Origin of the sequence: uncultured Barnesiella sp. (assembly GCF_946496565.1) — a bacterium.
GTDB classification, from domain to species: Bacteria; Bacteroidota; Bacteroidia; order Bacteroidales; family Barnesiellaceae; genus Barnesiella; species Barnesiella merdigallinarum.
The window spans coordinates 57,672-115,342 of the sequence record NZ_CAMMHD010000011.1 but is presented as its reverse complement, the minus strand read 5'-3'; the positions used below and the strand labels follow the sequence as shown (position 1 = coordinate 115,342).

Sequence of the window (57,671 nt, the reverse complement as noted above, 5' to 3'; positions counted from 1 at the left end):
ACAACCCGCACCGTTTCGGAGGCATTTTGCGGGAGCCGTGCCAAATCGAAACGATGGCGGGCTTCGTCTTGAGTAATGTATTGTGTGGTTACGGGCAGATGTTCCTGAATCACGCGGTTGACACAATCTTCGATTTGCTGAATCTCGGCCTCGGTGGGAGGTTGCGGTAACTTGAAATCGAGTTTGCTTTTCTTTCTTTCGATATGCGCCGAGACTGCACGACCGCACCCGAAGAGGCGTATCATCGTCTGGTTGACGATGTGCTCGGTGGTGTGCATGGGCGGATATTCTTCCTTGTTGTGCTCGTTGAGCTGAGGTTGCAAATTTTGCTCCATATCAATTTCTTTGATTGATTAGATTGACTATTACTTTTTTAATAATATCCTTTTCTTCGGTTCGACTTTCTGCTATCATCAACGTAAGTGCCACTAATGTATTATCGGCAATACGTTTCTCACCATTGGCCCTGTACAAAATACCGTTATTTTCCATAAACCAAAGAAAAAGCATGGCTGCAATACGCTTATTTCCATCATTAAAAGAATGATTCTTAGTCACTAAGTACAACAACATAGCGGCTTTTTCCTCGATACTGGGATAGAGTTCTTTCCCATCGAAGGTCTGATATATCGTAGCAATAGAGCTTCGGAACGATTGGTCTTTTTCATGAGCAAACAAATCGCTATCGCCAAATTTGGTTTTCAACGACTGAATTGCCTGCATGGCATTTTCGTATGTAGCATGAAACCTCTCTCCTTGAGTTGTTGCTTCGATAGAGAGTTGCTGATAATCATATTTATCCAATATGTCAAGCGCATACACATAATCAGTTACTACAGCCAATAACCCTTTAGTCTGATCCGAGGTCAACATGTCTTGTCGCTTTATCGTATTGCCCAAGATATGAACCATACTCTTCAACTCCTGATAGCGATCCAGTTTAAGTTTTTCATTGACAACAAACCCCTTGACAAGGTATTTCCTTAATATTCTATTCGCCCACTGTCTGAACTGAGTACCGCGCAAACTTTTTACTCGATAACCGACCGAAATAATCACATCGAGGTTGTAGTAAACGATTGTACGAGTTTGAGATTTCCCCTTTAACGAACCATGTCGAGTGGTATGTGCAAAATTTGCACACACCTCTTCGGGCTTCAACTCACCCTCTTGGAATATACTTTTTATATGCCTGCCTATCACCGTTCTATCACGGCCAAACAATTCGGCCATCTGCCCTTGTGTAAGCCACACTGTATCGCCATTCATCTTTACCTCTAACGAAATTTGATTATCGGCAGTCGTATATATCACAATCGAAGAGGCTTCCAACTCGGTGGTGTGCATGGGCGGATATTCTTCCTTGTTGTGCTCGTTGAGCTGAAGAGTATCGGTCATAGGTCATTCAATTGATTATATTATTTCAATAAGAAGTCGTATCGGAACGAGAGCAGTACCCGGGTAAACTGAATATTGTCGTTGAGCGGGATGGAGAGCTCGGGGCGTACCCAAAGTTTACGCGCCCGGAACAACAACCCGGGTACGATGCGATGCTCGGGCATACGGTATTCTGGAATGTTGGTTATATCTACGACCAGCGAGGCTTCCTGAATGATGCGACAAGCGGCATGTACCGTATAACAGGTGTTGTAACCCAGGTCGGAATCGTAAAGCGCCATGACTCCGGCCCCAAAGCTGAACCGGTCCAAGGTCTTGTCCAAGCCGACTTTCACACTCCCGTCGTAGTACCGGCCGGCATAGTTGGCACCGGCAAATGCATCGGCCGAAAAGAGCATACCCCACAGGCCCGTATCGAGCCGATAGCCCCCGACAGCCCGGATATACTGTTCTTTGGGGTTGCGTATCCACAATGTATTCTCAAGGCCTACCGACCATTTGCCTGATTGATAGCCGGCAAATACGTATTTGTTGTTTCGCAATCCTACGAAAACGGATTTTGCAGAGAGCGTATCGACCTGCGCCCACCCGCTGCAAGCGAGCGAAGCGACAATTCCTAAAAGCAGATATTTCAGTTTCATAACTCTTTTGACAATCTTACATTCAATATATTATAACCCAAATCGTTCAGGTGGAGTCCGTCGAGCGAATAGTTCATATTCATACCCCCTTTGTACAGAAAATAGTCATACACATCGACGAAGGTTCCATAACCCAATGTGGCTACCATTTGCTCAAGGGCCGCATTCAGTTCACGGATATATAGCGAAATATTCTTGTCGTCGTTCTCGGCACTCCGTGGCAGGATTGAGATGACAAAGACACGACGAGGAGCCAATGTCTCGATCGTATGTCGATACTCCTCGACAAAATCGGCAATGAACTGCGGGCGCGTCTGCTCGTCGATAAATTCATAGCCCAAGTTGTTCGTACCGATGAGCATCACCACATCTTTACCCCGGTAATCGAGATTCCAGGTGAGAATATCTTCCAAATGGGCCCCGCTCACGCCATCGTTTCGCACCACACGGGTAGGGAACGACGACTTCACATCCCAACCGGCTACCAGCGAATCGCCTACGAAGCACAGTTCGGATACACCATCGTCGGAACACGAAGAGGCTAAACCCATCAACATCGTCATCACAATCAAAAATTTAGTTCTTATTCGATTCATCGCTCTTATTTTTTACACGTTGGTAAAACTCACTTTTCAAAATCTGGCCGATAAACATCTGTGTAAAGACGTTGGCCCCCTCGCCATTCAAGTGCGAGTTGTCGTAAAACAATTCAGGTCGCTGCCAAAAATAGTCCATCTCGCTGTAATCCATCACCTGAACACCATGCTCTTGACACACCTGTTTCAGCAGTTGTTTCGAATATGGATTACCCCCGGCCATCAACCGCTTGTAACAGGGAGGTATAACGACCAACAACTCTACATCGTCGGCCTGCACCTGTCCGATAATAGCTTGCAGGCTTTGCAACTTATCCGGTGCAACAAAGCGGTCGTCGGGTCTACTGCCCAGGTCATTAAACTCAGGTAAAAGCAGGGGCTTATGCTTGGCCACAAAACCATAGTTGGCCATCTCTTCCTTGGGAAGGAAACTCTGCAACAATATGCGAAACCAAACCGTATTGTATCTATACAGATTGGAATGCAGGAAAAAGGCGGCTTTGCCATTGTTCTGCAACGCCAATGTCGAATCCATCAGGGAACTCTGTCCGTAATACGGATTCAACAACGAGATTCTGCCCATATCGTCAAAAGCCAACTCATCGGGCTGCAACACCAAAATAATGCCTCGAGGCTGATGATGTTTCAGCGCACCGTCGACCACACACCTGAAAAAGACAAGATTCTGGGCATTACATCCGCCATTGAATATCGACACGCCCAGACTATCCATCATCGGAGCAGGCATAAAGCTATTGATGGCTACCGACGAGCCCAAAATCAAGACATCGTCTTGCGACTGCCTGAACAGATACTCAATCTTGGCATAGTCGCCCGGCAAACCATACCGCTTTGAATAGAACGACATGATCTGCCCGAACAATACATCGAGCAGTATCACAATCACCACCAGAGCGACACAGGTTTTGATACACTTTATCACATCTCTGTTCATAACCGACCGTTTCTAAAATTGAAAATAAATAAAAGCGCCTCCATCGAACGAAGCCGACAAGATGATAAACGCAAGGAAGAGCGACATCGAAGCGATGCGCACACCATAATGAGGAGAATCCAGAGCGTAAATTTTCAGCGACAACTCATCTTTCAACTCCTTCAACATGAGGATACCGATACACATAAATCCCAGCAGTAACGAGGGGATACCCTCGCCAGTAAACAAGGCGCCCTGATGGGTAAAGATGCGACCGATAATTTCGAAGGCCGAATGTAAATCGTTGGCCCGGAAGAATATCCAGGCAAACATCACCAGCACAAAAGTCACTAAACAATTCAATACGGCATGCAGCTTCCGGGGCGCTTTCACCTGAGGCAGCAACCGGTTTTTCTCAATCCCTACCACCTGATACAGTCCGTGCAGAGTACCCCACAGCACAAAAGTAAGGTTGGCACCGTGCCAAATACCGCTCACCAGAAAGGTGACAAACAGATTCCACAGATGCCGCCAATGGCTCACCCGATTCCCCCCCAACGGAATATACAGATAGTCCTTAAACCAGGTCGACAACGAGATATGCCATCGCCGCCAAAACTCCTTGATGCTCCTCGAGAAATAGGGACGATGAAAGTTTTCCATCAAGTGGAATCCCATAATCCGCGACGAGCCTATGGCTATGAGCGAATACCCGGCAAAGTCGCAATAAATCTGGAAGGTAAAGAAAAAGGTTGCCAGCAGCAGACTCGTACCCGAGTGCTCCATATAATTGTTGTACACGGCATCGACATAGGTCGAAATGCGGTCGGCCACACAGAGTTTCATAAAAAAGCCCCACAACATCCAGCGCAATCCCCTATCGAAATTCTCGTACGAAAACTTGTGCTTCTCCTTGAACTGGGGCAACATGTTCCTGGCCCGCTCGATGGGTCCGGCAACCAACTGCGGGAAGAACGAAATGAAGAGCGCATAGACGATAAAGTTTTTCTCGGCCTTTATCGTACCCCGATATACATCAACCGCATATCCCACGACCTGGAATATATAGAACGAAATTCCCACCGGCAGCAGCACATTCCACTGAGGTATGCTGATTCCAATCCCAAACCATGAAAAGAAATCGGTAATGAGCGACCCGGCAAACTCGTAATATTTATAGAAAAACAAAATCCCCAGATTGATTACGATTCCCGAAACCAAGGCCGTCTTGCGCCACTTTTGTTCTTGAAAACGACTCATACACAACCCCGAAACATAGGTAATTGCCGTACTGGTCAACAGCAGCAACGCATAAGTAGGCTCCCAACACATGTAAAAATAGTAGCTGGCCACCAGCAGAAAAAGCGTCCTCCACTTGAGCTTTGGCAACAAAAAGTAGACCAAGCAAACTATCGGAAAAAACAGTATGAATTCTAAGGAATTAAACAGCACGGTATCGATTCTTTACTTCAACAAATAAATAATTGGCACCGCAAATGTAATACTATTTTGAGTAGAACGTGGCATAACCCGACAATTTTGAAGCATTTCGAGCGGGAGATATACATAGGAAACATGCAAAATGAAAAGAGGAGGACGAGGTACTTCTCGTGCAGCTCCTCACCCTCCCCTTTGAATTATCAAACTAATGGATTCCTTATTCCACAATCAACTTGAACGATTCGTTTCTTTCCAAGCCATTGACCTGACCCAAATAGATTCCAGGCAAAAAATCATCGGTCGAGAGTGTTGCAGCCTCATCGACCCAACTACTCCACACCGGCTTGCCATCTATCGTATAGATACTCACGAGCCCTTGTGCCATCAAATGCAGCGACTCTCCCCGCTTTACCGGGTTGGGATAGACGGCAAAATCTTCGTTTCCAGTAGCTTCAATGCCTGTCGGGGTATCGCTTCGATACACCTCAAACTCGGTCACCGAAGCCGATTCTCCTTCAACATGCTCGCTCGGTATCTCGAGTTTCACATAACGGGCCTCTACCGGCTCTATCGTCACGGATTTACAGTTCTTGTTCAGGCCCGAGGTGACGAGAGTCCACCCTTCGTTTCCGTCGGTCGCATTGTCTTTATCAAGGTCGGGACATTCGGTAGCCACATAGACGTTATATCCGTCAATCTGTCCCGAGTCATATACCTTAAAGGTATTCACCTTGTAGACATCCTCCAGATCGACGATACAATAGTGACGGTCGGCAGCCGACTTGTCGAATGTCCAATGATACTCGGTATCGGCGGTAACACCGTCGAACAGGTGACGGGCATTGGCGTAAAACGATCGGGAGCCCGACGACTTCAAAAAAGTCTTGCCCACGCTGACCAGCGCACCCCGATCGACCCGCTCCTTCAAGTGCCCATATATATCGAATCCATAGATACGCACGGCATTCTCGCCGGTCGGGAGCTCCATGGAGAATTTGACATATCGGGCGGCCCTCGGTTCGGCCAGACGATGGTCCTTCACGTTGGCATTTCCGGCGGCTTCGTCGTTACGGTTCACCACCTCTTCCCAATCGCCATCGGCGCCGGTCAGACTGGTATAGATGCGATAGGAGTGCACGTTGTTATTGCCCTCTACCGTTTTGGAGTCGCGAAAGACGAAGCGGTCGACCTCATAGACATCGGCCAACTCGAAAATCACCCACGGCTCGGTGCTCTTGTTGTCGCACCACTTGACATATTTCTCAGGCTCTTCGAAAAGGCAATAAGCCGCTTCATTCTCCCCCACCTGAGCACTATACGACTGGATACGGACCTGGGGCGACTCAATCTCAGGCGACACCTCGTCGATGCCTACCGGCGAAGAGGGAGGGGTTTCACCATCGAAAGCCCAGGTCGAGGGCTCCTCACCCATGACAAATTCGAGCGTACCGCCGGCCACGATTTCGTCGTGACGCAACCAACAGCGGTCGAGCGGTTCACCGTTCAGGCGGGCCGATTGGATATAAATATTCTTGTCGCTGGCTCCCGTAGCTACGATTTCAAACGTATTTCCATTCTCGAGACGAATGGTCGTATGTGCAAATACCGGGCTCGAAATGAGGTATACATCTTGCCCCGCATTGGGGAAAAAGCCCATGGCATGGAAGATATACCAGGCCGACATCGAACCCGAGTCGTCGTTACCGGGCAGCCCGGTAGCCGATATGTTGTATCGGTTTTTCAAGACCTTGCGCACAATCTCGGCAGCCTTGTCGGGGCGGTTCACATAGTTATAGAGGCTCGGTACCAGAAAGGCCGGCTCGTTGCTTATCTGGAACAGCCCCATGTAACTGCCCTGGTCGAATCCGTTCTCGACATGGGTGAAATAGGTATCCAGCCGACGCAAGAAGGTCTCCTTGCCGCCACAGCGGGCAATGAGCCCGTTTACATCGTGAGGCACATAAAACGACATCTCCCACGGGAACGACTCGTATACGATACCTTCCCAGCCGTCGCGACGGAACACGTTGTAGTCCCGTTCGTTCACCCAGTCGCCGTTACTGTTTTTCGGCCACAAGAATCCCTTGAATCCCAAGCTGTTGATGTTGTCGTTCCACAGATTCTTCCAGTTGTTCGACCGCTCGAGGTATTTCTCATAAACCTCTTGTTGGCCCAACTTCCCGGCTACCGTGGCAATGGCGTAGTCGCAATAGGAATACTCATAGGTGCGGCTCCCCGAACGCTCGGTAGCCGTCGACAGATACCCCTTGCTGTTATACTCCTCGACACCGCCACGGCCCTCTTTACGAGGGTCGGCAGGCTCTACCTCGGCATTCTTGATCATGGCCGCCAACCCCTTTTCATAGTCGATACCCGGCAGATTCTTGACCATTGCATCGGCTATCAGGATATCGCTGTTCGAGCCCCCCTGCACCCGACCGTTGCAGTTACCGCTGCGACCGTCGGGCATATATCCTTCGTGCTCATAAATATCGATCATAGACCGCACCATATCGGCCTGACGCGAAGGAGTAAGCAGCGTAAACAACGGATGAGTGGCGCGGAACGTATCCCATATCGCATAGTAATCGTCGTAGTAGGGTTCGTCCGATTGCCACAACGGATTCTCGCCCGTGCGGTCGCTGGGCTGAAGATAGGCGTGATACAGAGCCGAATAGAAAATAGTCTTGTCGTTGTCGGTTCCCTCGACATCTACCGTATTCAGCACCTCGTTCCATCGGTCGATACCTGCCTGACGTACCTCATCGAAACTCCATGACGACAGACCCGATACATTCTCCCTGGCTTGGGCCGTACTGATAAACGAAATGCCCACCTTTGCCCGAATCTTCTGCGACTCGGTCGTATTAAATTCGAAATAAGCTCCCGACTTCTCGGTACCGGTTGCATCGACCTCGTTACCCGTCAATACCGACGTACCACGCCACACCGCATACGCATCGGCCGGAGTATCGAATATGGCATAAAAATAGGCCGTATACGGGTCTCCCAGATTCCACCCCCCGCGAACGGTCGAGTAGCCTTCGATTTCATGATCGGAAAGAATCTTTACTCCCGAAGCCATCAACTCTTGCGACTCTACATTCAGCGTCAGGCAACTGCCTGCGTCAATCAGAACCTTCGACGAAGCCGACTGCGGGAACGTATATTCGTGGAACCCCGCTCTGTCCAATGCTGTCAGCCGCACACCGATGTTGTATTTGCACAAGGTCACTTCGTACAAATCCAGCCCGAACCGTTCGCCCGTGCGAGCCGACGAATAGTCGGCCAAGTTCAAGTCGCCCGTCATCGGCTGAAACAAAATATTGCCATATTTGGGGCCTCCGCCGGTTCCACTCACGTGCAGATGACTGAAGCCGTGTATATTACCGCCGCTACTCCACCCGGCATTGGCATTCATGTCGCCGCAATCGGGCCCCAGTTTTACCAGACCGAAAGGCGTGCAGACACCCGGGAATACATGCCCCTCGCCATCGGCACCGATCTCGGGACGCACATACTCCCAATTCTCCCGCTCGGTCTCATCCTGCTTCGTGCACACCATCTTCATCGTGTTGAGGTTCACCTCAAGAGTATACACACCAGTCACCGCCACTTGAAAAGCGTTGTCGTATCCGTCGTTGGCCGTAGGACGTTCATACAAATCATACTCGACCCCCGGCTCGACCAGCAAGTGCCCCGACACGTCGCAACGACAAGTAATCGACGGCTCCCAACGGTTAGCCACCAGAAATTTGAATCGGGCCTGGTCCACGCTATAATCGGTCAGCGTACCCGTCCACGAAAAGACACCCGCTTCGCTCCGTTCCATAGGAATAGCCGCATCGGGGTTCCACCCCGCTTCGGTTGCATTACCCACCAAATAAAGATTGTCATACACCGCATAAGCCGGCGTAAAAAAAGACAAAAAGCACATTAAAATAAGAAAGGTTACGTTTCTCATGATAAAACAATTTAAGATGAATGATTGTGTTTTTATATGAGACACCTTTCAAAGCAGCATCCCCCAAAACCATACCCTCAAAAAAATGGACCTTAGAGAAAAATCAACCATTCTCCTTTCATGAAATCTTTGTGACATATCTATGCCGACTTGACAAAAATAAATTTATTTTCATATATTTGCCTTATGTTTCATCACATGCTCCCTCTGCTAAAAAGGCCCTATGAAGATAACCGACGAAAATATTATAGATTACTTGCAGAAAGGCGAAGAAGATGCCTTCCGATATATTTATGACAAATATTACGGTTATCTGTGTGCTGTCGCCAAGGGCTACCTGTGCGACAACGACATGGCCGAAACCGTAGTAGAAGATGTGATATACAACATCTGGGAGATACGTGAAAAACTGAACATACATACCTCCCTGCGTTCATACCTTATACGCAGTGTAAAAAATAGGGCTATCAACTATCTGCAACAGGAATACATTGCCAAGGAGGTATCGGTCAACTCGCTGCAAGACTACACCGATATAGAGTCGTTCTATTTCATCGAAGAGGAACACCCGCTCGAAAAGATACTCGAAACCGAACTCGAAAGCGCCATAGCCACAGCTATCGACAACCTGTCCGAGGAGTGCCGAAAGGCTTTTGTCATGAGCCGGTACCACGACATGAAATACGAAGAGATTGCCGCCCAGATGGGAATTTCGGTCAATACGGTAAAATACCATATCAAAAACGCACTCTCTCGCCTAAGGATAGACTTGAAAGATTACCTGATGGTTCTTTTGCTCCTGTCGATAACCAGCCAAATACCTGTAACGGGAACCCTTGAAAAGTTGTTGGAATTTCTAAATATTTAAAAATGCTTAAATAGAAGATTCTCATACTACCCTGGAAGCGATTAAACCTGTCTTTCTTTTGAAATATGAAGCACGATAATAGACATAACGAACAGATAAACAATCTGATTCTCTCTTTCCTGAATCGGACAATTACCCTTCCCGATTTGAAACGCTTGAAAGACTGGATTGACGAGAATGAGGAGAACAAAGCCTATTTCTCAGAAATTCAACAAGTCTGGCTCATCTCTTCGCTCCGGGAGAAAAAAGATTTCGATCGGCTTAAAGAGCGAGCTTTCTTGAAATTCAAAAAACGTATTGCCCAGGAAAAACGACAAAAAGAGCACACCCGCATTCGACCCTTGTGGCATCGGGTCGTCTATATTGCAGCCAGTCTGGTGATTGCCTTCGTAGCCGGTATGAGTACCATCTACTTCTCCGACCATCACCAACTGTCGCAGCAGCCGTTGGCCTACTCGCTGGAGTCGCCCCGCGGGTCGAAACTGAAACTTACGCTTCCCGACGGTACCTGCGTATGGCTCAACGCCGATTCCAAACTCTCCTACGACAATAAATTCGGGGTCGACAACCGGGATATAAAACTGGAGGGCGAAGGCTATTTCGAGGTCAACAAGAACAAGGAGTTACCCTTCCATGTCACATCAGACGACATCAAGGTCGAAGTTCTGGGTACGAAATTCAACGTCCGGAACTATCCCGAGGACACCCTTATCAAGGTAGCCCTCATGGAGGGGTCGGTGGCTCTGCTCAACCCGCAAGGAAAAAACACCCTGAAACCCGGCCAGATAGCCCACTACGACAAAAGAAATAAAATCACCCACGTGAAAACCGATGGCGTGAAAAATGCCAACGCCTGGATAAACGGCCACCTATACTTCGACGAAGAGAACATGGAGACTATTGCCCGAGCTCTGGAGCGGACTTTCGATGTCGACATCAGCATCAAGGACGACACCTTGAAAAAGATGATATTCTACGGCGACTTCGTAATCGAGTCGAACAATATCAACGAGATTATGAATATCATGGCGGCCACCAACAAGTTTAACTATCACTACAAGATTAGTAAAAACGAAATAGAAATATTTCAATAAACAACCTACGACTATTTACCCGTGAGTAGGCCTGCACAAAAGGTCTGCAAGCCTCTCTTATACCCTATCGACCATGACAAACAAACGATTTTCGACTCTCCCGGCAGGCTACCTCATCCAGCGGTTCTGGCTGTTGATAGCTCTGTTGCTGCCCCTGCAAGCACCGGCCTCACAGCCTCAAGAACAGTACATTGTCGAAGGTCCCGACTGGAAAGCCTTTATTCGACTTTCCGACGGCACCATCGACCGATACGAATATTTCGCCGACGGCGAATGGCAAACCATCCCTTTCCGTCACGACCGTCTGTCGGGCCCTGCCTGGGAGGAGGTCATGCTCGCCCATTATGCCAAAGAACCGGGGAGCTTTATCGGCGAACGCGACCACATAGCCTATCGCATGACCTACCGCTCGGCCGGCGACCACCTCGTGGTTGAGTGTTCCATGACCAATCTGAGCGACAAGCCCTTCTGCCCCAAACGCAGCCGGCTGATTCTGGGCATCGACAGCGAAATGCACTCCTATCCGCAATGGGATAATAAGTTTTTCCCTACCCTGCTGCGCTGCGAAAAAGATTTTGCCTGGGGCTATTTCATGTCTCCCCGACAAGTTCTATTCGGCTTTGCCACCTCGCAACCGGTCGCCTCGTATGCGCTCAACTACATCTACGAAGGGTGGTATAAATGGAAATGGGGACACCAGATAAGGACGGCCAGCCTCGAACTGTTGCACACCCTGCCTCTGCCCGAACGCCATCCGCAGCACCTCACGCAACTGGCTCCGGGCGAAACCCGCAGTTGGGAGATTCACCTGGGACGCATCGACTCGCTCGACCATGTCAAGTCCCAGCTGTCGGCCTGGGCCGATATACCTCTGATCGAATGCAACCGATATACCCTATTGCCCGACGAGCCTCTCGACATACGGGTCAACTCGACCAGCCCGATAACCCTATCAATCGAAGGTCCCGACGCGAAACACATCGGCACGGCAACCCGATCGATTGGAAACGGACTCTTCCAAGCCTCATTCGCTCCCGCCCAGCTGGGCGAATACCGCATTGTGGCAACCAACGAGTCGGGCCAACGGGCCGAAGCCCGCGTATTCGTGCGGCAACCCTGGTCGTGGTACATGAAGAACGCCCGCGATTTCGTAGCCCGCAATCAACCTATCTTTTCCAACGCCTGCGAGACTTTCTACGGATACTACACCGCATTCCTCACTGCCAAATATTTCCCCGACCCGGAGAAAGACCAAGCCCTGCAACGACGCTTCGACCGCACCCTGCCCCTCATCATCGATACCACGACCTGGATTCCCAACCCCGACGCCCTGCCCCACCGCATACAGAACTTCTCGGCCTTGATGGGCATGCTGGTCGATCTGTGGGAGGCCACAGGTTCCCGCCCCTATCTGGAAAAAGCGGCTCACATAGCCGATTACCTCTGCTCCGACCGGATACAGGGTCCCGACGGGGCCTACCGCTCACAAGGCACCCACTACACAGCCGTTATCTATACGGCCAAGTCGATGCTCGAGTTGGCCAATGCCGAACAAAAACTGGCCGACGAACCGCTGTGGAACGAGCGATATACCCGACATTCAGAGTCGGCACAACGGGCTATCGACGACCTTTGCTCCCGTCGCGACAATATCGAGACCGAGGGCGACATGACCTTCGAGGACGGCATGATTTCGTGCAGTGCCCTGCAACTGGGCATGTATGGATTGCAGACCACCGATACGGCCCGACGCAACGCCTACCGCGATGCCGCCCGCTACCTGATGGAGAAGCACCGCTGCCTCGAACAGCTGCTCATACCCGACTGCCGCATGAGGGGTGCAACCCTGCGCTACTGGGAGGCTCTCGATGTCTACTTCGTTCCCAACCAGGTAATGAACTCGCCTCACGGCTGGACGGCCTGGAAAATCTATGCCTCGTACTACCTCTATCTGCTCACCGGCGAGGAGTTCTACCTCAAAGACTTCATGGACACGCTCGGTACCTGCGCACAAATCATGAAAGCCGACGGTACCCTGCGCTGGGCCTTCATTCCCGACCCCTACGTCGAGGCACAGCTCTATGTAGAGGATCCGGAGAAAAAACATCACGGCATAGTGACCGACTCGATTGTAGGCGAACAGTACCTCGACATGATAAGTCCCTGGCTGCGGCCCGACGACGAAGACACCTTCTGTGTATTCCAAGAGCGCGGCGGTGCCGGAGACAATACGGTACAGGAGATTTTCAAGGCAATGGAAGAGTGCGCCCTCACCTCGGCCTATGTACTGGTGCGCGACGACGGTTCACTGCTGGCCTACAACTGCCGGGCCGAACTGAAAAAGGGGACCCTCAGCATTGTACCAGCCGAAGCCATTGTTTCGAAAATTCACATCAATACTCCCCGAAAACTAACAATCGACATCCGACAGACAGGCCGGGAACGCGTGCATAAAACCGTCTCTGGCTGCCAATGGATTTACCTCAAATAGCCACAATTCCATGACCCGAAAACTTATTCTCTTCCTGGCCGGCATCGTCTCGGCCATAGCCCTTGCCGCACAACCGCTACTCGTCCCGCAACCCCAGTCGATCGAGCTACGTGAGGGAACTTTTGCACTCACCCCTCGTACCGGCATCGTGGCACGTTGCAGCGCCACCAACGTGAAACTGCTGGAGCAATATCTCGAAGAAGATATACACATAGCCCTGCATGAGCGCACGGGCAACAATCACATCGTATTGGCTCGGACCGAGAGTCTGGACTCCCTGCTGGGCGACGAAGGCTATCGGCTCACCATCTCGCCCGACACGATTCTCATCGAAGGGGCACACGACGCCGGTATCTTCTACGGCATGCAGACCCTGCGGCAACTTGCCGTGCAAGACCGGTTGCACATACCCTGCCTGCAAATCATCGACAAGCCCGAGTATCCGTGGCGCGACTTCATGCTCGACGAGGCTCGCCACTTCAAGGGAAAAGCCGTCGTCAAGCAACTGCTCGAAGAGATGGCCTACCTCAAGATGAACACCTTCCACTGGCACCTCACCGACGACCAGGGATGGCGCATCGAAATCGAGAAATACCCCCGGCTGACCCAAATCGGAGCCTATCGCGACAGCAGCCAGATAGGCGGGTGGAACAGCCCCGACTACGATGTGAACGTACACGGTGGCTACTACACCCACGACGACATACGCGAAATTGTTGCCTTTGCCGCCGAGCGACACATCCGCATCGTCCCCGAGATTGAGATGCCGGGGCATACCGCGGCCGCCATCACGGCCTATCCCGAACTGGGCGCTCTCGATACCATACCTTCGATTCCGGCCTATTTCAACCCCTCCTGGGGCGTATTCAACGTAGCCGCCCCGCAGGTAATCGAGTTCATCCACAATGTACTTTACGAAGTGTTCGACCTGTTCCCCGGCCGCTACATACACATCGGTGGCGACGAAGTGCACCCCGAAGCCTGGGAGAGCAACCGCGACATAGCCCGCCTGATGGAAGAGAAACACCTGGCCAATTACAGCGAGGTACAAATGTGGTTCACCAACCAGATTGCCCGATTCATCCATGACAACGGCCGCACCCTGGTCGGGTGGAACGACATCATGGGCAAAAACATTCACGAGTGGGCCGAAGCCGACATCGAGAGTTCGCACACACTCGACCCTCACGCCGTCGTGCAGTTCTGGAAAGGCGACCCCGCACTCATTGCCGAAGCCTTGAAACAGGGGCACCGGGTTATCAACTCATCGCACCGCGACACCTATCTCGACTACAACTATACCAAGCTCCCTCTCGAGAAAGCCTATGCCTTCTCGCCATTCCCTCAAGGCATCGACAACCAGTATCGCCCCCTGCTGCTGGGCAGCGGTTGCCAGATGTGGAGCGAATGGATACCTCGCATCGAAGATATGCAACGACAGGTATTCCCCCGCATCGCCGCCTATGCCGAATCGGGGTGGAGCCGGGCCGACCAGAAAGACTTCGGCCGCTTCATCTCTGCACTCGACCGTCTGCTGTATCCCCGCTGGGCCCACAAGGGTATCGAGTGGTATCCCGTAGTCCCGTAGCGATACCGCCATACACTACCTCTTCACACGCGCTTATTTTACATAGTTCAAAAAAAGATAAAAAAAAGTTTTACCCACAGACTACCCGATAGGCTCTGTGGGTTGTCTCTTATGATGAACACACAAAATTTTTATAACGTCCATTCATGCTTATAGCCAAAACTTAAATACTAACCTTTAAATCAACCCTATCAATGATCAAGCATTACAGACACCTGCTATTGGCTTTTCTGCTACTCTGTAATATCGCGATTGTACAGGCTCAGAACATTACACTGAATCTGAAAAATGTCACGGTAAAGGAGGCGATCGAAGCCGTCAAGGAGCAAACCGGGAAATCGTTCTTTTTCAATGTGAACGACGTGGATCTGAATCGCCGAGTAAACATTGTGCTGAAAGAGGCTTCACTCGGGGATGCCCTCTCGCAGATACTTCAAGGCCAGAACATAGGCTATGAAGTAAAAGAGAACCACATTGTGTTAACGAAAAAAATTACCAAGAAAGCCGATCCGTTTATCAGAATATCCGGACAGGTTACCGACGAAAGCGGTGTACCCCTTATCGGGGTAAACATCTCGGTCAAAGACGGAGCCAACACCGTGACCGACATCGACGGTAACTATTCTATTCAGGCCGCTCCCGGTACGACTCTTACATTCTCGTACATCGGGTTTCTGTCGCAAAAGGTAAAGGTGAACGACCAGCGTAACATCAACATCCAACTGGTCGAAGATACCAAAGCCCTCAACGAGGTGGTGGTAATCGGTTACGGTACGCAGAAGAAGGCCAACCTGACCGGTGCCGTCGACGCCATCTCGTCGAAAGAGATCGAAGACCGGCCGGTAGCTACCCTGGGCCGTGCCTTGCAGGGTGCTGTCCCCAACTTGAACATCTCGTACGGTTCGGGTCGCCCCAACGAAGGTACCAGCATCAACATCCGCGGTTTCGGTTCGATCAACGAAGAGGCCAAGCCGCTGGTGCTCATCGACGGTGTCGAGGGTGATCTCGACAACATCAACCCGCGCGACGTCGAGTCTATCTCGGTATTGAAAGATGCCTCGTCGGCTGCCATCTACGGAGCCCGCGCCTCGTTCGGTGTCATTCTCGTTACGACCAAGAAAGGTGAAACCGGCGACGCCAAAGTCAACTACAACGGACGGTTCGGCTTCTCGGGCTCGACCGTATGCACCGACTTCATCACCACCGGATACGATGCTGCCATGCTGGTCGACGAGTTCTTCCGTTCCTACAACGGTACTACCTACACCAAATATACGGCCGAAGACTATGCCGAGCTGGAAGCCCGCCGCTACGACAAGGTAGAGAATCCCGACCGTCCCTGGACCGTAGTGAAAAACATCGGCGGTATAGACCAATACATGTACTATGCCAACTTCGACTGGTACAACTACCTCATCAGCCACACGCGTCCTACCTGGGACAACAACGTGAGCATATCGGGCGGCACAAAGAAGATGAACTACTTCATCAGTGCCAACTACCACACCGAAGAGGGTATCTACAAACAGAACCCCGACCACTTCAACACGGCCAACCTGCGGGCCCGCATCAGCGGCGACATCAAAGACTGGTTCAACCTGACCGTAACCACTCACCTGTACCACTCGCAATACAAGGCTCCCGGTCTGGAAAACGGTGACAATATCCCCAACTACACTTTCCATGCCCTGCCCTTTATGATGCCCTACAACCCCGACGGCAGCTGGGTATTCAGCAACGCGGTCATCGCACAGCAACCGACCGACGGCGTGCACATCATGACCGGCGACGGTACCACCTTCACCAACGACAAGAACAAACGGTTGACAACCACGGTCAACGCCATCTTCAAACTCTACAAAGGATTGACCTTCCATGCCAACTACAGCTTCCGCTACGATACGCAAGACAAGGTAGTGCGCACCTCGATGGCCGAATATTCGACCGAACCCGGCGTTATCGTAAGCACCGGCTCGGCCAATCTTTTCAAGAACAAGTTGCGCCAACGGAGCAACAGCGAATACTACCACATGATCGATGCCTACCTCAACTACGACAACACCTTCAACGGTCACCACGTTCGAGGCGTACTCGGTTTCGACTATGAACAGGACTATCAGAAGAATCTCTACTCCTACATGCTCAACCTCCAGTCCAACGAATTGAACGACTTCAACCTGGGCGACCCCTCCAAAGATGTCTATCTCGAGGGCGGACAATATGAATGGGCTCTGGAGAGCTTCTTCGGCCGCGTCGGTTACGACTGGAAAGGTCGCTACCTGGCCGAGGTAAACATGCGTTGGGATGCCTCTTCGCGTTTCCGTCGCGACAAACGTGCCGCCCTATTCCCCTCGGTTTCGGCCGGATGGCGCGTGAGCGAAGAACCCTTCTTTGCACCTATCCGCAACACCTTCTCCAACTTCAAGATCCGCGGTTCTTACGGTTCGCTCGGCAACCAGGCCATATCGAGCCCCTATCCCTACATCCAGACCCTGAATCTGGTGCAAATGGACAACTATCTGGCCAACGGCGAGTTCCTCACCTACGCATCGGTTTCGCCTCCCACATCGGGCAACTTCACCTGGGAGACCGTCATTCACAAAAACATCGGTGTCGACCTGGGCTTCTTCAACAACCGATTGAGCTTCACGGGCGATATGTATATCCGCGATACCAAAGACATGCTTGTCCCGGGCAAAACGCTGCCGGCTACCTACGGTACTTCGTCGCCTCAAGAGAATGCCGCCGACCTGCGCACGAAAGGTTACGAGTTGACCATCAGCTGGAACGACAAGTTCAACCTGGCCGGCAAGCCCTTCACCTACGGCGTATCGTTCTCGCTGGGCGATAACATCTCGAAGATTACCAAATACGACAACCCCACCAAAGACTTCAACGTATCGTCTTACTACGAAGGCATGACCATCGGCGAAATCTGGGGCTACACCATCGACGGTCTGTTCCAGAGCGACGAGGAGGCTGCCGCCTACCAGGCCCAGGTAGACCACTCGCTCATTGCCAAAAACATTCTGCAAACGGCCGTAGGCGAGTATAAGGGTCTGAAGGCCGGCGATCCCCGCTTTGTCGACCTCGACGGTAACGGCCGTATCGACGACGGTGCCAAGACGGCCGACAACCGAGGCGACATGCGCATCATCGGTAACTCGCGCCCCCGCTACAACTACAGCGGTAACATCAACTTCGGTTGGTTGGGATTCGACTTCTCAGCCTTCTTCCAGGGTATCGGCCGCCAACAGATTTACCCGGGTACCGACGCCATGCTCTTCTGGGGTGGTTTTGCCCGTCCGTATTCGTCGTTCACGCCTATCGACTTCCTCGATAATGTCTGGAGCGAAGATAACCCCGATGCCTACTTCCCCAAAATCAGAGGCTATGCCGCACAGGGCGACCGTCACCTGGCCTACGTGAACAACCGCTATTTGCAGAACCTGGCTTACTGCCGTCTCAAAAACGTAACCTTCGGCTACACCCTGCCGCAGTCGCTCACCCAAAAAGCCAAGATAGACCGCGTGAGAGTCTACTTCAGCGGTGACAACCTGCTCACCTGGACGGCACTCAAGAGCAAATACATCGACCCGGAGCAATTCTCCAACGACCGCAATGCCCGCGTCTATCCCTATGCAAAGACATTCTCCTTCGGTATAGACATTACATTCTAACAACCCTTATACAATTATATCTATGAAAAAGAATCTCATATATATTCTGGCAGCGGCCGGAGCCCTCACCCTCGGAAGTTGCGCCGACGACCTCGATCGGTTCCCGCTGTCGTCTCTTTCGCCCGAGACCTATTTCAATAATGAGGAAGAGCTGCAAACCTTCACCAACAACTTCTACGGACAGTTTCCCACCGCCCAATCGGGATACGGCGAATCGGAGGATGTGGTATGCATCTTCACCCTGCCCGTCACAACGGTAGGACTCACACGCACCATTCCCACCACAGGCGGCGGTTGGGACTGGGGTTACCTGCGTAACATCAACCTCTACCTGCAATACTCGCACCGCTGCGAAAGCCAGTCGGCCCGCGAGCACTACGACGGTGTAGCCCGTTTCTTCCGGGCCTACTTCTACTTCGAGAAGGTGAAACGATTCGGCGATGTACCCTGGTACAACCGGCCCCTCTCGTCGACCGACCCCGACTTGAAAAAGCCGCGTGACTCCCGTCAGTTGATCATGGATTCGATCTTGAACGACATCGACTATGCCATCAAGTATATCCCCGACAATCAGGATCTCTACCTGGTCACCAAGTGGACCGCCATGGCCCTGAAGTCGAGAATCTGCCTCTTCGAAGGCACCTACCGCAAATACCACGGTATCGCCGACTACGAGAGATTCCTCAACGAGTGTGCCACGGTATCGGAACAGTTCATCGACCAGAGCCCTTACAGCATCTATCAGTCGGGCGACAAACCCTACCGCGACCTCTTCGCCTCGATGGATGCCATTAAACAGGAGGTCATCCTGGCTCGTGACTACGATGCCACCAAAGCCGTAAAACACGAAGCCAACTACTACACCATGTCTACTACCTACGGACGACCGGGCATGAACAAGAAAATCGTCAACAGCTACCTGATGAAAGACGGCAGCCGCTTCACCGACATACCCGGCTACGACGAAATGCAATACTACGACGAAATGCAGAACCGCGACCCCCGCTTGACCCAAACCGTAGTAGGTCCCGGATACATGCGTATCAACAGCGACGCCGTGATGTCTCCCGATTTCACCGCCTCGACTACCGGCTACCAGATTATCAAATGGGTGACCGATGCTTCGGGCGACGGCTATCTGGGCTCGTCGAACGACTACATCCTGTTCCGTGCCGCCGAGGTATATCTGAACTTTGCCGAGGCTAAAGCCGAACTGGGAACCCTCACACAGGCCGACCTGGACAAGTCCATCAAGAAAATCCGCGACCGGGTGGGCATGCCCAACATCGACCTCGCTGCCGCCAACGCCAACCCCGACCCCTACCTTACGGCCGAGAACTCGGGCTATCACAACGTAACCGGGGCCAACAAGGGTGTCATCCTGGAAATCCGCCGCGAGCGTACCATCGAACTGATACTCGAAGGTTTCAGATACTACGACCTCATGCGCTGGAAAGAGGGCAAAATGCTCGAACAGCCCTTCATGGGCATGTACTTCCCCGGCTTGACCGAAGGTTCGGGCGAAGACCGCTACGGCATCTTCGACATGAACGACGGCACTCTTCAAGACAGCGAAAAAGTCGACATCTGTATCTACACCGGCAAAAAGCCCTCGGTGAAGAATATCCGTAAATTCTACAAACTGGACGAGGTGTTCACCCTCACCGGTGGCGACAACGGCAACATCATCTGCCACGACATTGCCGTAGAGCCGCGCGAGTTCAACGAAGAGCGCGATTACCTCTATCCCATTCCCACCACCGAACGGTCGCTCACCAACGGAGCACTCACTCAGAATCCCGGTTGGGACGACGGTCTAAGTTTCTAAACGATTGAGATAATGCTCAGATACCGGGAGAGAAAAACTCCCGGTATCTGATTGCTCTATCGACCCGAGTCGGGACGAAAAGAAAAAAATGCCAAATACACTTTTTTTACATTTACCGACTACCCTCTCCCGCCAAATATCTGTCATCTTATTGAACACACAAAAACATATCGAAATATCAAAAAACACATTTCCATATCATTAACTCAAAAATTTTTACTTATGAAAAAGTTTACTCTATCTGGTAAAAAAGCTCTTGTAGCTGCGTTCCTGTGCTGTTGTGCCCTCCCGGGTTTCAGCGAAGATACTTGGAACTTCGATCCTGAAGAAACAGCCGCATACGCTGCATTCTTCAAACAACCGTCGGCCATCGAAGGCAAATGCAATGCCGAAGCTCTGGGCATCGATGTAAACCGCGAAGGCTTCTCGTGGGACGACATGAACACCTGGAAAAACTCCGAAGGTGTAATCTGGAGAGCCTATTCTTCGGGATATTCCGAAACCGTATTCGGTGTATGCGTGAACGCATCGGCTCCCTTCAACGGAAAGACCAGCGGTCTTACCTGGACTACAACCGAAGGAGATAACCAATGGTATCCTGCCATCGCCGGTGTAGCCAACCTGAAAGGTTCGTTCACGTTGATGGACTGTAAGGCTACGGTGGTTCACATCTCGGGCACACAAATGGAAAAGGTGAAAATCCAGATGACCAACGAAGATATGGACTGCTACCTGCACGTACGCCGCAACCTGCAACTGACCAATCTCGATTTGAGCGACTCGAACGGTAAATGCCGTCAGTTGGCCGGTTATCGCAATGCCTTCACCGACGAATCTTCGTTCATCTGCAACAACTGCCGCCAAACCGAATTCCTCGACTGGTTGCTCAACCTCGAAGACAACATGTATACTTTCTCGACCATCCCCAACCACCCCATTACCGGCGAAAGACTCACATCGGGTTACAAGCTGCAATGGAATGCCCGCGGCGGTATGCCTATCGGTTACATGAATGCCGACGGTGAATACGAGATTATGGTCGACGAAGACATTGACCTCTCGGGCGAATATGACATCGACGGCTACATGACCATCTACACCTGGAAAGACCTCGACGGTAATGTAATCGAACCGACCGACGCCGTAGAAGGCTGGTTCTGCTTCGACGAGTCGCACGTAGGCAAAGAGTATCGCTGCGAGATGATTAACGAGGCTTATCCTCAACTTTCACTCAACACGGTATTTGTAAAGGTTGTCAGCGAATACTCGGGTATCGAGAACGCCCAAAAAGCTACGGTAAAAGTTGGTCCCAACCCGGCCGATGATTACCTGACCATCGAAGGTGCCGAAGTTCTGGGCGCCCAAATCTACTCGCTTGCCGGTGCCTGCGTGAAGAATATCGAAGCCGGCGTACAGACCATCGACATCGCCGACCTCACTCCCGGTATGTATCTGGTAAAACTCTCGACGACCGAAGGTAACACGACGGCTAAATTCATCAAGAAATAATTTTATCTCCTAAGCACAATGACAGGCAAAATATTTTTACGTATTTTGCCTGTCATTAAATAAAAACAGATTGTCGATTATGAAAAAATTTGTCCTTCTCTTTTTCGTTTGCTGTTTCCTGTTCGGGCTCGATGCTCAAACCTATCCCAAAGCTCCCGGAGTAATCCGATTACTGACCTACAACACCCACTACTGCAAGGGAGGTGGCGATCCGGGTTCAATCGACGACTACAATACCCGCCGTGTTGCTCTGGTCATCGAGGCTCTCGATGCCGACGTGGTTGCCCTGCAAGAGTTGGACAGTGCCATGAATGGACGTAATCGCAGAAACTTGTTACAGCAAATCACCGACTATACCGACATTCCCTACACTCCCATATTCGGAGGTCTCTGCAAATTGGACGGAGGGAAAGTGGGTCCGGGCGTACTGGTAAAACCCAATTTGCCCATCAGCAAAGTAAAACTTATTTCGCTGGGTGGCTCGATTGAAGAGCGTTGCGCCATGCGAATCGACTTTGACCAGTTCGTTTTCTTCTGCACTCACCTCGATCTGGACGACAATCTGCGTATCATGAGCGCCAATACCCTTATCAACGAACTGGACTACATACGCAAACCGTCGTTCCTGGCCGGCGACATGAACGACTCGCACCGTTGGGGACAAGGCGGTATCGCATTTCCCACGCTGCTCACCAAATATACCATCGCCAGCGATACCGAAGGGAATACCATTCCGGGACGTACCGACAACAACGGTCTCATCGACTATATCCTGTACCACGATTACAAAGACTCGGGTATCAAGATTGTCGATACCCATATCGTAAGAGAATTGAAAATAGAGGGTTCTGTCGTCGATTTGGCCTCCATATCGGATCACTACCCCGTATTTGTCGACATCGAAGTGCCGGGATTGAGCGCTATCGAAAATACCACTGCCGCTCAAGAGGTAAAACTCTATCCTACGTATGTACAGGACCGGCTGAACATCGAGAGTGACACCCCCGTAGAACAAGTAAACATCTATTCGCTGACCGGACAAAAGCAACTGCAACTCAAAGGCACGGATATTCGCACCGTCGACCTCTCGAGTCTGGCAAAAGGCATTTACATTGTAGAGACTTCGGCTCAAGGAAAAAGCCATAAAGCTCGAATCATCAAGCTGTAGTGTAGCCGTTCGGCCATACGTTCTTTAACACGGACATTATGACTTATTCGAAATCCATACTATGTGGACTTCTGGCTATCTCTTGTTCCTTACCGGCCTGCCAAAAGAGCAATTCCGAAGCCTCTGCCACCCCCACAGGAATAACGATAAACCAGACGTCATACACACAAGACAACATAGGCGAGGTGCGAGAAGGCAGCTCGGTTTTTCAAACCGCCATACAAGCGTCTCAAGAGGCTACACCCACCTATGTAACCGTCTACTTTCAAGAAAAGATACAGCCTCGGGGAGGGCTCGACCTCATCCCCTCTTACATCACCGTGTCGCACGACGGATCCACCCGTCAGGGCAAATGGACCGGCGGGACGGCCCGCACCTCGTCCTATCAGAACGGCCGCCCCACCCTGCTCTTTGACCAGTGCCGGTTCGAAGGGGACATCACCCTCACAGGCACCTTCGTCTACCGTCAAAAGAGCAACGAACCCGAAGAGATAGCTCTGTGGCCCGACGGTGACCCCTTCGCCCAATGGCTCTCGGGCGAACCCTACTGGGACGGCAACAACCTGGGCAATATCCAGAATCCCCAGATCATTGTCTACCGCCCCGACATCCAGACAGCGCCCGCCCCGGCCGTACTCATCTGCCCCGGAGGCAGCTACAAGACGGTGGCCACCTACCACGAAGGCAGCCTGGTGGCACAATGGTTCAAAGAGCAGGGATTCGTAGCCGCCGTACTCTACTATGCCTTCCCCTCGGGGCATCCCGAGATTCCGCTTAGCGACGCTCAACAAGGCATCCGCTACCTCAAGGAGAACCACTACTCGATACAGTCCGACCCCAATCACGTGGGAGTCATCGGCTTCTCGGCCGGCGGACACCTGGCTGCATTCGTATCGACGGCATTCAACCACGACGACATCGACGTAGCCCTGCCCGAAAAACGGGCCGAATCGCGTCCCGACTTCTCCATACTCTTCTACCCGGTCATCACCATGACCGAAGAGCCCTATGTGCACGAAGGCAGTCGCGACAACCTGCTGGGCACATCGCCCACTCCGGAGATGTGCCGGGCCTGCTCGCCCGAACTGCTCATCACCCCGCAAACTCCGCCGGCCCTCCTCTTCCATGCGGCCGACGACAACGGGGTGAAGATACAGAACGCCATACGCTATGTCGAGGGACTGCAAGCCCAGAACATTCCCGCACAACTGATTACACTGCCCTCGGGCGGTCACGGATTCGGATTCTATCCCGACTACGAATGTCTGCCCCAAGTCGAAGAGGCCATCTTGAAATGGCTGTACGAAGTTCCACTGAAAAACCAATAATACAATGAAAAAGATACTTATACTTTCCGTTTTACTACAAGCCTTGACCCTCTCGGCCTTTGCTCAGGACTGGGCCGAACTCGCCCGGTATCAAGAGGCCAACCAGGCCCTGCTGGCCGGAGAAGAAGACCCTTCGCGGGTAGTCTTCATGGGTAACTCCATATTCGAACGCTGGGAGAGCACCTGCCCCGAATTTTTTGCAGGCTCATACGTCTGCCGGGGTATTTCGGGACAAACGACCCCGCAAATGCTTATCCGCTTCAAACAGGATGTCGTGCATCTGAATCCCAGCGTCGTGGTCATTCTGGGCGGCACCAACGATATTGCCGGCAACACGGGACCCTCGACTCTCGAAATGATCGAAGACAATCTCTCGTCGATGGCCGAAATCGCCACGGCCAACGGCATCAAAGTGGTCATGTGCCAGCTGCTGCCTGCATACAGTTACGGCTGGGCCCCCGATGTAGATCCCCGTCAAGACATTATAGACCTCAACCAATGGATCAAAGAGTATGCCGATGCTCACGGCTATCCCTGCGTCGACTTCTACACGCCGATGGTCAACCCCTTCAAAGCTCTGAAAGTGGAATACTCGGTAGGCGACGGAGTCCACCCAAACGAAGCCGGATATGCCGTGATGGCTCCGCTCGTCGATGCCGCAATCGAACAAGCCATGGCTGGTAGCGGCATAGCCGCCCAGGCTGCCGACCCGGGTATAGAGATCTGGGGCGGGAAGTCGGTCATTCACGTCAAAACCCAGGCAGCCGACCACCTCTCCATATATACCCCCGACGGAGTCTGCGTGGCCGAGTATGACCTGCCGGCCGGCATCAGCAACCTCAACATGGCACCGGGCACCTATCTGGTCAAGAGCCTCAAGTCGACCCGGAAAATACAGGTACGATAAACACCGATTATATTCACACATCACAACTATTTAATTCTCAAAGTTATGCAAAAGGTGCTAACTCTCTTCATTCTTTTGATGCTCACGAGCGTATGCTCGGTCGAAGCGCAAACCTACCCCAAAGCCCCCGGGGTCATACGACTGCTTACCTACAACACCCACTACGGCAAGGGTGGCGGCAGCCCGGGCGTGATGAACGACAGCAACATCGTCAATCTGGGGCGCGTCATCCGGGCTCTCGATGCCGACATCATTTCGCTGCAGGAACTCGACAGCGCATCGCAAGGCCGGGGCAACCGCTATCTGTTACGCGACATCGCCCAAAGCACGGGTCTCGACTATGCCGACTTCTATGGCAATGCCCAACCCTTCGACAAAAACGGCAGCATAGGCTGCGGAGCACTGGTGAAGAAAAACCTGCCGGTCAAAAGCCGCTATGTAGCCTACCTGCCCGGCGATGAAGGTCGGGCTGCGGTAGAACTCGAACTCGACAAGTTTGTCTTCATCGCCACCCACTCCGACCTGCACAACGAGAAGCGCAAACAGGGAGCCAAAATCATCTGCAACGATGCCCGTGAAATGGACAAGCCCGTATTCGTGGCCGGCGACCTGAACGACTCGTTCCGATGGACCAACGGCGGGTTCTCCTTCCCCGTATTTACCCGCGACTTTGTCATTGCCAGCGACACCATAGGCAGTTCTACTCCCGACCAACCGGATGATAACGGACTCATCGACTTCATTCTGTTGAGCAAAAAGGGACGGAAAAAAGTAAAGATTGTCGACACCCATATTGTCAGGACGCTCGACATCGACGGCAAACAGATAGACCTGAGCATCGTCTCGGACCACTATCCCGTATTTGTCGACATCATCTGCCGGTAACACAAGACCGACGGTTCGAGGCCCCGGGATATTCAGAAACAATACTCACAACACGAAAAAACAGGACAACATTCATGATAAAACGCGGTTTAATCGGCTTATGGGCAGGCGTACTTCTCACCTTGTTCGCCTGCTCACAAGCAACCGATTACGAACAATCGGCTCAGCAACTTGCCGGACGCCTTGTCCCAGGTCACGAGAAGGATTTCATCTTTACACTCGTCCCGGCCGAAAACGACTTCTTCGAACTGAAACAACACGGAGACCAAATAGAGATACAAGGAAATAATGGTGTCTCCATGGCGCGGGGGTTGAATCACTATCTGCGCCACTACTGCCATGCGTCTGTCTCCTGGTGCGGCAACAACCTCTCGGGCATACCCGACACATTGCCCCGGATTGCTTCGCCTCTACGCATCGAAGCCTCACAGCCCTTCAGATACTACCTCAATTATTGCACATACAGCTATTCCATGGCTTTTTGGGGCTGGGAAGAGTGGGAACAGGAGATAGATCGCATGGCTCTTCAAGGCATCAACCTGCCGCTCATGGCCGTCAACAGCCAATATGCCGTCTGGCAAAATACCCTCAAGCGTCTGGGATATACCGACGACGAAATCTTCGCCTTTCTTCCCGGTGCCGGGTACGAAGCCTGGTGGCTGATGGGCAACCTCGAGGGGTTCGGCGGACCGGTTTCGCAAGCCTTTATCGACCGGCAGACCGACCTGCAAAAGAAGATGCTGCGCCGCATGCGCGAGCTGGGCATGCAACCCGTATTCCAGGGCTTCTATGGCATGGTACCCAACAGTCTGAAAGAGAAATTTCCCCAAGCACACATTCTCGAGCAGGGCGAGTGGTGCACCTATCAGCGGCCCGCCTTCCTCGACCCCAACGACCCGCTGTTCGACTCGATAGCCGACATCTACTACGACGAGCAGAAGAGACTCTTCGGCGATGCCCTCTACTTTGCCGGTGACCCCTTCCACGAGGGAGGACAGTCCGAAGGCATCGATGTGAAGGCTGCTGCCACAAAGATACTGCAGGCCATGCGACGCATCTCGCCCAATGCCGTCTGGATTCTGCAAGGCTGGCAACACAACCCCATGCCCAGCCTCATGGAGGGGTTGAAACAGGGCGACGCCATCATTCTCGACCTGATGGCCTGCGAACGTCCGCAATGGGGCGGCATACCCAGTTCGATGTTCTATAAACCCGAAGGGCACATGTACCACAACTGGATCTGGTGCGCCCTGCCCAACTTCGGCGGCAAAACCGGACTGCACGGCAAAATGAGCAGCTACGCTTCGGGTCCCGTATTTGCCAAGCATCACCCGCTGGGGAAAAACCTCTGCGGCATCGGCACGGCCCCCGAGGGTATCGGTACCATACCCGTCGTGTATGACATGGTCTACGACATGGCCTGGCGGGAAGACAGCCTGAACGTAGACGAATGGCTCAAAGAGTATGCTCTCTACCGATATGGACAACCCGACTCGGCCTGCGACCAGGCCTGGGAGATTCTCGCCCATACCATCTATGAGTGTCACAACGAGACCGGCGGCCCCGTAGAGTCGTACATCTGTGCGCGACCCGCCGATACCATCAAGCACGTATCGGCCTGGGGAAATGCCGAAATATTCTATGACCCCGACCAGGTGGTGACCGCCTGGGAAACGATGTATGCCTCGCGCAACAAGTTCCGTAACAGCGACACCTACCGCTACGACCTGGTAGACCTGACCCGCCAGGTATTGAGCGACTATCTGAAAGCGTTGCATCGCCAGGCGGTAGCTGCCTTCCAACACCACGATGCCCCCCGGTTCACCCGCCTGTCGGCCCGGATGCTCGACATCATCCGCGACGACGACCGGCTGCTCTCCTCCCGCAAGGAGTTCTATGTGGGGATCTGGATAGGAGAAGCCGAAAAGGCCGGTACCAATCCACAGGAAAAGAAGCGGTTCGTCGCCAATGCCAAACGGCAGATTACCACCTGGACCGATTACGATTCAGAACTGCACGACTATGCCCACAAGGAGTGGGGCGGCCTCATGCGCGACCTCTACCTGCCCCGATGGGAGGCTTGGGTCAACTACAAGCTGGCTCTGCTGAAAGGGGAGCCTGCCCGGGAGCCCGACTACTTCGGTCTGGAAAAGGCGTGGGTAACCAGCGACAAGACATACGACGAAGGCCCCTCGGGCGATTCCATTGCCATCATCGAGGAGCTCTACAAGCAATACATCGGAGAGATACGTCAAACTTATAAAAATATTTAAAATTGCAAGATACCCGATGAGACATCAACCCCCTTATTCGTCTACTTTATAAACAAATAATCATTAACACCATAGAACACACATTATGTTACACAAAGTGCTTATATGCTCGTTGCTGCTTGCTTCAAGCGCGACTTATTCACAGGCAGTCCAGAAACAGATTCCTCCTTACAAAAACCCCGATCTCCCTATCGAAGAGCGGGTGGAGGATCTGCTGGGCCGCATGACTATTGACGAGAAAATTGCCCAAATACGGCACATTCACTCGTCCGACATTTTCAACGGACAGGAGTTTGATCCTCAAAAACTCTCAAACAAAGCAGGCGACATTGCCTGGGGCTTTGTCGAAGGATTCCCCCTTACCGGCGACAACTGTGCCCGATACATGCGCCCCATACAGAAGTACATGGTCGAGGAGACCCGTCTGGGTATTCCCGTCTTCACCGTAGCCGAATCGCTGCATGGCGTGGTACACGACGGCAACACCGTCTATCCCCAGAACATCGCACTCGGCAGCACGTTCACACCACAACTGGCTCGTGAAAAGGCTCATCACATCGCAAACGACCTTCACAGCATGGGATTCAAACAAGTGCTGGCTCCCTGTATCGATGCCGTGCGCGACTTGCGGTGGGGCCGGGTAGAAGAGTCGTATGGCGAGGACCCCTACCTGTGCGGCCTATTCGCTATCGAAGAGGTGGACGGATACCTCGAAAGCGGCATATCGCCCATGCTCAAACACTACGGGCCTCACGGCAACCCGCTGAGCGGTCTGAATCTGGCGTCGGTGGAATGCGGACTGAGAGACCTGCACGAGATTTATCTCAAGCCTTTCGAAATGGTGGTAAAGAACACGGGGATACTGGCCGTAATGTCGAGCTACAACTCGTGGAACCACGTGCCCAATTCGGCTTCGCACTATATGCTCACCGAAATTCTGCGCAATCAATGGGGATTCAAAGGGTATGTCTACTCCGACTGGGGTGCCATCGAAATGCTCAAAAGCATGCACCGCACGGCCCGCAACTCGTCCGAAGCCGCTATCCAGGCCATTACCGCCGGACTCGATGTCGAAGCCTCGAGCAACTGCTACCCCTTCTTGAAAAGTCTTGTCGAAAAAGGGGTCATCGACGAATCGGTCATCGACACGGCTGTACGCCGGGTCTTGTATGCCAAGTTTGCCTCGGGCCTGTTTGACGACCCCTACGGCAACCGATACGAACAGAACAAACGCCACACTCCCGAGAGCGTAAGGCTGTCGAAGGCCATCGCCGACGAATCGACCGTATTGCTGAAAAACGAAAACAACCTGCTGCCCCTCGACCCCAAACGCCTGAAGTCGATTGCCGTCATCGGCCCCAATGCCGACCAGATACAGTTTGGCGATTACACCTGGAGCCGCAACAACAAAGACGGCATCACTCCGCTGCAAGGTATCAAAAGCCGGGTAGGCAAAAACACCATCGTTCGCTACGCCAAAGGATGTAGCCTGGCTTCGCTCGATACATCGGGCATTGCCGAAGCCGTAGAAGCTGCCCGTCAAAGCGAGGTCGCCGTCATCTTCGGCGGCAGCACCAGTGCGGCTTTCGTACGCGACGGTTACAAAAATTCGACCTGCGGCGAGGGCTTCGACCTCAACGATCTGAACCTCACCGGAGCCCAGACCCAACTCATCCGTGCGGTATACGGCACGGGTACCCCCGTCATTCTCGTACTGGTAACGGGCAAACCGTTTGCCATCGAGTGGGAGAAGAACAACCTCCCCGCCATACTCGTGCAGTGGTATGCCGGTGAACAGGCCGGAAACTCCATCGCCGACATTCTGTTCGGCCGGGTAAATCCCTCGGGACGCCTTACCTTCTCCTTCCCCCGAAGCACCGGCCATCTGCCCGTCTACTACAACTACCTCCCCTCCGACCGAGGCTTCTACCACAATCCGGGCAGTTACGACGCTCCGGGCCGCGACTATGTATTCTCCTCGCCCACGGCGCTCTACTCCTTCGGATACGGTCTCTCCTACACGTCGTTTGTCTACAAGAATCTCACGACCGACCGCGATAAATATGGCTTGACCGACACCATCAAGGCTACCGTCGAGGTGAAGAATACCGGCAAACGCACCGGAAAAGAGGTGGTACAACTCTACGTGCGCGACAAGGTGAGCACCTATGTAACCCCGATAAGACAATTGCGCGACTTCCTGAAAATCGAGCTGAAGCCGGGCGAAAGCCGCACCGTACATTTGCAGGTTCCCGTAGCCGAACTCTATCTGGTCGATGAACAGAACCACCGATTTGTCGAACCCGGCGAATTCATCATCGAGGCCGGACAGTCGTCCGACAACATTATCCTGACGAAGAGCGTCGTCGTAGGCGAACCTTCGACCATCGGCGACGATGAAGTCGTTGTAGCCTATACCCCGAAAAGCTCGCGGCAAATGCAGGTAAAAGGCGAGGTACGCGACATACAGGCTACCCTCGTACCCGGCATGCAGGTTATCGAGAAGAGCACGGGGAAAACCCTGGCCAAAACCGATGAACGCGGCAGATTCCAGGTAACGACCGGCAACCACGAGTTCCTGGTCTTCAAGAAATCGGGCTACCGCACTGCCGAAATCGAAGTGAACAACCGCAACGTCATCAACATGACCGTCAACTACGGAGAGGATTAACCCTTGTTTACCCACACATCCAACACGATAAAAACAGATATGAAGAAAATCATAATCGCTTGTCTGTGGTGCTGCATATCCCTGTTTGCGGGATATGCGGCGCAAGACACCCCGCTGAATATCACTCCTGCCCCTCAAGAGATGACCGTGAAAAGCGGCACTTTCGCCCTCACGCCTCAAACGTCGCTGGTCGTCGGCCGTACCCAACGGGCCGACCTGCAAAAGGTGGCCGCCTACTTTCAGGCCAAAATCAATCGAGCCACCGGCTACGACCTGGCTATCAAAAACAGCGGCAACCACAACTGCATCTCGCTGCAGATAGACCGCTCGCTGAAACTGGGCGACGAAGGCTACCGGTTGAGCGTCACCCCCAAGCGGGTACAGGTCAAGGCCCGCACACCGCAAGGTCTCTTCTACGGCATGCAGTCGGTCATGCAGCTGCTCCCTCCCCAAATCGAGAGCGAGCAACTTGTCGACGGTATCGACTGGACAATGCCCTGTGTCGAAATCGGTGACGAACCGGCCTACGGCTACCGCGGCATGATGCTCGACGTGTGCCGCCACTTCCACGACGTGGAATTCGTCAAGAAACAGCTCGACATCATGGCCATGTTCAAGATGAACTATTTCCACTGGCACCTCACCGACGACCACCTCTGGACCATCGAAGTAAAGAGATACCCCCGCCTCACCGAGGTAGGTTCGGTACGCCACAATGCCGACGGCTCCATACACCGGGGATTTTATACGCAAGAGCAGATTAAAGAGGTAGTCGCCTATGCGGCCGACCGCTTCATCACCGTCATCCCCGAGATTGAGTTGCCGGGTCACGCCCTGGCCGCCCTCACCGCCTACCCCGAATACTCCTGTACCGGCGGCCCGTTTGAGCTGCGCAACAAGTGGGGCGTGGAAGACAACGTCTATTGTGCCGGCAACGACAAGACTTTCGAATTTCTCGAAAACATTCTCGACGAGGTGATTCCCCTCTTCCCGGGCAAATATGTACACATCGGTGGCGACGAATGCCCCAAAAAGAGATGGGAAGCCTGCCCCAAATGCCAGAAACGTATCCAAGATGAAAATCTGAAAGACGAACACGAACTGCAAAGCTACTTTATCCACCGCATCGAGAAAATCATTCTCGAACACGGCAAGGCCATGATTGGCTGGGACGAGATACTCGAAGGCGGACTGGCCCCCTCGGCTACCGTCATGTCGTGGCGGGGCGAAGAGGGCGGTATCGCAGCCGCTTCGATGGGACACGACGTGATTATGACCCCCTCGCCGTGGCTCTATGTCGATGCCGGTCAAGGAGCCGTCGAGGCCGAGCCCATCGCCATCAAGTTTGCCATCATGCTCGACAAAATCTACAACTACGACCCCTCGTCCGAAAAGATTCCCGAGAACCTGCGCCACCATGTACTGGGCGCCCAGTGCAACATGTGGACCGAATATGCCGTCACGCCCGACTATACCGAGTATCTGCTCTACCCGCGCATGCTCGCTCTGGCCGAACTCGACTGGACTCCCAAAGAGAAAAAGGACTATAACTCGTTTGCCCGTCGCCTCGACTCGCAACTGGTACGGCTCGACATGCACCACATCAACTACCACATTCCCCTGCCCGAAGGGCCCATGGCCAACCGCATCGCCTTTACCGACCAGACGACACTGACCTTCCACAACAGCCGCAACTACCCCATGGTCTATACTACCGATGGCAGCGAACCGCAGGCCGGGTCGACCCGATATGAGAATCCGTTGACCTTCGACCGCAACACGACCTTGAAAATCGCTACGCTGCTCCCCTCGGGGAAATTGAGTACGACCCGTACCCTCGAGGTGGTTCGCGAGCCGCTCATGCCGGCAACCGACCAGGCTACCCAACCGGGTATCGAACGGCGACGCACCGAAGGTAACCTCTACTTTGTAAAAGACTTAGAGAGGGCCTACTGGACCGAGCCTCAAGTGGTCAAGGATTTCAGCCTCAAGACCAGTGGCGACGAAAAGGGGGCCTACTGCTACACGGGCTACTTCGAAGTCCCGGCCGACGGTATCTACTACTTCTCTTCCGAGATGGACGAACTGCAAATCGACGGACGGGTGGTCATCAGCAACGACGGCCGACTCGTGCGCCACTCGCACACCCGCAACTCGGTAGCCCTGCAAAAGGGCAAACACGCTTTCCGACTGCTGATGATCAACAACAACATCGGCGGCTACCTGCGTGCCTGGAACAACAAAGGGTTTATATTCGCACCCGAAGGTGGTACGTTGGCCCTGCCCGACCCGGCTACACTCTCTCACTAATCATAAAATCGGCAATTAAAAAAAGAGCGGGGAACCAGCGATGGCTCCCCGCTTTTCATAACGAGTCGGTTCGACACTGCCGCCTGTCGAAAACTTTGTTTTCGCTCTCGTCTCTTGTATCTTTGAATAAGACAGGAGGCGGTTCAGCATAAAAATCAAGTAAACTTGTTTTTCTACTTTCGCCTTTTCGTATCTTTGTAAAAAATAGCAGGCTATGAAGAAAGATAACTATTCACGCAAGGTCCCCGGCTGGTTCAAGGTGTTGATACTGATAACGGCTCTGCCGATTTTCGCCTGGCCCTGGTTGATGAGTCGGGCCACGTCGGCCTTTACCGAGAGCGGTATGGACGACAGTCTGCCGTGGACATTTGTCATGCTTATGCCCCTTTACGTCGTGCTCTCCACCTGGATCAGTTACCGGGTCTATGCCTCCCGGCCCGAGGTGTCGTGGATTTTGCAGGCATTGCAAATTCTGGTCTATATAGCCTTGGCCATACTGGTAGCATAGCACTGAGGCCCATGACTTAAGGATTATAAAGGTCGGGGTTGGAGAAGTTGATAATCTCCATCACCATTTCGTAGGCCTGACGAGCCGGACTCTCGGGATTGATTTCGGTCGCTTTCAAATAATTCTCAATCGCCAATTTCCAGTTCCCCTGTTTCCAGAAGAGGGCTCCTTTCAGGTAATAGGCCCCATCGTCCTGCGGGTCGCAAGCCAAGCGTTCTTCGAGGTGAACGAGTGCCTTCTCCAACTCGTTTTCACCAATCATTCGATTTATATCTTCTATTGAAATCATATCCATTCCAAATTATTGTGTAACAAAGATAGTGAAAAGCACTGCAATGGCAAAAAGAGGACAAAGTTTCGCTCTTGCTTTTGCCGAATGGCTACACGACCCTTATCCTGGGTATGAACAACTGCGACAGTGGAACTCACGGAATTAAAAATCGCACAATCGCTATCTATTTAAAAGATAACGGAATTGAGATTAGAAAGTAAAAAGGGTGTCAATATAAAAAATTGATGTACCTTTGCCCCCGAAATTCTAACACACAAAAAACTATGTCTACTTATACCGAAGATACTCGTAAAGTAACGACTCACCGCCTGATGGAGATGAAGCTCCGCGGCGAAAAGATTTCGATGTTGACCGCCTACGATTTCTCTATGGCGACTCTTATAGACCAGGCCGGTATCGATGTCATTCTGGTTGGCGACTCGGCTTCCAACGTGATGGCGGGCAATGTGACCACGCTGCCCATCACCCTCGACCAGATGATTTATCACGGCAAGTCGGTGGTACGTGCCGTCAAACGGGCGCTGGTGGTTGTCGACATGCCCTTCGGGTCGTACCAGGGCAACTCGAAAGAGGCTGTGGCCTCGGCCATCCGCATCATGAAGGAGACGCACGCCGACTGTGTGAAGATGGAGGGCGGAGCCGAAATACGCGAATCGGTAGAGCGCATACTCAGTGCCGGTATCCCCGTGATGGGTCACCTGGGCCTCACACCCCAGTCGATCAACAAATTCGGCACCTATACCGTACGTGCCCGCGAAGAGGCCGAAGCAAAAAAACTGATCGAGGATGCCCATCTGCTCGAGGAAATCGGCTGCTTTGCCCTCGTACTCGAGAAGATTCCCGCCACGCTGGCTACCCGCGTGGCCGAGGAGCTGACCATCCCCGTAATCGGTATCGGTGCCGGTGGCGGTGTAGACGGCCAGGTGCTCGTGATGCACGACATGCTGGGTATCAACAAAGGGTTCTCGCCCCGCTTCCTTCGTCGGTATGCCGACCTGAGCACTACCATCACCGAAGCGGTTCAGGCCTATATAAAAGATGTAAAGACGCGCGACTTCCCCAACGAGAAGGAGCAATACTAAAAACGGAAACGCAAAAGGAGTTGTGTCGCAGGGCACAGTTCCTTTTTGCTTGACCGGGGGCCATGTGGCCCGAACCGCAAACGGCACCGGCACAACCACCTGCCGTCACAACCGAAGGCCGGTTACCGGCGCTCACCCCCTGCAAACTCCAGCCCAGCCACAAATCGGGGCATGGACAAGAAGACATTCATCACACCATTTGCCAGATAGTATCTTATGATCAAGAACCGTAATCTTTCACTCGACCTGTTGCGGGTCATTGCCTGTTACCTGGTCATGCAACAACATGCCAGCGAGTATTACTACATTGGCGACCAACTCAGTGTCGTCACCGGTAGCAACACCTTCTGGATAGGTATCATCACCTCGCTATGCCGCACGTCGGTACCCCTGTTTGTCATGCTGTCGGGATTTCTGCTGCTCCCGATGCAAGACTCCATCTCCCGGTTCTTCCGCAAGCGGTTCACCCGCATCGTCTACCCCTTTGTCGTCTGGTGCGTCATCTACGCCATCTACTTCATGGCTACACGGGGCGAGTCGGTGGGTGACCTGGCTCTGCACATCCTGCACATCCCCGTCAACTTCGGGTGCGAGATAGGCCATCTGTGGTATATCTACATGCTCATCGGGCTCTACCTGGTTGTCCCCATCATCTCGCCCTGGCTCGAACGGGCCGGCAAACGCGAACTGGAAGGCTACCTGGCCCTGTGGGTTCTCACCACCTTCCTCCCCTACATACACCTGGCCTACCCCGAAGTGCTGGGCGAGGCCTTCTGGAACGACACCCCCCTGCTCTACTACTTCACCGGGTTTATCGGCTATTTCATTCTGGGGTATTACCTGCGAAGATACGGCTACCCCTCGGCACTCCTCTCGTGGGTATTGCTCGTGGCGGGTTATGCCGTCACGGCCGGCCTCTTCTGCGCACGCATCGATACCGTAGCCACCATTCCCGAGCTGGAACTCAGCTGGCGCTTCTGTACCGTAAACGTACTGATGATGTCGTTGGGACTCTTCTCGCTCATCGGCCGGCTGAAACTGAACGGGCAAAGCCGGGGGGCGCAGCTCCTCACCGACATCTCGGTCAAAAGCTACGGTATGTACCTGGCCCACATCATCGTGCTCAACTTCTACTACGACCTGATTCACCCCCTTGCCCAGGCAGCCTACATAGCCATACCCCTCATAGCCGTGTGCACCTTCGTCACCGTCTACCTGCTGGTGAAGGTGATAGCCTGGCTGCCCAAGAGCAAATACATCATCGGATAAGGCCGTCGGGGACCCGACACTACTTCGAGCCCGACTGCTCCTGCGCCTTGAGCAGATCTCTGATTTCGGTCAGCAGCTTCACCTCGGCCGAAGGTTCGGGCGGCGTAGCAGCCGCCTGAGCTTGCGCCTGCGCCTTGCGTTTGGCCGTGAGCCGCGTGATGAGTTTGATGAAGAGGAAAATCGAGAAGGCGATAATCAGGAAGTCGAACGTCATCTGCAGGAAGTTCCCGTAGTTAAGCGTCACGGCCGCCTGTTCCACGCCGTTGACCTCGCGCGGCGCCTTCAGCACCCACTTCAGGTCGGTGAAGTTGACACCCCCTACCAGCACACCCAGGAGCGGCATGATAATATCGGCCACCAGCGAAGAGACAATTTTGCCGAAAGCCCCCCCGATAATCACACCCACGGCCAAGTCGATGACGTTGCCACGCATCGCAAAGTTTTTAAAGTCGGTCCAAAAAGAACTTTTCATAACGGTACATTTTAGTATTACAGATAGATTACTCACATTCAAGGATATGCAAATAAAGAAATTTTTCTTTTATTTTCACATTCGCATACATTGTATTCAAAAAAAATATATACCTTTGCAGTGCAATTTTAGGAGCAAAGTATAAAATTATGAAATATAAAATTGCCTTTTTGCTGGTTTTGCTTGCCCTGATGAGCAGTTGCGCCACTCCATGCGGTTGTTAAACAATATGGCAAGAGCAAATGTTTTTAAGGCAGCGGGTCGGAAAAGAGAAAAAACGCGAGACATTATTTTTATTCAATAAACACTTAAAGTTTTATTACAATGATTAAAGTAGGTATCAATGGTTTTGGCCGCATCGGACGTTTCGTTTTCCGTGCAGCACAAACAAGAAACGACATCCAGATCGTAGGTATTAACGACCTTTGCCCGGTTGACTATTTGGCATACATGTTGAAATACGACACGATGCACGGTCATTTCGATGGCACGATCGAGGCTGATGTTGAGAAAAGTCAATTGATCGTAAACGGTAAAACGATTCGTGTTACCGCCGAAAAGAACCCTGCCGACCTGAAATGGAACGAGGTAGGTGCTGAATATGTAGTAGAATCTACCGGTCTCTTCCTGACCAAAGAAAAAGCTCAAGCTCACATCCAAGCTGGTGCCAAATATGTAGTTATGTCGGCTCCTTCGAAAGATGATACCCCCATGTTCGTTTGCGGTGTAAACGAGAACACTTACGTTAAAGGTACTCAATTCGTATCGAACGCTTCTTGTACGACCAACTGCTTGGCTCCTATCGCCAAAGTATTGAACGACAAATTCGGTATCCTCGATGGTCTTATGACGACGGTTCACTCGACGACGGCTACTCAAAAAACCGTTGACGGTCCTTCGATGAAAGACTGGCGTGGTGGTCGTGCCGCTTCGGGCAACATCATCCCCTCTTCGACGGGTGCTGCCAAAGCCGTAGGTAAAGTTATTCCTTCGTTGAATGGCAAACTGACCGGTATGTCGATGCGTGTTCCGACTCTGGATGTTTCGGTTGTTGACTTGACGGTTAACTTGGCTAAACCGGCTACTTATGCCGAAATCTGCGCCGCTATGAAAGAGGCTTCGGAAGGCGAACTGAAAGGTATCCTCGGTTACACCGAAGACGCAGTTGTATCTTCTGACTTCCTGGGCGATACTCGTACTTCGATCTTCGATGCCAAAGCTGGTATCGCTTTGACCGACACGTTCGTAAAAGTTGTTTCTTGGTATGACAACGAGATCGGTTACTCGAACAAAGTTCTCGACCTGATCGCTCACATGGCTAAAGTAAACGGCTAATCATTATCCACACGATAATACATAAGAAAGCCGACCCTTTATCGGGGTCGGCTTTCTTCGTCTCAATCCGACAGGTACACCCTCGCCATATACCCTTGAAGGCATCCTTCTTTGTGCCACGCCACACCTCTCGGATTTACCGGTCTCACACATATACAACACCATAGCTCGACAAAAAGTTATTCAGCACGGGCAGTATTTCGCCCACGGCCTTGCCCATGTTGCCGGTTACCCGCACCGGCATATCGGTGTACTGCGGCTCGATGCCGCAAATCATCGATACCGCCCGATGCTCTCGCTCGGTCAGCCCAATCTCACACATCAGCATGTAGGCCACGCCGTCAAACTCGATTTCGGCCTCGTGCCGTACCCGCTTGCGCGGTGTCTCGTCGCGCTCGTAAGCCACCAGCCAGTACGATGCCGCCAAGGCGGCCAAAGCCGGTGCTTCCCATTCGATTGTCTTCATTGTTGCTTGCTCCTTTCCTTCGACGCCACTCTGCCAGGGTATATTCACACTGCTTTTACCTGTTTTGCCCGTGTATCTCTTCCCTCTGTTTATAAATTACATAGGTAATATACCCCGGCAGAGTGTTATCAAATATGTTAATTATTAGCCTATTATTTCGTTTATTCAAAAAAAGTTCCTACCTTTGTATGTGGTAATAGCACCACACAAATATACAACTCAAAATCGCATTATGCAAATTATTAAAGGTAATTTTACCATATAAATTTTATACGGCCATGAGCAACGACGATAAAATTATCAGAATCAAAGCGTTAATAGACGACCAGGGAATCACCCAGTCGGAGTTTGCCAAACGCATTGCCATCGATGCTTCCAACTTTTCGAAGCACCTGACCGGCAAATTACCCATCAGCGACTCGCTCATCAACAAAATCGTAGTCGAGTTGGGGGTTTCGAAAGAGTGGCTCTGCTCGGGCAACGGCCCCATGTATGCACCGGTCGGCAGCGCAGCGGGCAGCGACGTGCACAACCACATACGCACCCTCACCCTTCCCTCGGGTGCCATCGTGTCCGAAGTACGCAACGGCGCCAAGGTCTACGGTCTCGACGTCACGGCCGGCAATCTGGGGCGGGACCGCATGTTTACCGACGACCTGGTCATCGGCAGCATCGACGTCCCCTTCATCAACCCCGACTGCAGCATCGTCAAGGTGAGCGGCGACAGCATGAAACCGGTTATCAACAACGGAGACATGATTGCCATTCGCGAAATCAAAAATCCCAACCTCATCTTTTGGGGCCAAATCTACGTCGTACTGCTCGAAGACTACCGCATGGTCAAGTATGTGCGCAAGCACGAAAACCCCGACCGGGTAATCCTGCGCAGCGAAAACAAAGAATATGACGACATCGAAATCGAGAAACGCGACATCTGCGACCTCTTCATCGTCGAGAATATCATACGCATCGACAATCGCATATAAGATGCCGTAAAGAAAAAAATACCAATATCAACGCCAACGAAACATTACCGAGAAATATGCTGACCTTGAAACAAGTAATCGTGGAATCGCACGACGACCTCGAGATATGGTCGTCGATTACCGTGTGGGAGGGTGCACGGCAGGAGCTGGTTATCCAGCTGGAATTTACCGACTATGACGACCCGGACCGAGAGACCAAGACGTCTGCCACACTCGACCGGGACGAGGCTGCTACCCTGGCCAAACATCTGCACATCACCGCCGAGGCTCTACCCCAGGCCCTGTTCGACAGGTATGGCGACACCTCCAATCTGGCGGTACCGTCGGAGGTCGAAGCTCTGTTCCAGGAGATACTCAACTTCATCCTCGACCACGGCGCCCGCTATCGCCTCACCCAGGAGTAGCCCTGCCATCCCCCCGGGGGAGTGAACGGCCTGCCACACATCGGCAACGCTACGAAGCACTACACCGGGGAACCCTATTTTACCCACTCTTTTACAGCAGACAGAGGGACGGGGCAGCATAGCCAAAATTGAAAACTGTGCGTCCCTATTTGCCCAGACCCTCATCTTTTAGTATCTTTACACCCGAATGACGAGAGGTTTATATCAGGAATGAAACAGTTGCTATACATCGCTTTACTACTGTTCTCCGGCCACAGCGTGCTGGCGGCTTCCTACACCTGCCACACCGAGGCGGGCGAGCTGCAAAGTCATATCCCGACCTCCGGCGAGTCGGTCACCCAACTGACCGTCACGGGCACACTCGATGCCCGCGATTTCGCCTACATGGGCGACTCGCTCACCAACCTGAACCTCATCGACCTGGAGGGCTGCACGATTGCCGCCTACGAAAGCCGCGATACCTATCTGGGCAACCAGGCGCGTTTCGAAGCGCACACCCTGCCGGCGCACACCTTTCTCGGATTCCAGAAACTGACGATGGTAAAACTACCAAAAGGCACACAAGTCATCGGCGAGGCCGCCTTTGCCGGATGCCCGGCCCTCACCACCATCGTCTGGGGCGAGCAGTTGCAGAGCATCGGCGACCTGGCTTTCTCGGGCTGCCCGGCACTCGACACCCCGCTGCCTGCCACGTTGCGCAGCATCGGCGAATACAGTTTTGCCGGATGCACCGCCTATACCGAACTGAACCTCGAAAGCGCTCCGCTAAAGTCCATCGGAGCCAACGCCTTCGCCGGCTGTACCCGCCTGGCCGCTATCGCCTTACCAGCTTCGCTGCAAACCATTGGCGACCGTTGCTTTGCCGGCTGCTCGGCCCTCACGGCCATCGCCCTGCCCGCAGCGCTGCAATCGCTGGGTGAAGGTTGCTTCGCCTACTGCACCTCGCTCTCGCAGGTCGATATGAAGCGTATCCTGCTCACCTCGATTCCGGCCTATGCCTTCGACCACTGTACAAGCCTCACGTCGCTGCATACCCCAGCCATGACTGAAGAAATTGGCGAAGGGGCCTTCTACTACTGCACCTCGCTGCTCGACTGCACGCTACCTACCCGACTGCGCGAGATAGCCGACTATGCCTTTGCCGGATGCAGCCGGATGGAACACCTCTCGTTCCTGCCCGAAGGGCTCGAGCGGATAGGCCGGTGGCCCTTCTACGGCATGCGACAACTCTACTCGGCCACGATACCCTCGACCGTCACCTACATCGGCGACCACGCCTTCGACAGCTGTACCCGCCTGGCCGCCGTCATGGCCTACCCCACCGAGCCCCCGGCACTGGGCGAGGAGGTATTCCTCAACGTGCAGCAAGCCGACTGCGCGCTGGGAGCTCCCGACGAGAGCATAGAGCTCTACCGCAACGCTCCGCAGTGGCAGGAGTTCGACATCAGGCACTTCTCCAACCGGGAAGAGATAGCCGACGACCACACCTTGCAAGTCTATTTCGAACACGAAATACTCCGGGTCAAAGCCTCCGACCCCATGCGACAAATCGCCCTCTACACCCTCGACGGGCGCGTTGTACACCGGGAGGAGGGCGAGACCTACGAGTGGGCCATCGACACCCGCTCATACACAGGACCGATATTTGTCCTGTCCATACAAATGCAATCGGGAGAGTACCGCCACCTGAAGGTGGGACGAAACCGGTAATCGACCGCCAGGAACAAAGATGAAATTTCGACTATGGGAAAAAATAAACTGAAAAAATTCGACGATCTGCAGGGATACCCCCACGTGTTCCAATACCCCTTCGGCCTGTTGCAGGAGAAAGGATTCGAAATGCAGGGCAAATGGGGCGAAACCTTCTTCAAGAACGACAACCCCATCGTGCTCGAGCTGGGTTGCGGCAAGGGCGAATATGCCGTAGGGCTGGCCCGTCGCTTTCCGCAAAAGAACTTTATCGGCATCGACATCAAAGGGGCCCGCATGTGGAGCGGTGCCAAACAGGCGCTCGAGGAGGGGATAAAGAATGTAGCCTTCCTGCGGACCAACATCGAGCTGATCGACCGCTTCTTCGGCCCGGGCGAGGTGTCGGAAATCTGGATTACCTTCCCCGACCCGCAGATGAAGAAGGTGCGCAAGCGGCTCACCTCGACCCGCTTCATGGCGCTCTACCAGCAGATACTCACCCCCGACGGGCTCATCCACCTCAAGAGCGACAGCCCCTTCATGTATACCTACACCTGCGAAATGGTGAAGGCCAACGGCTACCCCGTGCAGGTGGCTACCGACGACCTCTACCACTCGGGCATCGCCGACGACATTCTCGAGATAAAGACCTTCTACGAGCAACAGTGGCTCGAGCGGGGCATGAACATCAAGTACATCCGGTTCGTATGCCAGCCGCGCGAACAATTTGTCGAGCCCGACGTTGATATTCCCTACGACACCTACCGGAGTTTCAACCGGGGGAAACGCAGCGGCAAGCAGAGCAGTCAAGACGATACGACAACGAAATAACTTATATATCATGCAGCTATATCCTAAACTGATACTCGACGCACTGGCCAAAGTGCGTTATCCCGGCAACGGAAAAGACCTCGTCGCCAACGGCATGATCGAGGACGACATCCGCATCGACGGCAACAAGGTGAGCTTCTCCATCATCTTCGAGAAGCCCAACGACCCCTTCATCCGCTCGGTCGTGAAGGCGGCCGAAACGGCTATCCTCACCTTCATCAGCCCCGATGTCGACATCAAGGGCAACATCAACGTCAAGAGCAAACAGGTGGCCCGCCCCAACCCCGAGAACCCGCTCCCCGGCGTGAAGAACATCATCGCCGTGTCGTCGGGCAAAGGCGGCGTGGGCAAGTCGACCATCGCCTCGAACCTGGCCGTAGCACTGGCTCGCCTGGGCTACAAGGTGGGTCTGCTCGACGCCGACATCTTCGGCCCCTCGGCCCCCACGATGTTCGACATCGAAGATACCGACGTCTACACCGAGAATATCGGCGGCCGTGACCTCATTCTGCCCGTCGAACGATACGGGGTGAAGATTCTCTCCATCGGCTTCTTCGTGCGCAAGAACGACGCCGTATTGTGGCGGGGCGGCATGGCCAGCAACGCCCTGAAGCAACTCATCACCGATGCCGCCTGGGGCGACCTCGACTACTTCGTGCTCGACCTGCCGCCGGGCACCAGCGACATACACCTCACCCTGGTGCAGACCCTCGCCATCACCGGTGCCATCGTGGTCACCACCCCGCAGGAGGTGGCTCTGGCCGATGCCCGCAAAGGCATCAGCATGTTCACCGGCGACAAGGTGAATGTGCCCATTCTGGGTCTGGTCGAGAACATGAGCTGGTTTACCCCGGCCGAACTACCCGAGAACAAATACTACCTCTTTGGCAAGGATGGCGGCAAACGGCTGGCCGAAGAGGCCGGCGTGCCTCTGCTGGGGCAGATTCCCATCGTGCAGAGCATCTGCGAAAGCGGCGATGCCGGGCACCCCGTAGCCCTCGACGATTCGGTCACCGGGCTCGCCTTCAAACGTCTGGCCGAGGAGGTAGTAAAGGCTGTCGACGAGCGCAACGCCACCCGCCCCTCGACCCAGCGGGTAGAGGTTCACAAGTAATCACAATCCGGCAGGATTGCCCCTATATGGCGAGAGCCGCTGCAAAACTCGATTCGCAGCGGCTCTCGCTCTTTTTATTTCGTTTTGGAGGGTTATACCTCACCGGCCAGCAAACGCGCTACTGTGGCCGGATAGAGCTCGTGCTCGGCCGCATGGACCAGCGTGAAGAGCTCGTCGAGGTCGTGCCCCTCGTAGGGAACGGCACGCTGGGCAATGATGCGCCCGCCGTCGACCGTCTGGTCCACGTAGTGAATGGTCACGCCAAAGACCTTCACCCCATAGTTCAAAGCCTGCTCGACGGCCCGGGCCCCGGGGAATGCCGGCAGCAACGAGGGGTGTATGTTGATGATGCGACCACCGTAGCGCGACAGCAGCGTGTCGGCCACGATGCGCATGTAACCGGCCAGACACACCAGGTCGACACCGGCCTTGTCGAGACGGTCGGCAATGGCACCCTCCATATCGGCTTTCGAGGGATAGGATTTGGGTTGGAAGGCAAAGGTCTCCACCCCGTGACGGGCGGCCCGTTCGACTACGGCAGCCGCCGGCTTGTCGCAAACCAGCAGAACCACCTCGGCCGGAATACGGCCCGACTCGCAGGCCGTTACAATCGCCTCGAAGTTGGTACCGGTGCCGCTGGCAAATATAGCAAGACGTTTCTTTTGAGACATGACACAATTCTTTTTATCACAGGTTTACAAACAGACATGGCGCTCAAAGGCCGGCATCACCGCCGCTTCGAGCGCCATGGTATATTCACACAGAGAGCGGGGCAATTACTTTACCTCCCAGGTCTCTCCGTTCAACAGGAACTCACGCAGCGAATGGTAAGGCACCTTGCCGGTTACCTCTTTCACCTGGCGGGCCACCTCCTGGTCGTAGGCCGGAGCCTCGACATTGCGTATCACGCCGATGGCCAGCGGCAGTTCGTGACCGTCCATCATGGCCAGACTCTGGTGCATGAAGTTGTCGGGCGACTTGGCATCGTGTACCAGAATGTCGTCGAGTGTCACACCGTTCTCGCCGATGGTCACCGCCTTGAGCTTGTAACCGTCGAGCACGAGACCTCGGTTGTGGTCCTTGCCGAAAATCATCTTCTCGCCATGGCGCAGATGGATGGTGCGGTCGGCCCGGAACTCCTTGTCGGCCACATAGCTGTGGATGTTGTTGTTGAAGATGACGCAGTTTTGCAACAACTCTACCACCGAGGTTCCCTTGTGGCGGGCAGCCTCGACCAGCACCTCCTGCGAAACCGACAGCTCTACGTCGAGCGAACGGGCAAAGAAGGTACCGCGGGCACCAAACACGAGCTCGGCCGGGATGAAGGGGTCTTCTACCGTGCCGTAGGGCGACGACTTGGTCACAAAACCACGGTCGCTCGTGGGCGAATACTGCCCCTTGGTAAGGCCGTAGATCTTGTTGTTCATCAGCACCACGTTGATGTCGACATTCCGGCGCACCGAGTGGATGAAGTGGTTACCGCCGATAGCCAGGCAGTCGCCATCGCCCGAAATCTGCCATACGGTCAGGTCGGGGTTGGCCGTCTTCACGCCGGTAGCAATGGCAGCGGCACGGCCGTGAATGGTGTGGAACCCGTAGGTATTCATGTAGTAGGGCAGACGCGACGAGCAGCCGATACCCGAAACCACTACGGTCTTGTGGGGCGGTATGCCCAGCGTGGCCATGGCTTTCTGCAGCACGTTCACAATCGAGTGGTCTCCGCAACCGGGACACCAGCGCACATACTGATCGCTCTTATAATCTTTTGCCGTATATTCCTTTTGTTCTTCCATGTCTTATTCCTCCAAAAGCTTTGTAAAATGGTCAATCAACTCGCTCACCATAAACGGTTGGGCCTGTATCTTGTTGTAACGCAGGAAGGTCTTGCCGGGGACTTTACCCGAGAGGTAAGCCGCAAACTGACCGTTGTTCAGCTCGCACACAACCACCCGTTTGTACCGGCGGAGCACCTCCTCGGTATTCAGGGGCAGAGGATTGATATAGTTGAAGTGGGCGAATGCCACCGGTTTGCCCTGGGCATTCATGGCCTCGACGGCCGAATAGAGGTGGCCGTAGGTGCCGCCCCAGCCCACTACCAGCAGCTCGGCATCGGGGTTACCCTGCACCTGGAGCAACGGCAGGTCGTTGGCAATGTTGTCGACCTTTTGCTGGCGGGCACGCACCATCTTCTCGTGGTTGGCCGGGTCGGTAGAGATGGCGCTGGTCTTCCAGTCTTTCTCCAGTCCGCCCAGGCGGTGCATGAAGCCTTCGACGCCCGGACGTGCCCAGAAGCGTACCGAACGCTCGTCGCGGTCGTAGGGTTTCCAGGCGCCCAGTTGTTCGGGCTTCACGTAGTTGGGTTTTATTTCGGGATACTCGTCCATGTCGGGGATACGCCAGGCCGAAGAGCCGTTGCCGATGAAACCGTCGGTGAGCAGGATGACGGGCGTCATGTGCTCCAGAGCGATCTTGGCAGCCTGGAAGGCCATGTCGAAGCAGTTGGTCGGAGTCGAAGCAGCCACGACCACAACCGGGCTTTCGCCGTTACGGCCGTAGAGAGCCTGCAACAGGTCGGTCTGCTCGGTCTTGGTGGGCAGACCCGTCGAGGGACCGCCGCGCTGTACGTCGATAACTACCAGCGGAAGCTCCGACATCACGGCCAGACCGATACCCTCGCTCTTCAAGGCCAGACCGGGACCCGAGGTCGAGGTCGCTGCCAGATTCCCGGCAAACGCGGCACCGATGGCGGTGCAGACACCGGCAATCTCATCCTCGACCTGAATGGCTTTTACACCCAGGTCTTTGCGTTTGGCCAGCTCGTGCAGAATGTCGGTGGCGGGGGTGATGGGATAACTGCCCAGGAAAAGGGGCAGACCCGATTTCTCCGAAGCGGCAATCAGGCCCCAGGCGGTGGCGGTGTTGCCGTTCACGTCGGTATAGATACCGGGGCGCACCTGTGCCGACTCTACCCGATAGGTCGATACCGAGGCGTGTATGTTGTGGCCATAGTTGTAACCGTCGCTCATCACCTTGGCATTGGCCTCGTAGATGGCCGGTTTCTTGGCAAACTTATTCTTCAGCAAATGTTGTGCCTGCTCCAGCGGACGGTCGAACAACCAGCAGACGAGGCCCAGCGCAAACATGTTTTTGCACCGCACGATCGACTTGTTGTCGAGACCCGAGTCGGCCAACGAATCCTTCACCATCTGCGTAATGGGCACCAGCACAATCTGTGCATGCGAAAGTCCGGCCTCCTTGATGGGGTCGTCGGTCTGGAAAGCCGCCTTCTCCAAATCGCTGGCGCGGAAGCTGTCGGAGTCGATGATGACCACTCCGCCTCTCTTCACATGACGGGCATTCGTCTTCAAGGCTGCAGGGTTCATGGCCACCAACACATCGGCCAAGTCGCCCGGCGTGTGAACACCCCGTCCTATATGAACCTGAAAACCGGATACTCCACCCAGTGTGCCTTGCGGAGCCCGAATCTCTGCCGGATAATCGGGGAAGGTCGATATTTCATCTCCCATACCGGCCGAAACATTGGAAAAAATATTTCCGGCCAACTGCATGCCATCGCCCGAATCGCCGGAAAATCGTACCACGACTTCTTCCAATACTTTCACTTTCGTTTTTTCTGTCATGTTTACGTTACATTTTTAATTCAACAGAGCTGTTTTTGATTTTATATTAAAATCATTTTGACAAAGATAGTGTTTTTTTGTAAGCATTTGAAATATTTTCATAGAAATATGTAAGCAACCTTACCTCTTTCTATTTAAAACATGGCCATGAAAAGTGCCATATCGTAATAGGGCAGCCCCAGACGTATGCTCAGCTCCTTGTGAGTGAGCTTCCCGCCAAACAGATAAACGGCATTGCGCAGCCGGTCGTCCGACTTGATGTGGCCGTAGAGCATGGCGGGGTCGTTGAGCGAAATGAGCAGGGGCACCAGCAGGTTGCTCAGGGCCATCGAAGCCGTCCGGGCCACGGCACTGCTCACGCTCGAGAGGCAGTAGTGCAGCACGCCGCACTGTTCGTACACCTTGTTGCACGGGGCCTCGCTGCAACTCGAGGTTTCGAAACATCCCCCCTTGTCCATGCAGAGGTCGAAGAGCAGGGCGCCCCGCTTCATCATCTCGACATAGTTCATGCCCAGCCGTCCTTGGTCGGGCACCTCGGTACCGATAACCACATCGGCCGAGCGCATGGCATTTTCCAGCACATGCGGGTGCAGGTTCGAAGTAAAGACCGAGGGGCTCACCTCAAGCTGGGTAGCCCGCAGGCGATAGAAATCGTTGTCGAAGACGCGCACCAGAGCCCCCAGTCCGCAAGCCGCACGGGCTGCCGCACGACCAGCCAAGCCGCCGCCGATAATCAGCACCTCAGAGGCAGCCACACCGGGCACACCGCCCAGCAATACGCCCTTGCCGCCGCTGCGATTACTCAGCAGCTCCGAGGCCAGCACGATGGCGGCACGGCCGTCAATCTCGTCGAGAATATCGGCAAAGAGACAGCGCCCCTGTTCGTCGGTCACCCGATCGATGGCCACGGCGGTCACCTTCTTCTGCATCAACAGTTTGACAACCGAAGCCGACTGATACTGAGGTTGCAGCAGGGTGAGCAGGAACACGCCCGGCCGAATCAAGGCCGCCTCTTCCCCGTTCAGCGGGGTAATCTTGAGCACCACATCGCACTGGAACACCTCGGCGGCATCGACCGCCTGGGCCCCCGCTTCGGTGTAGTGCAGGTCGCTGTATTTGATGCCCTCGCCCGCACCACGCTCGATGAGCACCACAAAGCCCTCCCGGGTGAGCAGCGCCACCCCCTCGGGGGTGAGGGGGAATCGTTTCTCCCCGCCGTTATGTTCGGCCGGCAACCCGACAGACAACCGACGGTTGCCCGACATCACACCCAGCAACTGTTCCTGAGGAGCCATTCCTACATTCAAACTACCCGCCATAGCTTTTTCTGCTTAATTAGATTTATCGGTACTAATATACAAATATCCTTGATAAAACGGTTCGGCCTGCCCGGTTTATTCGGCAGACTCATCGCCGGCCTCTCCCCGCATCAGTTGCGAGAGCCGCTGCACCGCCTCGTCGACCGAATGGGTCGACTCGTACTGCTCGGCATCGAAGGTGTAATCGGCCTGCCGATAGTAGGGCTCGCGCTGCGCCAGCATCCCGGCGATGCAATCGTCCAGCTCTTCGGCCGTCTTGCCGGCCACCAGGGGCCGCTTGACCCGCGCCCGCAACAACCGCCGGCACAACGTCGGTATCGAAGCCGACAGATAGACCGTGACACCCCGACTGCGCATATACTCCATATTGTCGAAGAAGCAGGGGGTACCCCCGCCCGTCGCCACCAACACGTTGTCGAACTCGGCCACCTCGTGCAGCATGCGCCGCTCAATGTCGCGGAATCCCGCTTCGCCCCGCTCGGCAAAGAGGTCGGAGACCCGCTTGCGATACCGGGCCTCGATATAGGCGTCGAGATCGATGAACTCCACATCGAGGAGCTGAGCGGCCCGCCGGCCCAGGGTGGTCTTGCCGGCTGCCATATATCCCACTAAAAAAACAGGCTTCATGGTTGTTGGGTATAAGATAGAGTATCGGTATTCCTGCCGGGGTCCGCCTCGACAGCCAGTTCGCCACCGGTCACCAGAGCCCGATGCTTGGCCCGCCACGTCTCGCCGAACTGGCTGAACTCGAACCCGGCCAGGCTCTCGGTGAGCATCTGCCGGTCGGCCTCCTTCACCGGCAGCCCCGCGATAAACTCGAGTGCCTTCTCCCGCCCCTCGAGGCCCGACAGCAGCACGGCCTTGTTGAGCAGATAGTCCAGGTTGGCTGGCTCCTCCTTCAAATACGATTCGTAGAGCACCAGTGCCTGCGACAACTGGGCACGGGCATCGGCCTCGTCGCCCCGGTCGTAGGCGATGAATCCCTTCACCGTATAGAAATAGGCCTTCAAACGGTTCTTCCCGTCGGGTCCTATCTTCTCGATAGCGGTGGTCGCCGTGCGGTAGGCACTGTCGGGGAGCCACAGATTCAACTCGTTGAGCACCTTCCCGAAGTAGACGTCGATATTTCCGTCGTCGGCCTCGAGAGCCTGTTCGAGCAACCCCTGGGCTACCCTGCAATCGGCGATGGACACTCCGTCGCCCGAGAGCATCGATACCGCCTCTTCATACAGGCGGGTGCTCTCCTCCCGGTCGCTTTTGCCGGGGGCACAGGCAACGAGCCCCCACAAAACGGCCCCCACGATACCACACGTGACGATTTTTCTCATCTTCATTTCCTCCATTCACGGCACCCGTTCCGGCTCCAAGACCGGGCTGCCGGATTGCGATTGCCGCACTAAGCCGTGTAAAGATACGATAAATTTCCCTATTTTTGCACCAGACAACCAAATGAGATTTCAATTATGGCCAAATACAAATACTATGTCGTGTGGGAAGGTCGGGCCCGGGGCATCTTCGACTCGTGGGAAGCGTGCAAAGAGCAGGTCGACAACTTCAAAGGAGCCAAGTACAAAAGTTTCGACAGCCTCGAAGCGGCCACCGAAGCCTTCCGCAATATCCCCGACGACTTCTCGGGCGTCTTGCGCAAAATAGGCGAACGCTCGCGCGACAAGCTCGAAGCTCCCCGACTCAGTCCCGAGGTCATTGCCGACAGCCTGGCCGTCGATGCCGCCTGCAGCGGAAATCCCGGCCACATGGAGTATCGCGGTGTCGACACGAAATCGGGCATCGAGCTCTTCCACGTGGGCCCCATGATGCAGGGCACCAACAACATAGGCGAGTTTCTGGCCCTCGTTCACGGGCTGGCCTATCTGCACCAGCGCGGCTCTGCCATCCCCGTCTACTCCGACAGCCGCAACGCCATCGCCTGGGTGCGGCAAAAGAAGTGCAAGACCAAGCTGCCCCAAACCGCCGTCAACGCCCCCATCTTCAACCTCATCGCCCGGGCCGAACGATGGCTGCAGACCCACACCTACACCAACCCCATCATCAAATGGGAGACCGAGCGGTGGGGCGAAATCCCGGCCGACTTCGGGCGCAAATAGACCCTCTCGATTATTTTTTTCATTCCTATAAAAACTACCAGGGCTGCCTCGCATGAGGCAGCCCTGGTTTACTTTATGTTCACAACCGGCACAGAAGCCACGGAATCAACGTCTTACCACCTTGGCCGTAGTGATGGTACCCGACTCGTCGACCACCTGAACAACCAGGATGGCCGGAGTTGAGGCACCGAGGTCGAGCGTGAAGCTGGTCGCATCGGGAGCCGACTGATGGAGCAACCGTCCATAGAGGTCATAAATGCGGACGGCACTCAGCATCGTCTGACCGCTCACGACAAGCCGACCACCATAGGTATAGACCCGGACGGTATCGTCAGCACTCTCCCCGGCCAACACGGTAATGCCGGTGCCTTGCGGTTCCTTGTATTCGCCCGACGGGATAATCTCGTAGAGGGTCGGGATATTGTGCTCGTTCCACTCGATGCGCACGGCCGTCACCATCTCGTAGTCACGCGTGTCGATGACGGTGGCCAGGTGGTCGAGCGTTCCGGCTTCCACCCATTGAGAGCCATCGTAGAGCGAGACGGCAGGCAATTCGTAGTTGGCATCGAAGGTGGTGTTGTGGTAAATCTCAACGGCCTCGATGTCCATATTCTCGATGAAGGTGTGTTCCACATAACCGGCCTCTTCGGCTCGATAGTTGGTAATCATGTTCTTGTCGGACAGGGCCGAAATCATGGCCTGGTTGTGGTCGGTAGTCTGTGTCACACGGTCTGCCATGACACAACCGAACTCTGCCACCTTGAGCCAATAGCTGCCGATGATATTGGTAATATACAGGCGGAGATACTTACCCGTAGCGCCATTGGCATTGGTGGTGAATGAGTGGGTGTTGGCGTTGATGCCGCCACTGTCGTAGGCTGCCACCTTTGTCCAGCTCTGCCCGTCCAACGACACCTGAAACTCTCCGCTGCCGATGAGCTGGTCGTTCTCCATGAAGGTAACCGTTATCTCAAAAATAGAATGTGGCTCGGCATACTCGAGTTGCAACCAGTCGCCCACCTGCGGCTCGGCGTTGCTCCAGAAGTGCGTACCGGAGTTACCGTCCACGATATTGCCGATATTATAACTCTGGTAGGTGCCGAGCGAAGTGCTGGGTGTGGGTTTGCCTATCTCGGAGGTAGCACCTGCCACAGAGCAGGAAAATTCGGCCAGCTGCATCCAGAACGAACCTTCGACACTGGTTACCATCAGGCGGACATATCGGGCATTGGTACCATTGGCTGCACAGGTATAACGATTATTGACCAGACTGCCGTGGCTGTATTGTGCTATGGTAGTCCATTCGTTGGCGTCGGTAGAGAGTTGAATATCGGCCGTACCGGAAAGGATGTCTTTGCCCGTGAAGACGAGGGTGACGTTGTCGATCGAGTAGACATCGCCATAGTCGAGCTGGATGTAGTGCCCCGCTGCCGTGTTCTCACCACTCCAGAAGAAAGTACCGGTGTTGCCATCGACAGCCAGCTCGAGGGGATAAGAGACATTACCATCGGTGTAGACCTTCAGGTTTGACGTAATAGCCGGAGTGGGTACGACGATTGCGCCCGACGACAAGGAGACGGTCAGAACATCAAAGCCAAGCGATTCCGCCTCGCCGCCGGCAGTGCTGCGAACCAGACGAACGTAGGCCGCATTCTGCGACGACACGGGCAGAGTGGCTGGAGTCCATATCTTGCCATTGATCGAGGTCTCGAAGGTCACCCCTTCAGGCAACTCCATCTCGCCGACTGCCACCTTCTCGATAGCCCCGAGGTAGAGGCCCACGTAATCGCCCCCGGCCAACTCGACACCGCTCAGCCCCGAAAGTGTGGCCCCGGCATCCTTCACAGTCAGGTTGAAAGCCGCCGGGTCCAGGTTGGTGACAACCTGCGCCTGCTCGGGTTCCGGCCAGTCACCGGGCAGGTTGGCGCCCAGGGTCTCATACAGATAGTCCACAAACGGACGGGTGTAAGAGTTGGCCGGATGCACCTCATAGCTCACCACGTGCGAGTCGGTGCCGTAGCCCTCGAGCTCGGAGATAAAATACTGCGGCTCGATGCCCAAACCCGTATAGAGCGAAATGATGCTTGCAAACGATGTCCAAGAGTCGGAGCGGCTCATCGACTCACCATTTTCGAGCAGGTCGAGCGACTTCTGGATGATAGTGGCGTAAGCCTTCAACTTGGCACACCAGGCCTTGACATCGGTGGCGAACAGGCGGTAGTCTCGGTTGTCGCTGTTTGCCATCACGGTTTCGATATATTCGCAAGCGGCTTGCAACCGGGCCATCTCCTCGCGGATGGCCGCGCCCTCTGCCGGGAAGTTGCCGTCGCTGTATTTCGACTTGAATGCCTCATAGAGGTCGATAATCTCCTGATCTTCATAGATAGCATCGGTATAGCGGGCAAACAGCCGTATCTGGTTCGCCGTCTCGGTATCGCCCGCTTCGGCCAGGTAGTCGAAGCAGTCGTTCCAGTTTTGCATCACATCGAACTGATTGGGATTCCAGCAATAGTCTGCCAGGCCGAACAGCCCCACCTTGGCAGCCTGCGACTGCTTCTCGGGGTTGAGAATGACACCGCCCAAGGTGCTGATGCCCCCCTTCTCGGGAACGAGGTTGTAGTGAGCCGTGAGTTCGCGCATGTAGAGGCGGTCGTCGTTGTTGTCGTTGACCGTCGCGTTCCACCAGAACAACGGGTTGCGTCCTATGTAGCCTGCCATCGCATCGCAGTCTTTCTTGTCCAGGTCGCCGCATACGGCATAACCGGTGAAACCGATGACCACGTCCTTGTCAACACTTGCCATCTGAGTCAGATAGGAAGCTGCTCCCTGATACATCAGAGCGTATGTGGCAGGAACATAGAAAAGGGGTGCAATCTTCTCGTCCTCAGCCTGGCTGGGAAACTCCTCCTTCAGCCGCTTCTGTGTCTGGTCGGGCAGGTGGGCCTGCATCTGCGCCGACGGGTTGCGATCCATATCGTCGATACATACACTGAAAGCACGCACGCCCAGGTCGTACATGTGGTGGTATTTCTGCATCAGCAGCTCCACGCCTTCATCCACCGTCGCCGTGCTGGAGAAGTCCATCGACACTTGTCCGCCGGGAGCCAGACCCGGATGGGCAGCCCAGACAAAGTGCACGTTGCAAGCCCGAGCAGTCTCGGCCATGCGGCGCACGTCATCTTGCGTAATCCACCCCATGCGGCGTTGCTCTTCAGTGATCTCTGTCGGATACTCCTCCGTCCAATAGCCCAGGTGGTAAGGGTCCATCTTGGGTGCATAGATGAAGACATTCATCTTGAAACGTTTGAAGAACTCGAACAGGCTGCAGTGTGCATCCACCGAATAGGGGTTGCCATAGAATCCCTCGATTGCACCACGCCACTGGCAGTGCGAGTAGTCTTCATAAGTCACCTCGTGCAGCGCAGCCCCTGCGGCCTGCTCCAGAATCTGCTCCAGGGTGGCGAAGGCATAGTATTCCGAACGCTCGCCATTGCCCAGCACCACGATGTTGCCGTCGGCAATCTGCATCACATGGGCGTCAAAGCGGTTGGGCGCCTCGGTGAACACCTCCTTGGAGACACCTTGGCTCGTGGCATAGGTATCTGCCACATCGCCCGAACCGGCCACGCCCACATACAGGTTGGTCAACTCGGACGAAGCCGACTCACTCAGTTGGAAGGTGTACCCGGCCCCCTCCAGCACCTCCTGGATACGGTCCTTGGTCACACGACCGATGCCCGAGCCGCAAACCACGTTGATGGTCGGTGTCAACTCCACCGTGCCACTTCCTTCGGTCGTCTGCTGGGGAATGGGATAAATGGTATAGGTCTGGGCATGAGCCAAAGTCATACCTATCAGACATACAAGCAGTAATAAGACTTTTTTCATGGGATTATAGAATTTCGGTTAACAGGTATCAGCAGATTATAGTCATCTGAAAATTTGACAATTAGCGACAATCGCCATATCTCTGTCGCATGGAGATGCAAAGCCATGCAAGCTGCACTCGCCATACTCGTCAGAGACAAAGTTAATGAATTGTTTCGTATGGGCGATAACTTCGGTAAGTTTTTGACCCCACAATACAAACGACAGGGGCGCCCCAAAAGAATGGGACACCCCTTGTGTATCTATATTTACCCCGGCACCAAGGCCGCAGGCAATCAGTCGATGATGTCGAAACCGCAGTAGGGAACCAGCACCTTAGGTATCTTGATACCCTCGGGGGTCTGGTTGTTTTCGAGCAGAGCTGCCACGATACGCGGCAAAGCCAGTGCACTACCGTTGAGGGTGTGGCACAGGTGCATCTTCTTGTCGGCACCGCGGTAACGACAGTGCAGACGGTTGGCCTGGTAGCTCTCGAAGTTGGAAACCGAGCTAACCTCGAGCCAGCGTTTCTGAGCGGCCGAGAATACCTCGAAGTCGAAGGTGATGGCCGAGGTGAAGCTCATGTCGCCACCGCACAGACGCAGGATGTGCCAGGGCAATTCGAGACGCTCGACCAGACTTTGCACGTGGTCCTTCATCTCCTCGAGAGCCTCGTACGAGTGGTCGGGGTGCTGTATCTGTACAATCTCTACCTTGTCGAACTGGTGCAGACGATTCAGACCGCGCACGTCTTTGCCGTACGAACCGGCTTCGCGGCGGAAGCAAGCCGAGTAAGCGGTATTCTTGATAGGCAGGTCGCTCTCGTTGAAAATCACGTCGCGGTAGAGGTTGGTCACCGGTACCTCGGCGGTAGGAATCAGGTAGAGGTCATCCTCGTTGCAGTGGTACATCTGACCCTCTTTGTCGGGCAGCTGTCCCGTGCCGTAACCCGATGCGGCATTCACCACATAAGGCGGCTGTATCTCCAGGTATCCGGCCTCACGGGCGGCGTCGAGGAAGAACGAAATCAAGGCGCGTTGCAGGCGGGCACCCTTGCCTTTGTAGACGGGGAATCCGGCACCGGTAATCTTCACGCCCAATTCGAAATCGATAAGGTCGTATTTCTTGGCCAACTCCCAGTGAGGCAGAGCATCCTCGGGCAGGTTGGGCATCACGCCACCGGTCTTCTCGACAATGTTGTCGGCAGCGGTACGTCCCTCGGGCACACCGGCATAAGGCAGGTTGGGGACAGTCAACAAAATATCGGTAATCTCTTTCTCGGCCGATACCATCGACTCTTCGAGCGCTTTGGTCGACTCCTTGATGGCAGCCGTCTGAGCTTTCACGGCCTCGGCCTCCTCTTTCTTTCCGGCTTTCATCAGTTGCCCGGTCTGGGCGGCCAATCCTTTCAGTTCGGCCAATTTGCCATCGAGTTCGGCTTGCGAAGCGCGACGGATTTTATCCAGTTCGAGTACCCGGTTGATAGCCTCTCTCCCGTCGAAATGCTTGATAGCCAACCGGCGAATCACATCTTCGGGATTCTCTTTAATGACACTAAGTGTAAGCATAGTCTAAATTTCGTATATTGTATTCTCGTTTACGACAACAGTTCTTTTACTTTGGCCGAGATGGCACGACCGTCGGCACGACCGGCCAACTGTTTGGAGGCCACGCCCATCACCTTGCCCATCTCTTGCGGTTTGGTGGCACCTACCTGAGCAATGATGGCCTTGAGGGCTTCGGTCAGCTCTTCGTCGGTCATCTGTTTGGGCAGATAGGTTTCGATAACGGCAGCTTCGGCCAGTTCGGGTTCGGCCAAGTCGGGGCGGTTCTGCTCCGAATAAATCTGTGCGCTCTCCTTGCGCTGTTTTACCATCTTGGCCAATATCTTCATCGCCGTCTCGTCCGACAGTTCGCCGTCGGCACCCTTGGCGGTCTTTGCTTCGAGAAACTCTTTCTTGATACCCCGCAGGGCTTCGAGTCTTACCTTGTCTTTTGCCAGCATGGCACTTTTGATGTCGTTGCTGACCTGATCAAATAAATTCATAATCTATACTATTTTACAGGTTTCAATCAAAACTTTATGGAACGGCGGTTGCTCGTCGGCTCCTCCTTGCGCTTCTCGCCTCCCTCGAAATTGTCGCGGAAGTCTTTGGGCCGATCGTAGGCCGGGGCATTCTCGAGCTTCTCGATCAACGCGTTGTTGTCGAGCTGGTCGGGACGCAGCACGATGTACTGCGACTGGGCTATGTGCTCGTCGGCATCGCCGCCGTACTCGCCCTTGAAGGTGAGGTCCGATACCTCGAAGCCGGTGGCCAGAATCGTGATGCGCACCTTCTTGCCCAGCGACGAATCGTGGGTATAGCCCCAGATTACCTTCACCCGTTTCTTGAAGCGGGTCATAAAGGCGTTCAGCTCCTTGGCCTCTTCGATACGCAACTCGTCGGTCTCTTCGGGCGAGAAGTAGAGGTTGAAGAGCACCCGCTCCGAGTCATAGATGTCGCTCTCCTTGAGCAGCGGCGAGATGAGTGCATTCTGTATGGCCTTGCTCATGCGGTGCTCACCCTCGCCCTCGCCGGTACTGATGACGGCGGCACCTCCGTTTTTCAGGGTAGTGCGCACATCGGCAAAGTCGAGGTTTATCTTACCGTTCTTCGACACCAGCTCGGCAATGCTGCGGGCCGCGTTGGCCAGGGCATCATCGGCTTTGGAGAAGGC

The 57,671-nt window shown here is 54.1% G+C and carries 44 protein-coding genes (2 of these 44 cut by a window edge); 24 read left to right on the top strand and 20 right to left on the bottom strand.

The features are described from left to right. The 7 genes from Q1K76_RS07560 to Q1K76_RS07530 form a co-directional block, all read right to left on the bottom strand. Positions 1–335 carry the 5' portion of a hypothetical protein gene (locus Q1K76_RS07560; RefSeq protein ID WP_087409408.1) on the bottom strand. 133 nt of this gene lie to the left of the window's left edge, so the window shows 335 of its 468 coding nt (coding positions 1–335); its start codon is at positions 333–335; its stop codon lies off the left edge, out of view. Between the two features lies 1 nt (position 336). After that, on the bottom strand, positions 337–1,347 hold the full coding sequence (rhuM, locus tag Q1K76_RS07555) for a RhuM family protein (RefSeq protein WP_300132265.1): 1,011 nt from the start codon (positions 1,345–1,347) through the stop codon (positions 337–339). 71 nt (positions 1,348–1,418) lie between these two features. Continuing rightward, entirely contained in the window at positions 1,419–2,039 is a 621-nt protein-coding gene (locus Q1K76_RS07550; protein WP_300132260.1) for a hypothetical protein, read from the bottom strand. Beyond that, a complete protein-coding gene (locus tag Q1K76_RS07545) occupies positions 2,036–2,635 on the bottom strand; it encodes a GDSL-type esterase/lipase family protein (protein ID WP_300132258.1) in 600 nt (199 codons plus the stop codon). The genes Q1K76_RS07550 and Q1K76_RS07545 overlap by 4 nt, the downstream gene beginning before the upstream one ends. Next, a complete protein-coding gene (locus Q1K76_RS07540; RefSeq protein ID WP_300132257.1) occupies positions 2,616–3,590 on the bottom strand; it encodes a hypothetical protein in 975 nt (324 codons plus the stop codon). The genes Q1K76_RS07545 and Q1K76_RS07540 overlap by 20 nt, the downstream gene beginning before the upstream one ends. 12 nt (positions 3,591–3,602) lie before the next feature. Continuing rightward, entirely contained in the window at positions 3,603–4,829 is a 1,227-nt protein-coding gene (locus Q1K76_RS07535; RefSeq protein ID WP_300132256.1) for an MBOAT family O-acyltransferase, read from the bottom strand. A 397-nt stretch (positions 4,830–5,226) separates the two neighbouring features. After that, a complete protein-coding gene (locus tag Q1K76_RS07530; protein WP_300132263.1) occupies positions 5,227–8,889 on the bottom strand; it encodes a GH92 family glycosyl hydrolase in 3,663 nt (1,220 codons plus the stop codon). Positions 8,890–9,196: 307 nt separating this feature from the next. Here Q1K76_RS07530 and Q1K76_RS07525 point away from each other — a divergent pair, with 307 nt between their 5' ends. From Q1K76_RS07525 to Q1K76_RS07455, 15 genes are all read left to right on the top strand, one after another. Beyond that, complete coding sequence (locus tag Q1K76_RS07525) at positions 9,197–9,841, top strand: RNA polymerase sigma-70 factor (RefSeq protein WP_087409401.1); 645 nt, start codon at positions 9,197–9,199, stop codon at positions 9,839–9,841. Positions 9,842–10,119: 278 nt separating this feature from the next. Then, on the top strand, positions 10,120–10,935 hold the full coding sequence (locus Q1K76_RS07520; protein WP_300132254.1) for a FecR family protein: 816 nt from the start codon (positions 10,120–10,122) through the stop codon (positions 10,933–10,935). A 73-nt stretch (positions 10,936–11,008) separates the two neighbouring features. Beyond that, complete coding sequence (locus tag Q1K76_RS07515; protein WP_206422492.1) at positions 11,009–13,426, top strand: hypothetical protein; 2,418 nt, start codon at positions 11,009–11,011, stop codon at positions 13,424–13,426. A gap of 10 nt (positions 13,427–13,436) precedes the next feature. Further along, positions 13,437–15,014, top strand: a complete 1,578-nt coding sequence (locus tag Q1K76_RS07510; RefSeq protein ID WP_300132252.1) for a beta-N-acetylhexosaminidase — start codon at positions 13,437–13,439, stop codon at positions 15,012–15,014. A gap of 194 nt (positions 15,015–15,208) precedes the next feature. Further along, complete coding sequence (locus tag Q1K76_RS07505) at positions 15,209–18,694, top strand: TonB-dependent receptor (RefSeq protein WP_300132250.1); 3,486 nt, start codon at positions 15,209–15,211, stop codon at positions 18,692–18,694. A 22-nt stretch (positions 18,695–18,716) separates the two neighbouring features. Beyond that, positions 18,717–20,522 (top strand): RagB/SusD family nutrient uptake outer membrane protein, encoded by a 1,806-nt coding sequence (locus Q1K76_RS07500; RefSeq protein WP_300132248.1) that lies wholly within the window; start codon positions 18,717–18,719, stop codon positions 20,520–20,522. Between the two features lie 222 nt (positions 20,523–20,744). Next, positions 20,745–22,031, top strand: coding sequence for a T9SS type A sorting domain-containing protein (locus tag Q1K76_RS07495; RefSeq protein WP_087409396.1), 1,287 nt, complete (start codon positions 20,745–20,747; stop codon positions 22,029–22,031). A gap of 79 nt (positions 22,032–22,110) precedes the next feature. Beyond that, entirely contained in the window at positions 22,111–23,199 is a 1,089-nt protein-coding gene (locus tag Q1K76_RS07490; RefSeq protein ID WP_300132246.1) for an endonuclease/exonuclease/phosphatase family protein, read from the top strand. A gap of 38 nt (positions 23,200–23,237) precedes the next feature. Next, positions 23,238–24,527, top strand: coding sequence for an alpha/beta hydrolase (locus Q1K76_RS07485; RefSeq protein WP_300132244.1), 1,290 nt, complete (start codon positions 23,238–23,240; stop codon positions 24,525–24,527). Between the two features lie 4 nt (positions 24,528–24,531). Then, on the top strand, positions 24,532–25,434 hold the full coding sequence (locus Q1K76_RS07480; RefSeq protein ID WP_300132242.1) for an SGNH/GDSL hydrolase family protein: 903 nt from the start codon (positions 24,532–24,534) through the stop codon (positions 25,432–25,434). A gap of 45 nt (positions 25,435–25,479) precedes the next feature. Then, positions 25,480–26,319 carry an endonuclease/exonuclease/phosphatase family protein gene (locus tag Q1K76_RS07475; protein WP_300132240.1) on the top strand — a complete coding sequence of 280 codons (840 nt, stop codon included), beginning with the start codon at positions 25,480–25,482 and terminating at the stop codon, positions 26,317–26,319. A gap of 74 nt (positions 26,320–26,393) precedes the next feature. Next, complete coding sequence (locus tag Q1K76_RS07470) at positions 26,394–28,592, top strand: alpha-N-acetylglucosaminidase (protein WP_300132238.1); 2,199 nt, start codon at positions 26,394–26,396, stop codon at positions 28,590–28,592. An 85-nt stretch (positions 28,593–28,677) separates the two neighbouring features. Next, positions 28,678–31,263, top strand: coding sequence for a glycoside hydrolase family 3 N-terminal domain-containing protein (locus Q1K76_RS07465; RefSeq protein ID WP_300132236.1), 2,586 nt, complete (start codon positions 28,678–28,680; stop codon positions 31,261–31,263). A gap of 39 nt (positions 31,264–31,302) precedes the next feature. Continuing rightward, a complete protein-coding gene (locus Q1K76_RS07460) occupies positions 31,303–33,573 on the top strand; it encodes a family 20 glycosylhydrolase (RefSeq protein WP_300132233.1) in 2,271 nt (756 codons plus the stop codon). A 214-nt stretch (positions 33,574–33,787) separates the two neighbouring features. After that, positions 33,788–34,081 (top strand): hypothetical protein, encoded by a 294-nt coding sequence (locus Q1K76_RS07455; RefSeq protein ID WP_087409388.1) that lies wholly within the window; start codon positions 33,788–33,790, stop codon positions 34,079–34,081. A 16-nt stretch (positions 34,082–34,097) separates the two neighbouring features. On the opposite strand, the gene Q1K76_RS07450 is transcribed toward Q1K76_RS07455, so the two are convergent. Continuing rightward, the gene (locus Q1K76_RS07450) at positions 34,098–34,370 is read right to left on the bottom strand and encodes a tetratricopeptide repeat protein (RefSeq protein ID WP_241147860.1); all 273 of its coding nucleotides are present in this window, start codon (positions 34,368–34,370) and stop codon (positions 34,098–34,100) included. A 266-nt stretch (positions 34,371–34,636) separates the two neighbouring features. On the opposite strand from Q1K76_RS07450, the gene panB reads away from it, so the two are divergent. Together panB and Q1K76_RS07440 are read left to right on the top strand one after the other, a co-directional pair. Next, positions 34,637–35,455: a 3-methyl-2-oxobutanoate hydroxymethyltransferase gene (gene panB / locus Q1K76_RS07445; RefSeq protein ID WP_087409387.1), complete on the top strand. Its 819-nt coding sequence runs from the start codon at positions 34,637–34,639 to the stop codon at positions 35,453–35,455. A gap of 216 nt (positions 35,456–35,671) precedes the next feature. Beyond that, the gene (locus tag Q1K76_RS07440; protein WP_300132229.1) at positions 35,672–36,724 is read left to right on the top strand and encodes an acyltransferase family protein; all 1,053 of its coding nucleotides are present in this window, start codon (positions 35,672–35,674) and stop codon (positions 36,722–36,724) included. Between the two features lie 19 nt (positions 36,725–36,743). Here Q1K76_RS07440 and mscL read toward each other — a convergent pair whose 3' ends face one another. Next, positions 36,744–37,196, bottom strand: coding sequence for a large-conductance mechanosensitive channel protein MscL (mscL, locus tag Q1K76_RS07435; RefSeq protein ID WP_087409385.1), 453 nt, complete (start codon positions 37,194–37,196; stop codon positions 36,744–36,746). Between the two features lie 324 nt (positions 37,197–37,520). Here mscL and gap point away from each other — a divergent pair, with 324 nt between their 5' ends. Next, positions 37,521–38,531, top strand: coding sequence for a type I glyceraldehyde-3-phosphate dehydrogenase (gap, locus tag Q1K76_RS07430; protein ID WP_025278431.1), 1,011 nt, complete (start codon positions 37,521–37,523; stop codon positions 38,529–38,531). A 145-nt stretch (positions 38,532–38,676) separates the two neighbouring features. Here the strand turns inward: gap and Q1K76_RS07425 are convergent, their stop codons facing one another. Beyond that, the gene (locus Q1K76_RS07425; RefSeq protein ID WP_258327729.1) at positions 38,677–38,997 is read right to left on the bottom strand and encodes a hypothetical protein; all 321 of its coding nucleotides are present in this window, start codon (positions 38,995–38,997) and stop codon (positions 38,677–38,679) included. A gap of 278 nt (positions 38,998–39,275) precedes the next feature. Here Q1K76_RS07425 and Q1K76_RS07420 point away from each other — a divergent pair, with 278 nt between their 5' ends. The 5 genes from Q1K76_RS07420 to Q1K76_RS07400 all read left to right on the top strand — a co-directional run bounded on the left by Q1K76_RS07420 (position 39,276) and on the right by Q1K76_RS07400 (position 44,021). Further along, positions 39,276–39,983, top strand: coding sequence for a S24 family peptidase (locus tag Q1K76_RS07420; protein ID WP_300132225.1), 708 nt, complete (start codon positions 39,276–39,278; stop codon positions 39,981–39,983). Between the two features lie 56 nt (positions 39,984–40,039). Beyond that, positions 40,040–40,387, top strand: coding sequence for a hypothetical protein (locus tag Q1K76_RS07415; protein WP_258327727.1), 348 nt, complete (start codon positions 40,040–40,042; stop codon positions 40,385–40,387). Positions 40,388–40,597: 210 nt separating this feature from the next. Continuing rightward, positions 40,598–42,097 carry a leucine-rich repeat domain-containing protein gene (locus tag Q1K76_RS07410; RefSeq protein ID WP_300132222.1) on the top strand — a complete coding sequence of 500 codons (1,500 nt, stop codon included), beginning with the start codon at positions 40,598–40,600 and terminating at the stop codon, positions 42,095–42,097. Positions 42,098–42,130: 33 nt separating this feature from the next. Beyond that, the gene (gene trmB / locus Q1K76_RS07405; protein ID WP_087409380.1) at positions 42,131–42,907 is read left to right on the top strand and encodes a tRNA (guanosine(46)-N7)-methyltransferase TrmB; all 777 of its coding nucleotides are present in this window, start codon (positions 42,131–42,133) and stop codon (positions 42,905–42,907) included. A gap of 10 nt (positions 42,908–42,917) precedes the next feature. Next, positions 42,918–44,021, top strand: coding sequence for an Mrp/NBP35 family ATP-binding protein (locus Q1K76_RS07400; protein WP_258327724.1), 1,104 nt, complete (start codon positions 42,918–42,920; stop codon positions 44,019–44,021). A 92-nt stretch (positions 44,022–44,113) separates the two neighbouring features. Here the strand turns inward: Q1K76_RS07400 and purN are convergent, their stop codons facing one another. The 6 genes from purN to Q1K76_RS07370 all read right to left on the bottom strand — a co-directional run bounded on the left by purN (position 44,114) and on the right by Q1K76_RS07370 (position 50,309). Continuing rightward, positions 44,114–44,692, bottom strand: coding sequence for a phosphoribosylglycinamide formyltransferase (purN, locus tag Q1K76_RS07395; protein WP_300132218.1), 579 nt, complete (start codon positions 44,690–44,692; stop codon positions 44,114–44,116). 105 nt (positions 44,693–44,797) lie between these two features. Further along, positions 44,798–45,814 (bottom strand): 2-oxoacid:ferredoxin oxidoreductase subunit beta, encoded by a 1,017-nt coding sequence (locus Q1K76_RS07390; RefSeq protein WP_087409377.1) that lies wholly within the window; start codon positions 45,812–45,814, stop codon positions 44,798–44,800. 3 nt (positions 45,815–45,817) lie between these two features. Beyond that, positions 45,818–47,662: a 2-oxoacid:acceptor oxidoreductase subunit alpha gene (locus Q1K76_RS07385; protein ID WP_300132216.1), complete on the bottom strand. Its 1,845-nt coding sequence runs from the start codon at positions 47,660–47,662 to the stop codon at positions 45,818–45,820. Between the two features lie 134 nt (positions 47,663–47,796). Further along, on the bottom strand, positions 47,797–48,981 hold the full coding sequence (locus Q1K76_RS07380) for a hypothetical protein (RefSeq protein ID WP_087409375.1): 1,185 nt from the start codon (positions 48,979–48,981) through the stop codon (positions 47,797–47,799). Between the two features lie 75 nt (positions 48,982–49,056). Continuing rightward, complete coding sequence (locus Q1K76_RS07375) at positions 49,057–49,608, bottom strand: shikimate kinase (RefSeq protein WP_298662233.1); 552 nt, start codon at positions 49,606–49,608, stop codon at positions 49,057–49,059. Continuing rightward, positions 49,605–50,309, bottom strand: coding sequence for a hypothetical protein (locus Q1K76_RS07370; RefSeq protein ID WP_300132212.1), 705 nt, complete (start codon positions 50,307–50,309; stop codon positions 49,605–49,607). Before Q1K76_RS07370 ends, Q1K76_RS07375 begins: the two co-directional genes overlap by 4 nt. 135 nt (positions 50,310–50,444) lie before the next feature. On the opposite strand from Q1K76_RS07370, the gene Q1K76_RS07365 reads away from it, so the two are divergent. After that, positions 50,445–51,086 (top strand): viroplasmin family protein, encoded by a 642-nt coding sequence (locus Q1K76_RS07365; RefSeq protein WP_300132209.1) that lies wholly within the window; start codon positions 50,445–50,447, stop codon positions 51,084–51,086. Between the two features lie 105 nt (positions 51,087–51,191). Here the strand turns inward: Q1K76_RS07365 and Q1K76_RS07360 are convergent, their stop codons facing one another. The 4 genes from Q1K76_RS07360 to ftsZ form a co-directional block, all read right to left on the bottom strand. Continuing rightward, positions 51,192–54,974, bottom strand: coding sequence for a beta-N-acetylglucosaminidase domain-containing protein (locus Q1K76_RS07360; protein WP_300132206.1), 3,783 nt, complete (start codon positions 54,972–54,974; stop codon positions 51,192–51,194). A 275-nt stretch (positions 54,975–55,249) separates the two neighbouring features. Beyond that, positions 55,250–56,521, bottom strand: a complete 1,272-nt coding sequence (gene serS / locus Q1K76_RS07355) for a serine--tRNA ligase (protein WP_087409370.1) — start codon at positions 56,519–56,521, stop codon at positions 55,250–55,252. A gap of 29 nt (positions 56,522–56,550) precedes the next feature. Beyond that, positions 56,551–57,000 carry a GatB/YqeY domain-containing protein gene (locus Q1K76_RS07350; protein ID WP_087409369.1) on the bottom strand — a complete coding sequence of 150 codons (450 nt, stop codon included), beginning with the start codon at positions 56,998–57,000 and terminating at the stop codon, positions 56,551–56,553. Between the two features lie 26 nt (positions 57,001–57,026). Continuing rightward, positions 57,027–57,671, bottom strand: partial view of a cell division protein FtsZ gene (ftsZ, locus tag Q1K76_RS07345; protein WP_087409368.1) — the 3' portion only. 582 nt of this gene lie beyond the right edge of the window; only the last 645 of its 1,227 coding nucleotides appear in the window; the start codon falls outside the window, past its right edge; its stop codon occupies positions 57,027–57,029.

Coding starts and splice junctions, on each gene's coding strand:
- Q1K76_RS07390 (WP_087409377.1), bottom strand. CDS start 45,814: ATGGAAGAACAAAAGGAATATACGGCAAAAGATTATAAGAGCGATCAG.
- Q1K76_RS07415 (WP_258327727.1), top strand. CDS start 40,040: ATGCTGACCTTGAAACAAGTAATCGTGGAATCGCACGACGACCTCGAG.
- mscL (WP_087409385.1), bottom strand. CDS start 37,196: ATGAAAAGTTCTTTTTGGACCGACTTTAAAAACTTTGCGATGCGTGGC.
- Q1K76_RS07505 (WP_300132250.1), top strand. CDS start 15,209: ATGATCAAGCATTACAGACACCTGCTATTGGCTTTTCTGCTACTCTGT.
- Q1K76_RS07380 (WP_087409375.1), bottom strand. CDS start 48,981: ATGGCGGGTAGTTTGAATGTAGGAATGGCTCCTCAGGAACAGTTGCTG.
- Q1K76_RS07470 (WP_300132238.1), top strand. CDS start 26,394: ATGATAAAACGCGGTTTAATCGGCTTATGGGCAGGCGTACTTCTCACC.
- Q1K76_RS07460 (WP_300132233.1), top strand. CDS start 31,303: ATGAAGAAAATCATAATCGCTTGTCTGTGGTGCTGCATATCCCTGTTT.
- Q1K76_RS07455 (WP_087409388.1), top strand. CDS start 33,788: ATGAAGAAAGATAACTATTCACGCAAGGTCCCCGGCTGGTTCAAGGTG.
- Q1K76_RS07370 (WP_300132212.1), bottom strand. CDS start 50,309: ATGAGAAAAATCGTCACGTGTGGTATCGTGGGGGCCGTTTTGTGGGGG.
- Q1K76_RS07540 (WP_300132257.1), bottom strand. CDS start 3,590: ATGAACAGAGATGTGATAAAGTGTATCAAAACCTGTGTCGCTCTGGTG.
- Q1K76_RS07400 (WP_258327724.1), top strand. CDS start 42,918: ATGCAGCTATATCCTAAACTGATACTCGACGCACTGGCCAAAGTGCGT.
- Q1K76_RS07480 (WP_300132242.1), top strand. CDS start 24,532: ATGAAAAAGATACTTATACTTTCCGTTTTACTACAAGCCTTGACCCTC.
- Q1K76_RS07440 (WP_300132229.1), top strand. CDS start 35,672: ATGATCAAGAACCGTAATCTTTCACTCGACCTGTTGCGGGTCATTGCC.
- Q1K76_RS07385 (WP_300132216.1), bottom strand. CDS start 47,662: ATGACAGAAAAAACGAAAGTGAAAGTATTGGAAGAAGTCGTGGTACGA.
- Q1K76_RS07525 (WP_087409401.1), top strand. CDS start 9,197: ATGAAGATAACCGACGAAAATATTATAGATTACTTGCAGAAAGGCGAA.
- Q1K76_RS07495 (WP_087409396.1), top strand. CDS start 20,745: ATGAAAAAGTTTACTCTATCTGGTAAAAAAGCTCTTGTAGCTGCGTTC.
- Q1K76_RS07465 (WP_300132236.1), top strand. CDS start 28,678: ATGTTACACAAAGTGCTTATATGCTCGTTGCTGCTTGCTTCAAGCGCG.
- Q1K76_RS07425 (WP_258327729.1), bottom strand. CDS start 38,997: ATGAAGACAATCGAATGGGAAGCACCGGCTTTGGCCGCCTTGGCGGCA.
- Q1K76_RS07350 (WP_087409369.1), bottom strand. CDS start 57,000: ATGAATTTATTTGATCAGGTCAGCAACGACATCAAAAGTGCCATGCTG.
- Q1K76_RS07535 (WP_300132256.1), bottom strand. CDS start 4,829: ATGAGTCGTTTTCAAGAACAAAAGTGGCGCAAGACGGCCTTGGTTTCG.
- Q1K76_RS07500 (WP_300132248.1), top strand. CDS start 18,717: ATGAAAAAGAATCTCATATATATTCTGGCAGCGGCCGGAGCCCTCACC.
- Q1K76_RS07515 (WP_206422492.1), top strand. CDS start 11,009: ATGACAAACAAACGATTTTCGACTCTCCCGGCAGGCTACCTCATCCAG.
- panB (WP_087409387.1), top strand. CDS start 34,637: ATGTCTACTTATACCGAAGATACTCGTAAAGTAACGACTCACCGCCTG.
- Q1K76_RS07475 (WP_300132240.1), top strand. CDS start 25,480: ATGCAAAAGGTGCTAACTCTCTTCATTCTTTTGATGCTCACGAGCGTA.
- Q1K76_RS07485 (WP_300132244.1), top strand. CDS start 23,238: ATGACTTATTCGAAATCCATACTATGTGGACTTCTGGCTATCTCTTGT.
- purN (WP_300132218.1), bottom strand. CDS start 44,692: ATGTCTCAAAAGAAACGTCTTGCTATATTTGCCAGCGGCACCGGTACC.
- Q1K76_RS07365 (WP_300132209.1), top strand. CDS start 50,445: ATGGCCAAATACAAATACTATGTCGTGTGGGAAGGTCGGGCCCGGGGC.
- rhuM (WP_300132265.1), bottom strand. CDS start 1,347: ATGCACACCACCGAGTTGGAAGCCTCTTCGATTGTGATATATACGACT.
- Q1K76_RS07360 (WP_300132206.1), bottom strand. CDS start 54,974: ATGAAAAAAGTCTTATTACTGCTTGTATGTCTGATAGGTATGACTTTG.
- Q1K76_RS07450 (WP_241147860.1), bottom strand. CDS start 34,370: ATGATTTCAATAGAAGATATAAATCGAATGATTGGTGAAAACGAGTTG.
- trmB (WP_087409380.1), top strand. CDS start 42,131: ATGGGAAAAAATAAACTGAAAAAATTCGACGATCTGCAGGGATACCCC.
- Q1K76_RS07510 (WP_300132252.1), top strand. CDS start 13,437: ATGACCCGAAAACTTATTCTCTTCCTGGCCGGCATCGTCTCGGCCATA.
- gap (WP_025278431.1), top strand. CDS start 37,521: ATGATTAAAGTAGGTATCAATGGTTTTGGCCGCATCGGACGTTTCGTT.
- Q1K76_RS07410 (WP_300132222.1), top strand. CDS start 40,598: ATGAAACAGTTGCTATACATCGCTTTACTACTGTTCTCCGGCCACAGC.
- Q1K76_RS07490 (WP_300132246.1), top strand. CDS start 22,111: ATGAAAAAATTTGTCCTTCTCTTTTTCGTTTGCTGTTTCCTGTTCGGG.
- serS (WP_087409370.1), bottom strand. CDS start 56,521: ATGCTTACACTTAGTGTCATTAAAGAGAATCCCGAAGATGTGATTCGC.
- Q1K76_RS07550 (WP_300132260.1), bottom strand. CDS start 2,039: ATGAAACTGAAATATCTGCTTTTAGGAATTGTCGCTTCGCTCGCTTGC.
- Q1K76_RS07420 (WP_300132225.1), top strand. CDS start 39,276: ATGAGCAACGACGATAAAATTATCAGAATCAAAGCGTTAATAGACGAC.
- Q1K76_RS07545 (WP_300132258.1), bottom strand. CDS start 2,635: ATGAATCGAATAAGAACTAAATTTTTGATTGTGATGACGATGTTGATG.
- Q1K76_RS07375 (WP_298662233.1), bottom strand. CDS start 49,608: ATGAAGCCTGTTTTTTTAGTGGGATATATGGCAGCCGGCAAGACCACC.